We start from the raw sequence: 56,511 nt of genomic DNA, 5'->3' as shown, positions 1-56,511 counted from the left end.
TGTCCTCGATCATCGCGTCGAAGTCGTGCCAGTAGCACATCTGGTTCTCGTCGACCCCCAGCTGATCGTACCCCGGGAGCCCATGGTTCGTGAGCAGGATGATCATGAGATCTCGCGCCGGATCGGGGTCGATGACCAGGAGCGTCCCGGCGCCGCCGGTCTTGCTGTAGGCGACCGTCGACGTGTGATCGCCGCCGGGCCACGCGCCGGGGTCGTACATCTCCCACCCGTACCCCTTGCCCGAATAGAACAGGTTCTGCGCGAACGTCGCGGCCGGCGTCGGGAGCCCCAGATCGCCGGTCTGCAGGGTCGTCATGCTCCTCACCGCGTACCGCGACATCACCCGTTCCCCCGGACAGAGGGAGAGGATGGGGTTGCAGAGCACGTCCAGGCCCCGGACGTGAACGCCCCGGTTCAGGAGCACCTGCGCGAACTTCGCCAGGTCCTCCGCGGTCGAGAACAGCCCGTCGCACCCGGTGAGGTGGTTGTGCTGGCCGTTCCCCGTGTTCTGCTCGATGTCATAGTCGGTCTCGTCCTGGACCTCGCCCCGCAGGTAGCGCCCCCGCGCGCTCGACCAGGCCGTGCCGACGAAGCGGTCGCACTTCGCCGCCATGTGGACCTTCGGCCTGTAGGACGTGCTCGACATGTCGAGCGGATCGAAGATGTGCTCCTTCATCAGGCTCTGCAGCGACCTGCCGCCGACCTTCTCGAGGGCATGGCCGAGGATGCGGAACCCGAGATCGCTGTAGAGGACCTTCTGGGCCGGCGTGTAGAGCAACGGGGCCGTGAGCATCGTGTGCCAGCGGTCGTCGGCGCCCATGATGCCACCGGCGTCGATGTCCTCGCCCGACGCGTAACGCATCAGGTCCCTGAGGGTCACGAGGCTCTTCTCCGGGCTCGACGCGTCGGCGAACTCGGGGAAGTGCTCCACGACGGGGTTGTCGATGTGGAAGCCGGGGAATCGCCCGGACTCCTGCATCCTCATCGCCAGGAAGACGGTGAACGGCTTCGTCATCGACTCGAGGTCGAAGATCGCGTCGCGCGGCATGGGCGGCGACGGCATCTCCGGCCAGCGCTCGTTGAGCCCGTCCCTCTCGCCTCGCGCCTCGTGGAGCACGACCCGCCCGTGGCGCGCGACGAGGAGGACGGCGCCGTCGATGTCGCCGTCCGCGATCGCGTCCTCCAGCGCCAGGGTCGCGCCGCGGAGCGCGGCGGTGCTCATGTTCACCGACTCCGGCGCCGCGCGCTCGAGGCTGCGCGGCCACACGCCGCTCGACGGCTGAGGGACGAAGGCGTGAGCGACGTCCGGCGCGCCGAGGCATGCCAGGACCGCCACGGAAGACACGAGGAATGACGTCGTTCTCATGGATGGCCTCCTCGCCAGAGCTGCTGGCGGCGAAAGGACGAGACCTTTCATGATAACGCCCGATCGAGCGCGTCAGCTAGAGGGTTTGTCCCGATATCATTGGGCACACGCGCGTTATTTCAGCGAGGCACACGCGCGGCGAACACGCGATATCAAGGCGAAACGAGCTCCCATGTGCGAAGGCGCCGCCGCCGAGCGCACGTGTCCGATGGGCGTTCGCCAACAATCACGCTGCCAGATGTCGCGCAGAACACATGGTGTCCGTCGGGTGCTCCCCTACTTGCATGCTCCGGACTGACGCGGCGCGACATCAGCGCCGCGGCGGCTCATGCGGCCGGTCCGCGCCGCGCGACGGTCGACCACGCGCCGACCCGCGCCTAGCGCCGGTGGAGCCGCTGGAGTCGCTTCACGAACTCCGGCTTGAACACGCCGTCGACGCGGATCGAGTACCGGAAGAACGGGTCCGCCTCCACGCCGTGGTAATCCATGTCGTTGAACCAGTAGATGGGCGCGCGCACGACCGTGCGCTCCTCCCCCTCCCTGTCGCAGACGTAGAATCGCTTGTTGCCGCGCGGATCGAAGGAGATCGACTGCGCCGCCCCGAGCGCGCTCCCCGGCTCGGTGTCGCGGTGCGCGGGCGCGTGATCGTTCGCCTCAAGGCCGAAGATCACGCACCGGCCGATCTCGACGAACGGCAGGCTCCGGATGAACTCTACGGTGCGGGGGAACGCCGCCCTCGCCTCCTCCGAGAAGTCCTTGCCGGCGCCCGAGTGCTTGTCTTCCCACCGGTCGTTCTCGAGGAGGTGATAGCAGACCTTCCAGGGGAAATAGACGCCGTAGCGGTACTTCAGGTAGAGCATCTGCGCCCGCGTCAGCGGGTGTTCGGTCTCGTCTCCGAACGTGTACTCGCGGCGCCGATCCAGGTCGAACGCGGCCGGGTCCTCGCCGAGCGCGACGAAGTCGCGGAACTCCTCGCGCGAGAAGCCGCCGATCGCCTGCCCGTAATCGACGTACGGGTCCTCGTGCACCCACGGGGCGACGACGCCCATCCATTTCAGGCTGCCGCCGGTGTACGAGGGCTCGACGCGGCAGAGCCCGAGCACGATCTCGCGATCGAGCTCCGCGAAGCAGGACGTGTCGATCAGCGGCGAGAGGTCGACGTAGGGGCGACCCCAGAGGCCGCAGAGCTTGCTCATGCCGTCCTCGCGCCGAGGGCCGAGAGGTACCTGCGCGCGACCATCCCGTCGAAGGCGTGGACGCCGTCCTCCACCATGGCGTACGCCGACGGGGCGTACCCCGGGGCGCGGATCCCGCGCTGCTGGCGCTCGCAGATCGCGCGGTCTTCCCGGTTCACGGCGTCCCAGAAGGCGAAGACGTCGTCCGGAGCGAAGCCCGGGACGAACGCCGCCGGGTGGAAGTAGGTGTCCGCGACGACGAGCGTCCGGTCGGGCGCGCGCGGCGTGAGCCGGTAGGTGAGCAGGTAGTCGGGCTGAAGGCTCGTGAGCAGGCCAGGAAACAGCATCGCGTCGCGCACGCGCCGCCGCTCCGCCTCGGGGACGACCAGCGGCCGCGCGCGGCGCGCCGCGCTGGTCGAGACCGTCTCGGCGCCGGGCGCGAGCTCCATGATCCCGCCGAGCCACGGGCCGCCTGCGCCGCCCTTGCCGCCCGTACCGCCCATGTCCCACGAGACAGCGTCGTCGCACGGGGTGAGCCGCTCCAGCCCGGGGTGCACGCGCGGAAAGTGGTGCGACTCCTGGAAGTTCTCGACGCAGAGCTTCCAGTTCGCGGCGACCTCGTACTCCACCCGCCTGCCCCGCCGCAGCGAGCGCAGCTCCGGGCGCGAGAGCCACGGCGGCGCGCCGCCGAGCGCGCTCTCCAGCGCCGGCGCCCCGGGATCGAGCGTCACGAAGAGGAAGCCGAACAGGGCGCCCGCCCGCGCGCGGAGGAGCCCGTGCGCGCCGCGGTCGAAGCCGGGCGGCGCGTGGGGCGCCGCGCGCAGGGCGCCGGAGAGCTCGTAGGTCCAGCCGTGGTACGGGCACTCCAGGTGATCGAGCCGGCCGCACGCGCCGTCGACGAGCGTCGCCGCCCGGTGGCGGCAGACGTTGTGGAACGCGCGGAGCTCCAGATCGGCGCCGCGGACCACGAGGACCCCCGCCGGCGTGAGCGGCGCGAGCAGCCACTCCCCGGGGCGGGAGAGCTCGTCCTCCCGCCCGACGCAGAGCCAGGAGCGCCCGAAGATCTCGGCCTGGTCGAAGGCGAAGACATCCTCGTCCCAGTAGGCGCGCGCGGGCAACGGACGGGCGCTGTCGAGCGGCGCGAGGACGGCGTGGAGATCGGCCGAGGAGAGAGGGAGCTCCGGCAAGCGGGGCGATGCTACCAGAACGCGCGGCGCGACGGGCTCCTCGCCCGCCGAGGAAGCGGCCGGGCGCGCGCCCGCGCCGCCCGGGGGGCGCAGCGCGGGTGCATACCGCGGTTCAGCACGCGAACACGCCGCCTGGCCTGCACGAATAGCGGCACTCGTCGCAGTACACGCACGCATCGTAACGGTGGTACAGGGACGCTCCGTCCGGATGGTCCGCTATGCACTTGTCGGTGCAGGCCGAGTCCGCGCAGGTCACGGCGCACTGCCTGAAGTAGATGCACTCGAAGTTGCTGGTGCACGCCTCGAGCTCGTCGGCGCAACTCCCCTCGTTCGCGCACGCGACGCACCCGCTCGTCCCGCTGCCGCAGATGCGGAGACTGTCGCAGGTCCCGAAGTCCTTGCAGTCGTTGACGTCGGTGCCCTCTTCGCAGAGCCCGGTGCCCTCGGGCTCGTCACACTCGCCGTCGTTCTTGCTGGCGCAGGGCGCGACCGCGCAGTCCTCGACGTCTGTCCCCTCCGCGCACCGCTTCGTGCCCTCAGGCTCGTCGCACTCGCCGTTGTTCGTGCTGTCGCAGGTGGGCACCGCGCAGTCCGCGACGTCTGTCCCCTCCGCGCACAGGCCGGTGCCCTCGGGCTCGTCGCAGGTCCCGTCCCCCACCTGGTCGCACGACGGGGGCTCGCAGTCCTCGATGTCGGTGCCCGCCGGACAGAGGCCGGTGTACCCGGGCTCGTCGCACACGCCGTTGCCTGTGGACGGGCAGAAAGAGCGGCAGTCGGCGGGGTCGGTCCCGTCCGGGCACCTGCCGGTGCCCCGGGGCTCGTCACAGATGCCGTCGCCCTCGCTGGAGCAGCGATCTTGCTCGCTCGGCTCGAGGCAGCCGAGGAGCGCCGCCGCCACCACCTCGCACCCCTCCGCCGCGTGATGGCCGTCCACGCACCGGCCCTCCAGGCGGACGCAATCGATGTAGGCCGCGTGCTCGGCCTGGCAGCGCTCCTCTGCCTGCTGCGCGAGCGCGCCCTGCTCGGCCTCGCACAGGCCACCTTGGGCCCCGGAGCAGTCCTCGCAGGCACAGCGCGCCTCGCAGACCGTCGCATACACCGGCTTCCCGCTCTCGCCGCCCTCCGAGCTGGCACAGGCCGCAAACAAACCGGCGAGAGCTGCTGTGGTCATCACGTGTCTGACACGCATCGTGGTCTCCTCATCCTCTGGCTGAGCGAAAGGTCATCGCGCCGAGGCGCCGGGGGCCGCCGCAAGGCCGGCGAGGGAAAACGACACGCTGGCGCTGGAGGCTCCAGGTACCCTTCTCCGGCGCACACCGCGCTCGACCTCATCTCGCTTCGAATGTAACTGTAAATTTCGGTTAGAAGAGAAACGGCTACCTATACCAGCCTGCGAAGCGGCCGGTCAATCATCGAAGTGGCGCTCGGTCCCGCAGCTGCGGAGTTCACGGTTGCACCAGGTCGGGACAGGTACGCGCAAGGGGGTATACAGCGCAGCTCCAGCCAGCGACGGTGCCGCGATGGGCGATGCGCGCGGCGCGCTCTGATACCTGGTCACGCAAGTTCGTCCCTGGGCGCACATGAGGTCTCGCCGAGTCACCGAGCCAGAGAGCTCATGCTCATCGCGCGGCGCGGGGGCCCCTGCCGGGCTCGCGTCCCATCGCTCCTGCGGCGCGCTCTGGACCGCTCATTCTGGAATGAACTGTCCAGAATGAGCTGCAGGGGTGAGGGCAGCTGGGGTGACGCATGGGCCAGCCCGCGCTGCGCGACCGACAGCAGCTCCTCGGCCGGGCAGCTCGACAGACCTCCCGTGCAGCCAGGGACCAGGGATGACCGGGGCGATGAGGTACCAGGCTGCAGCGGGCGCCGCGCGCACAGGCCTCGCGAGACGGGCGGAGAAAAAGACGTTGCCACCCGCAATGGGTCATCCGTTATTACGGATCGAGCGCGACAACCAAGACGAACGCGGCAGTTGTGCAGACGGCCGTCGGAAAGCTGCTGTTTTCGTTCTCGACCGGGAGAGAGGGCGATCGCGGGGAAGTTCGGGTGCGGTTAGCCGGGGGCTCCCCGCATGAAAGAGCCGAGACTGCGCAATGAGGCATTGGCTTCCGTGCCGTTCCGGCAGAGGATGCGGGCGCGGATCACGAGGCGGGGCCGTACACCTCCGAGAACCGGCGCCGCGTCACTGGACCCTTATCTGCTGGAGAGCTGCGGATGAAGAAGCGATCTTTGGTGTGCCTTTTTGTGCTCGGTTTGATGACGACCGCAGCGTGCGGCGATGACGACTCGACGACGCCCTCCGGGACCGGGGGCGGCGGGGGCCTGGGTGGCGCGGGCGGCGGCACCACGACGAGCAGCACGACGGGTACCGGCGGCGACGGCGGCGGCACCACCGGCGGCGGCGACGGCGGTGCGGGCGGCGGCACCACGACCACCACGGGCACTGGCGGCGACGGCGGCGGCACCACCGGCGGCGGCGACGGCGGTGCGGGCGGCGGCACCACGACCACCACGGGCACTGGCGGCGACGGCGGCGGCACCACGACCACCACGGGCACTGGCGGCGACGGCGGCGGCACCACGACCACCACGGGCACTGGCGGCGACGGCGGCGGCAGCGTCACCTCCACGGCCACCACCACCTCCGCCACCACGGGCACCGGCGGCGACGGCGGCGGCAGCGTCACCTCCACGGCCACCACCACCTCCGCCACCACGGGCACTGGCGGCGACGGCGGCGGCAGCGTCACCTCCACGGCCACCACCACCTCCGCCACCACGGGCACCGGCGGCGACGGCGGCGGCAGCGTCACCTCCACGGCCACCACCACCTCCGCCACCACGGGCACCGGCGGCGACGGCGGCGGCAGCGTCACCTCCACGGCCACCACCACCTCCGCCACCACGGGCACCGGCGGCGGCGAGCCCGGGGACGACGGCGCGGCATGCACGGACGACGCCACGTGCGCGAGCGGCATCTGTATCGACGAGGTCGACTACGGCTGGCCCGGCGGCTACTGTACGGGCGGCTGCGCGTCGGACAGCGACTGTAGCGGTGGCGTCTGCGCGTCGGCGGATGGAATCCTCCTCTGCGCCGACCTGTGCGCGACGTCGGACGATTGCCGTGACGGCTATGCGTGCACCGGAGAGCTCTGCCAGCCGCGCTGCACCAGCGACGACCAGTGCCCGGCGCTGGGCGTGTGCGACGTGGCCTCGGGCAGCTGCGGCACGCCGCCGGCGCCGAGCCCGGACGGCGCCGCCTGCACGGCGGACGGCGAGTGCGCCGGCGAACTCTGCGTCACCGAGCTCTACGACGGCTGGCCTGGCGGCTTCTGCACGGCCGAGTGCGCGTCGGACAGCGACTGCAACGGCGGTGTCTGCGATCCCCTCACCGACCTCTGCTTGACCGGCTGCACGGCGGACAGCGACTGCCGCGACGGCTACATGTGCTGGGATGATGGCATGTGCTGGCCGAGCTGCACCGAGGATGCGCAGTGCACGGTGGAGGGCGCCGTCTGCGATGCTCGGGGTTACTGCGGCGCGCCGATGGACGGAGGCACCGACGGCAGCGCGTGCACGGACGACTCCGAGTGCGTCGATCTCTTCTGCATCAGCGAGGCCGAATACGACTGGCCTGGCGGCTACTGCTCGGGCTTCTGCGAGGCGGACGCCGACTGCGCGGGCGGCGGCGTCTGCGCTTTGCTCCCGGATGAGGACATAGGTATCTGCGCCGCCCTTTGCAGCGCGTCGGACGAGTGCCGCAGCGGTTATGAATGCTCGGGAAGCCTCTGCCAGCCGATCTGAACCAGCGACGCTCAGTGCGTGGACACGGGCAGTGCAACGAGCCGACGGGCTACTGCGAAGAGCCCGCGTCCCCCTGAAGCGATACGCCTCCGCATCGCCCGGTTGAGGCGACACAGGAGGGCACGGGCAGCGACGGCGACGGTGGGCCGCGGCGGTGAGCTGGCAGATATGCTCCAGCGCACGCCGCGGCCCCACGCGCGCTGAAGCGCCGCTGGCTCAACTCAAGAGCACACCGCGCGCGCCCGCGCTGAAGCGCCGCTGGCTCAGCTCGACCGCACGCCGCGCGCGCCGAAGCGCCGCTGGCTCAACTCGAGCGCACGCCGCCCGCGCCGAAGCGCCGCTGGCTCAACTCGAGCGCACGCCGCGCGCGCGCCCGCGCTGGCGGCCGCGGCGCAGCCCCAGCAGCGTGACCAGCGCGAGCGCTGCCGCCCCCGGCCCAGGGCCCGAGCTTCCGGCCACCCGGCAGCCGCAGCCACTGGTCCCGCCCGCGCCCGCAGGCGCCGCCCCGCTCGCGCTGGACCCGCCTCCGGCGCTGCCCGTCGATGCGCCGCCAGCGCTCGCGCTTCCGCCGGCGCCGCTCGTCGACGGCGCGCTCCCGGCGCCGCTCGTCGACGACGCGCTTCCAGCGCTCGCGCTGGCTCCGGCCCCGCCTCCCCCGGCCCCCGTGCTCCCTGTGCCGCTCGCCGTCGACGCGCTCGACGTGCTCTCCCCGCTGGCCAGCGCGATGTAGGCGTCGGCGAAGCGCTGGCCGAGGACCTGGTATGCGGCGGAATCGAAATGGTACGCGTCGTCGGGCGCCCGCGGGGTGAAGTCGTCCGTGTCGACCCACGCGACCCGGGGGTCCTCCTCGGCCACGGCCACCTGCGCCGCGCGCACGGCGTCGATGTTCGCCTCCCGGCCGACGGCGATCGGCCCGCCGTTCGCGGGGTAGAGGTTGTCGCTGATCCGGCCGAGCACGACCGGCAGATCGGGGACGCGGAGGTCCTCGCGCACCGCCGCGATGAAGCTGCGCAGCAAGTCGCCGTAGTGGAAGGCAGCCGACCACCCCGCCTCGTTCTCGCCCTGCATCCAGACGAGCGCTGCGATCTCGACGTCGTGCCCCTCCGACTCGAGCCGCGCCAGGGCGCCGTCGAGCCGCGTCACCTCGTCGGGATAGCGCAGGGCGCGATCGCCGGTGTACGTGGCGGAGTCCAGGCTGCCGAGGAGCGTGTGGTAGAGCTGCGACTTGTAGAGCACCTCGGGATCGGGCGGGAGCCCGCGCCCCCAGTGGTCGACGAGGTTCGTGCCCCCCTGCGCCACCTTCACGATCGCGATCCGGTGCTCCGGAAACGCCGCTTCCATCGCGCGGCCGAACGTGATCTCGGGCCCGTAGCGGCGCGCGTCGCCCTTCGGCTCGAGCGGCCCCCAGTCGGTGCTCGTCGCCGAGGCATAGGGCCCTCCCTCGCGCGCGTCGGCGTTGTAGTGGTCGTACCAGATGTCCGGCTGGCTCCGGAGCTCGGGCGGGAGATCGCGGCCCACGCCGAAGCCGACCATGTTCGACTGGCCCGCGAGGACGAACACCTTCACCGGCTGCGCCATGGCGGACGCGGAGAGGGACATCACGCCGGCCAACATGGCGATGCAAGACCGCTTCATGGCACGGTATATCCCCCGCGCGCCCCGCCACGTCAACACGGCGGCGAGCGGCCGAGATCGCGGTCATCCGTCGGGAGATCGTCGACGAACGAGGGCGCGGAGGCGGCGACGATCGACCGACGCGCGCCGTCCGGAGCAGCTGCCCGGCGCTTCACCGTCTCTGCGTGGGATCGCCTGGCGGACGCTCGGCCCTGCGAGCTCGTCTCGGGATCACCCGCTCGGGCGCTGGCAGCCCCGTCGAGCTCGCCTCGGGGTCACATCCCTTCGGGCGTCGTCTGGTAGACCGCGGTCGACGCCGCGCAGACCCCGTTGGTAGCATACGAGTAGCGGTGCGGTCGCACGTGGTGCTCCGAGTGGCGCGCGCACCAGAGAGCTGCGCCGCCGGTTTCTTGCCGGTGCTTCACGCACTCCGGGCAGGGCGGCTCGATCTCGGGGACCCGGCCGGCCGTCGCGTGATCCTTGGGCCGGACGATCCACACGGGGCAGCGGGCGAGCCGCGTGACGCGCTCGGCGACCGAGCCGAGCAGCAGCCGCTCGATCCCGTGATGGCCGTGCGAGCCGACGACCACGAGGTCGGCCTCGAGGTCGGCGGCGAGCTGGGCGATGCTCTCGGCGGCGGCGCCGCGGCGGAAATGGACGACGACGCGCTTCAGCCGCCTGCCGTCGAGCTTGCCGCCCATGGAGCGCACGCGCTCGCTCGCGCGCTGCTGAAGCTGCTGGAGCGCGACATCGGGCTTGGTGGCCGCCGCGGGCGCCCGCGATGGCCCCAGGCCGACCCAGCTCTCGGGCTCCACATAGACCCCGTGCACCTCCGCGTTCTCGCGGCAACAAGCGGACTCGAGCGCCTGGTCGAGCGCACGGTTGCTCGCCTGGGAGAAGTCGATTCCGACGACGATGACAAACCGACTCGCTGCGCTCGCGCTCGACATGACAAGAGCCTCCTCAGCCTCGTTGCAAGGCCATGACCGCGGCAAACCCGCGCTGCCCAGCAGGCTCTCGCACGCCGCATGCCATGCGGTCCGGCGCTCGAGAGGCGGACTCCTCTCGCAGGGGCGGACAGCGAGCTCCCGGCGCGGGGCGGGCCAGCGGGGGCGGGCCAGCCGCATCCCGTTCGCCGGCGCGCAAACGGCGCGCGGGGGCGGAGACGTGGCGCGGCCAGGGCCACGGCGCCCCGGGGTTCGAGGGCGTGGCACGCCCGGTGCTCATCTCGTGTGCGCCTCGAGCGAAGGACGCCGGGCGAAGCGGAGAGAAGACGATGACGAGCCCTGAGCCGACCAACGGAGAGCACCACATCGCGATCGCGCACCACCTGATCCGCAGCGCGCGCGTCGTGGGAGAGGACGGGGAGGAGTCGGTCGCGGCGACGGTCTACTGTCCCTTGCAGGAGCGTTCGACGACGGTCGCTGAGTGCGAGTCGTGCCGCCGCTTCCACGCGTTGCACTTCGACGCGACCGCGCGCACGACGTCGGTCGTCTGCCATGCCGGCCCGGCGACCCCGGTCGAGGAGCGCACGGATCCGCTGCGCGGCGTGGGCGGGCCGCTGGATCCGGAGACGCCGCTCGCCGACATCATGACGAGGGACGTGCTCTGCGTCCGGCCGGATGTCACGGTCGACGCGGTCGCGGCCTTGCTCGTTGGCCACGAGATCAGCGGCGTGCCGGTCGTGGACGCGGAGGGCAGGCCGGTCGGGATGGTGTCGCGCGCCGACGTCCTGCGGGCAATGCAGGAGCGCGGGGACACGGAGGAGTCGCAGCGGGTGACCTTGCAGCCGGACGAGATCGCGCCGCTGGACATCGGGCAGGGCTTCCACGTGTACGAGCCCATCAAGACCACCGCGCGCGACATCATGACGCCCGTGGTGCTGGAGCTGCACGAGCGCGCGAGCATCCGGCAGGCCGCGTCGCTCATGGCCTACGAGGGCGTGCACCGCCTGGCCGTGACATCGGACGACGGCAAGCTCGTGGGCATCCTTTCATCGCTCGACGTGCTGCGCTGGTTCGGGCGGAGCTGCGGATTCTTGATCCCGCCGCCCGCACGCAAGAGGAGCTGAGGTCCGAAGTCGCGAGCCCGGGGACTGGCACCGCTCGCCGACAGGGGCCTCCTCGCAGCGGATCTCGGTGCGTGCGATTCTGGAACGCCCTGTCCAGAATGACAGCGCGACCGGGCCGCTCACCCCCCACTACGCCGCTCCTGTCGCGTCGGCCTCCGCCGCGAGCACGAGCGCCCACCCGGTATCGATCCACCGGGTCGCCGCCCTCGGCGTCCCTTCGAGGTAGCGCAACCGGTTGACCCGTTGCTCGTCCAGCAGGCCTCCGTTCTTCTTCACATCATCGCGCGCGACGATCACCCAGGCGAGATCGGTGAGCGACACGGTCCGCTCCTCGAAACCACCCGGGCCACCATCGATGCGCACCCCGCCGGCCTAGGTCCGCCCCGCGGCCGGTCACGGGCGAGCTCCTGATCGCCGGCAAGACAGCCACAGGCCGCGCCACGGTCGAGCTGCTCCGGATGAACCGGCCTCTCGTCGTCGAGATTCGACGGGAAGAAGCGGTGCGAGGCCGGTTCCCGTAAAGCGCGCCGCCGAGGCGCACCGAAGGCGGCGCGCCGTCCACGCGGACGGGAGATGGGCGGTAGCTCGGCGACGAGTCCCCCCTCCACCCGCTACCCCACCCGCGCCTCCCAGTCGATCCGGTACGCGTACGCGCGCTCCTGCGCCGTCGCGCCGATCCGCAGGAACAGCGGCAGCGCCCGGTCGCGGAACCACTCCGCCACCGGGCCGGCGACGGCCTTGCGGCTGCCGTTCCGCCGCGCCTGCCGGACGATCGCCTCGACGCGCGGCCGCCGCAGGCGCTCGAAGGCCGCGAACGCCTGCTCCGGCTCGGCCGCGTCGCGGAGGCACCTCGCGAGGAGCATCCCGTCTTCCATGGCCAGCGACGCGCCCTGACCGGCGTGCGGGGTCGCCGCGTGCGCCGCGTCGCCGATGAGGCACACCCGGCCAGCGTGCCAGCGCGGCATCGTGAGGATATCGTGGAGCCGCCACGGCCCGAGCACCTCCGGCGTCGCGCGCACCACGTCGGCGATCCAGCCCGGATCGCCCTCGTGCGACGCCAGGATGCGCTCGCGGAGCGACCCCGGCGCGAGGGCGCCGCCCGCCTCGGGCTCCCCGCTGTTGTGGAACCACCAGACCTCGCCGTCCGGCGCCGCGAACGCGCCGAAGAACGCGCGCCGGCCGAACACCATCACGTTCCAGCCGGGCGAGAGCGGCGCCGAAGGGCAGCGCGCGAACCCGCCGAAGTCGATGAGCCCCGTGTACCCCGGCGCCGGCGCGTCGGGCAGCGCGCGCGCCCGCGTCTGCGAGCGGAACCCGTCGCACCCGATGAGCACGTCCCCGCGCGCCTCGCCCCCTTTGCCGCCCTCGCCGAAGCGCGCCACGACCTCGCGCGGATCCGACCGGTCGATGTCGGCGAGCCGCATGCCGTAGCGGATCTCGACGCCGTGCCGGACCGCCTCCTCCGCGAGCGCGGCCTGCAGCGCGCCGCGCCGGATCATCACGAGCCCCGCCCCGAACCGCCGCGCCGCCTCGCGCTGGTCGATCTCGCCGATGCGCCGGCCGCGCGCGTTCTCGAACCGGAGCCCCTCGCAGGGCGCGCCCCGCGCCTGCACCGCGCCCGCGATGCCCAGCTCGACGAGCACGTTCATCCCGTTCGGCGCGACGCCGAGGAACGCGCCCTCGCTCTCCACAAGCGCCTCGCGCGCCTCGTAGATCGTCACCTCGACGCCGAGCCGCCGCAGGAACATCCCGAGCACCGGGCCCGCGATACCCCCGCCGATGAGGATCGCGCGCCGCACACCCCGCTGTTTCATCCCGAAACCTCCTCTCGATGTCCGGCCAGCATGGGTGGGACTGGCGCTCATTGCCAGTGATGATCCGTGATGATAATCGTCACTGCCGGTGAACTTATCCGCGATCGACCTCAACCTGCTGCTCGTCCTGCACACGGTGCTCGAGGAGCGGAGCGCGGCGCGGGCGGCGCGGCGGCTCCGCGTCACGCCGTCGGCGGTGAGCAACTCGCTCGCGCGGCTGCGCGCCCACTTCGGCGACCCGCTCGTCGTGCGCAGCGGGCGCGGCCTCGTGCCGACGCCCCGCGCCCTGGAGCTCGCGCCGCGGCTGCGGGCGGCGTTCGGGGAGATCGCGGGGGCGCTCGAGGGAGAGCGCTCCTTCGACCCGAAGGCGACGACGCGCGCGTTCACGCTCGCTTGCTCGGACGTCGACCAGATCTGCAGCCTGCCGGCGATCGCGCGGGCGTTCGCGGCGGAGATGCCGCGCGCGGCCCTCCGCGTCGTGAGCGTCGACCACCTCGAGGCGTCCGGCGGGCTCGGCGGCGGCGAGGTCGACGCGGCGCTCTCGCCCGCGTACCCGCTCCCCCCCGGCCACCACGCCGCGGACCTCTTCGCGCAGGAGAGCGCGTTCCTCGTCCGCCGCGACCACCCGTGCGCCGGCCGCCGGCTGACGCGCGAGCGCTTCAACTCGCTGCGCCACATCGACATCCACCTCGCGCTCGGGCGCGGCGGCATCGGCAACCGCGCCGCCCAGGAGCTGCTCGCGGACCACGGGCTTCGCCGCGAGATCGCCGTCACCGTCCCGACCTTCGCCGCCGCCGCGGTCGTCGCCGCGAGCACCGATCTCGTCACCGGGATGCCGCGCCGCCTGGCCGACGCGCTCGCGCCGCTCGCGCCGCTCGCCACCGTCGAGCCGCCGGTGCCCCCGATGGTCTTCCGCATGCAGCTCGTCTGGCACGAGCGGACGCACCTCGACGAGGGCGCCCGCTGCTTCCGCGAGGTCGTCATCGCCGCCCTGCGCGAGCCCCCACGCAGGCGCAGCGAAGAGGGGCGCAATCAGAAGAGGAGTTTGATCGAGAAGGCAGGGAGACGAAAAGAGAGGTCGCGCCGCGCTTCCTGACCTCTCCCCCGCCGCCGCTCTCGCGCCGCTCCGGCGACCGCGAGGGCCGCCGCTGCGAGCCGCCGCGCACGGCCGCGGCGCCCCCGTGACCCGATCTTCTGCGAGTGTTCCCTGCGATGCGCTCCTCCAGCGACGGCGCCCATCGCCGTCAGCAGGACGAACGAAAGCACGTCGACGGGCGGCGACCCTACCGGATCCTGTCTCATGCCGGCACGCGCACCTCCGCGACGACCTGCCAGGGCGCTTCACCCCTCCTACGCCGCCCTGGCGTTTGCCTGCGCATCCCTGCGCCGCGCCTCGCCTGGGCGCGCCCGGCTCACGACGGCGCGCGTGCTCGCAATTTGCCGCCCGAGCACCGCGCTGATAACGATCCAGGCTCGTTCAGGAAGGAAGGCAAAGAATGAGCGAATATCGGACGACCGCCGCGGCGCCGGTGCTGGTGGCGGCGTTCCTGGGTCGGATCTTCGGCGTCGATCCGGTCACCGGGCGGGTGCTGTGGGAGCACAAGCAGGACGGCGCCGCCGGCAACTCGTCGACCTCGCTCCTGGTCACGCCCGCGGCGATCTACTCGGCGACCTTCAGCAGCGTCGCCTGTCTGCGTTACCCGACGGGCGAGCTGCTCTGGCAGTCGCAGACCGCGCAGGTCCATGGCCGCGCCACGCTCCTCCTGGAAGGCGACCGGCTCTTCGTCGCCAAGGGGGGCGAGATCCAGTGCTTCTCGCTGACCGGCCAGAGCCTCTGGTACAACCGCTTCAAGGGCAAAGGGATTGGCGCGGTCGCCATGGGTGTGCCGGACAATACCGCCCAGTCCGACGACCCGAACTGACGGGCGCTCCGAGCTACGCGGTCCGGCAAGACGGCGCCCTTCGGCCGGATGGCCGCGGACAGCGCCGCCGGACCGCTCTCCACGCCACGATGACGAGCCGGACGCGGGCGCCGCGCGCGAGGGCCGCGAACACGTAGCTGCTCAGCCTGCTGCGGCTCCGCGCATCACGGGAGGATCCCGCGCCGGCGCGATGAGCCGCGACAGCGTGCCCGCAGCGTCATGGCCGCGCAGCGCAGCCGCCAGCGCTGCCAGGAGAGGCGCAATCAAAAGAGAAAGGCACAGAGGGCACCGGACCTCATCTCTCGTCCGCTGTGCCCTCTGCGCCTCTGTGGTTCACTCTCTCTTCTTCGCCTGGAACCAGCCAGGAGCTCAGGCCGCCGGAGCGCTCCTGGCCATCGCCCCCGCCTCGCCCGCCTCACCCGCCGCCGCGGGCCTCGCCGAGGCGACGCCCGCCGGCCGCCGCGTGAAGAGCCCCGCGACGAACCACACGAAGGCCGCCACGCCGGCGATGAACAGGCTGTCTCCGACGAACCGCATCCAGCGCAGCGCCTCGAGGAGCGGCTGCTGCATGAACTCCGCGCTCCGCGCGTACCACAGCCCGCGCTCGACGCTGGCCCACGCCTGCGCGAGCCCGATCGGCAGGAGGCTCAGCAAGATCATGAGCCCGAGCCCGCCGTTCATCCCCCAGAAGGCGACCCGGAGCCGCGCCTCGCTCCAGACCGCGTGAGGGAACAGGCGGCGGAGCATCAACAGCACGAGGCCGAGCGAGAGCAGCCCGTAGACGCCGAAGAGGGCGGCGTGCGCGTGCACGGGCGTCGTGTTCAGGCCCTGCATGTAATAGAGCGCGATCGGCGGGTTGATGAGGAAGCCGAAGAGCCCCGCGCCCACGAAGTTCCAGAACGCGACCGCGACGAAGAACTGGATCGGCCAGCGATACGCCTGCATCCACCCGCTCCGGTGCTGCATCTGCCAGGTCTCGCGCGCCTCCATCCCCACGAGGACGAGCGGCACCACCTCGAGGGCGCTGAAGCTCGCGCCGACGGCCATCGCCGAGACCGGCGTGCCGCTGAAATACAGGTGGTGGAACGTGCCGGGGATGCCCGAGACGAGGAAGATGCACGTCGAGAGCAGGGCCGCCCGCGCCGCGCTGTCGGGCCTCAGGAGCCCGAGCCGCGTGAACAGGAACGCGATCGCCGCGGTGGCGAACACCTCCATGAACCCCTCGACCCAGAGGTGCACGACCCACCAGCGCCAGTACTCCATCACCGACAGGTGCGTCTTCGCGCCGTAGAACATGCCCACGCCGTAGAACATCCCGATCGCCACGGTCGCGCCGGTGAAGAGCAGCACGATGTGCCGGCTCAGGTCGCGCCGCGCGAGCGCGGGCCAGAGCGCGCGCAGCATGAGGACGAGCCAGAGCACGAGGCCGCCGAAGAGCGCGATCTGGAAGGCGCGGCCGAGGTCGACGTACTCGTACCCCTGGTGCCCGAACCAGAACGACATCTCGAGCGCGAAGCGCTGCTTCACCGACAGCCACTCTCCCGCGAGCGAGCCGAAGACGACGAAGACGAGCGCCGCGAAGAGGACGTTCACCCCGAGGCGCTGCCCCCGCGGCTCGCGCCCGCCCACGGCCGGCGCGAGGAACAGCCCGGTCGCGAGGAAGGCCGTCGCGATCCAGAAGACGCCGAGCTGGACGTGCCAGGTGCGCGTCACCGCGTAAGGCAGGTAGTCCGCGACGGGCAGCCCGAAGACCTCGTGTCCCTCGACGGTGTAGTGCGCCGTCAGCGCGCCGAGCGCGACCTGGAGCACGAGCAGCGCGACGACGACGACGCAGTACTTCGCGACGGCCCGCATCGACGGGGTGAGCACCCAGCCCTCCAGCGGATCGCGCGCGGGCGCGGGGACCGACGGCTCCTCGGCCCGGCGGAACGCGTGGTACCAGACCAGCGCGCCGATGCCGGCGAGCAGCAGCACGACGCTGACCACCGACCAGAGCACGTTGGCGCTCGTGGGCACGTTGCCGATGAGCGGCTCATGAGGCCAGTTGTTCGTGTAGCTCGCGCCCGTCCCGGGGCGCTCCGCGGCGCAGGCCCACGAGGTCCAGAAGAAGAACGCCGTCAGCTTGTCGCGCCGCCCCGCGTCGGGGACCGCGCCCGTGTGCAGCGCGTAGCTCTCGCGCAGCCCGGTGAGGCCCGGCTCGTCGCCGAACAGCGCGCGGTAGTGCGCCGCCGTCTCCTCGATCGCCCGCGCGCGGTCGTCGGAGACGGTGAGCGCCCCGGTCGCCGGGTCGAACCCGTTGTGGCGCATCGCCTTCTGGAGGCGCGCCTTGAGCGCGGCCTGCGCCTCCTCGGGCAGCGCCGCGAACGGCGCGCCGTGCTCGCGCTCGCTCCATAACGAGAGCTGCGCCTCGGCCTCGCGATGGAGCCAGTCGGCCGACCAGTCCGGCGCCTGGTAAGCGCCGTGCCCCCAGACGCTGCCGACCTGCTGTCCGCCGATGCTCTGATAGACGAGCTGCCCGTCGAGGATATCGTCCTTCGTGAGCAGCACCCTGCCAGACGCCGTCTGCACCCGCTCGGGGATCGGCGGCGCCTTGCGGTACACCTCCCGGCCCATGAAGCCGAGGATCAAGAACCCAGCGGTGATGACGGCGGCGAGCGCCAGCCAGAGTCGTCGTAGGCTATGCATATCGACCTCGTTGTTCGCGTGAGCCCCGGGCGCGCCCGCGCCTCCGCGGCGCGGCTCCGGGAGTTCCGGTCGTGACACCAGGTCCTGAAGCAGGCGGCGTGCCCAGCGCCTGCATCCCTTCGTTTCGCGGATCGAGAAGGCCAATGTTGCGCTTTCAGCAACATGCGCCCGTTGTCGAATTCACAACGGCGTTGTACATTCGACAACATGCCCAACCTGGAGGCGCTGCTGTCGGTGGCGCTGGATCTCACGACGTCGCTGGGGGCCGAGGATCGCTACAGGCGCCTGCTGGAGGCGGTGCGGCAGCTGGTGCCGTGCGATGCCGCGTGCCTGATGCGGTACGACGACGGCGTGCTGGTGCCGCTCGCGGCGCACGGGCTCGCGCCGGAGGCGCTGGGGCGCACGTTCTGCGCCAGGGCGCATCCGCGGCTCGACATCCTCTGCCACGCCGAGGCGCCGGTGCGGTTCCCGCCGGACACCGATCTTCCGGATCCTTTCGACGGGCTGCTCGCGTCGGACGCGACGTCGCTCGCGCACGTCCACGCCTGCCTCGGCTGCCCGCTGCGCGTCGAGGGCAAGCTCCTCGGGCTGCTCACCGCGGACGCCCTCGACCCGCGCGCCTTCGAGGGGGTCGATGAGGCGACGCTCTCGTGGGTGGGCGCGCTGGCGGGCGCGGCGGTGCGCACGAGCCAGCTCATCGACGCGCTCGAGCACAGCGCCGAGCGGCTCGGCCTCGTCGCCGACGACCTCCGGCGGGCGGCGGAGCGCGAGCGGGGCGCCGGTCTGCTCGGGACGAGCCCGGCGATGCAGAAGCTGCGGGACGAGATCGCGCTCGTGGGGCCGTCGGATCTCACGGTGCTGATCACGGGCGAGACGGGCGCCGGCAAGGAGCTCGTGGCGCGCGCCGTCCACGCGGCGTCGGCGCGGCGGCGCGAGCCGCTGCTCCACGTGAACTGCGCGGCGCTGCCCGAGTCGGTGGCGGAGAGCGAGCTGTTCGGCCACGTGCGCGGGGCCTTCACCGGGGCGGAGCACAACCGGCCTGGCAAGCTCGAGGTCGCCGACAAGGGCACGCTGTTCCTCGACGAGATCGGCGAGCTGCCGCTGTCGATCCAGCCGAAGCTCCTGCGCGCGCTGCAGGAGGGCGAGGTGCAGCGGGTCGGCGCCGACAGGTCGCTGCGCGTCGATGTCCGCGTCATCGCGGCGACGAACCGCGACATCGAGAAGGAGGTGGCGGAGGGGCGCTTCCGGGCCGACCTGTTCCACCGGCTCAACGTCTACCGCCTCGCGGTGCCGCCGCTGCGCGAGCGGAGGAGCGATGTCCCGCTGCTCGCCGGCCACTTCTGCGACGCGGCGCGCGCGCGGCTCGGCCTCGGGCCGGTGCGCCTCACGCCGGCCGCGCGCGGGCTGCTGATGAGCAGCGCGTGGCCGGGGAACGTGCGCGAGCTGGAGAACACGCTGTTCCGGATGGTGCTGCAGGCGTCGCGGGGCGTCCCGCGCGGGGCGCCCGTGCTGCTCGAGCCGGCCCACGTCGGCGCGGGCCTCCCCGGCGCGGCGGCGCCGGGGCGGGGCGGCGGCGCGGCGCAGGAGAAGGAGCAGGAGCAGGAGAAGGCGCGGCCCGCGGGGGACGGCGGGGCGCAGGAGCAGGCGCCGCTGAACGAGCAGGTCGACGCCTTCCAGCGCGGCCTCATCCGGGAGGCGGTGGCGCGGCACGAAGGCAACTGGGCCGCCGCGGCGCGCTCGCTCGGGATGCACCGCAGCAACCTGCACCACCTCGCGAAGCGGCTCGGGCTCCGCTGAGCCGGCGCGCGCGTCCGCCGTCGCGCCGGGGCCGCGAGGTGATGTATCTTCGTGCGCGCGCCGCTCCCCTCCCCCGGCGCCGTCGACGGAGGCTCTCCCCATGTTCAAACGCATCGCGCACGTATGTCTCTACGTGAGAGATCTGCAGCGCTCGGTCGACTTCTACGGCAAGCTCGGGTTCACCACGAAGTTCCGCTTCACGCGCGAGGGCGCGCCGTTCGGCGCCTACATGGAGATCGCCGACGGCAACTACGTGGAGATATTCGAGGATCGCAACCTCGGCGAGGTGGTCAACACCGGCATCGCGCACTTCTGCCTGGAGACCGAGGACATGGACGCCGTGATGGCGACGCTGAAGAGCCGCGGAGTCCCCTTCACCGAGAAGAAGCTCGGCTGCGACAACACCTACCAGATCTGGCTCGCGGACCCCGACGGCAACAAGTTCGAGGTGCACCAGTACACGTCGACGAGCACGCAGCGCACCGGCGGCGTGATCGAGGCGGACTGGTAGCCGCCGGGGCGGCCGCGCCGGGGTCGCGGCGCGCCGTCACGCAAGCGGCCGGGAAGTCTCCTGGCGGCCGCGGGGTGAGCGCGCCGCCCCGGACTGCTCATCTCGGGCAGTCGAGGTTGATCACCGCGAGGTCGTAGTTCATCACGGTCTGCTCGGGATCGATGAGGAGCTCGGCGTCGCGCGGGAGGTGGCGCGTCTTGCGGATGTCATCGCCGGCGTACGCGCGGATGTCGTCGCGCGACCTCCAGTAGCTGATCACCATGAAGTGCGTCTCCGCGCCCACGGTCTCGCGCATCAGCTGATAGCCGAGGTTCCCCGGGATGGTGCGGAACTTGGGGAGCGCGCTGGAGATATACGCCGTGTATGCCTCGGCCTTTTCATTGGTCGTGCGCCCGTGCCACACGCGAGCGATGCGCGCCGCGCAGGACGACGGCGCGGCGGCGGGCGCCGGGGGCGTCGCGGGGTCTGCCGTGGGGGCTGCGGCCGGCTGCGCGGGGGCGGGCGCGACGGCGGGATCCGGGGTAGCTGGCGGCGTCTGCTCCATGCTGGAGGTGCAGCCGATCAGGGCGCACGCGGCGAGCAGCGCGACAGGCGCGAGAGGGACGCGGCGCACGGTGCGGTTCGGCGCATGCTGCAGTCGAGCGGGGATGGTCATGCCGCCAAGTATGCACGAGACCGTCGCGGCCGGACGGCTCCTTATCAGCTCGACGAGCTCCTCGACGTCAGGGGCCGGCCCGCGAACGATCGCTAGCGGAGATGTCCTCTGGAGGTGGCCGCCAGGACAGCCGGGGCGCGCGGCTTCATCATCCCCGAGGCGATGCGCAAGGCGAGCTCACGCGGGAACAAGCGCGGCAAGCTGGACTGCACCCAGTTCCGCAAGCCCACGATCAGCGAGGGACTCCCCTTCTCCAGGCCGCGCAGGCCCGCAAGGACCACCTGCTCCGGTGTGGCCATCGGCCCGACTGCCACCTCGCGTGTCCCCACCACGTCGAAGAAGCCCGTCTCCACCGGGCCCGGGCACAGGGCGAGGAGGCGCACCCCGCGCTCGCGGTTCTCCGCCCACAGCGCCTCCGTGAAGGAGAGCACGAATGCCTTGGTCGCTCCGTACGTCGCCATGTACGGCAAGGGCTGGTAAGCGGCGATCGAGGCCACGTTGATGATCCCTCCCTCGCCGCGCTCGACCATGCCCGGAAGGAAGAGGTGGCTCAGGTCCACCACGGCGGTGACGTTGAGCGTCACCTGCTCGTGCTGTCTGGCGAAAGGGGCCTCGTGGAACGGCCCGTGCGTGCCGAACGCCGCGTTGTTGACGAGCAAGTCCACGTGCAGGCCCTTCTCCTCGCACCGCGCGTGGAGCGCGCGCGCCGCCCCGTCCTGGCTGAGGTCCGAGGCCACCACCTCGACCCCGACGCCGTGGCGCTTCGCCAGCTCCGAGGCCAGCGCGCGGAGCTTGCCCTCGGAGCGCGCCACGAGGACGAGGTCCATGCCGCGCGCGGCGAGCTCGCGGGCAAACGACTCGCCGATGCCCGAGGAGGCGCCGGTGACGAGCGCGCGTCGGCCCCGGTACGGGAACGGGCCCGAGGCCCGGGCGGCTCGAGACGAAGAGGAACGGGATTCATGCCGTGAGGAAGGAGTTCGCATGTGCTAAGAATGTGAGCTCCCGCTCACGTTCTCAACTCGCCTTGTGTTCACGTTTCCGCAAGGAGCCTTCATGCAGACGAGTGCATCGCTTTCCCGCCGAAGAAAGCCCCGCCAGACGCGGTCCCAGGTGACCTACGACGCCATCCTCACGGCGACCGCTCGCGTTCTCGTCAAGGATGGCTACGAGGCAGCCAGCACCAACCGCATCGCGCAGGAGGCGGGGGTCAGCGTCGGCTCGCTGTACCAGTACTTCTCGAGCAAGGAGGGGCTGGTGATGGCGGTCATGGATCACCACCGCGCCAGGTCGCTCGCGAGGTTCGAGGCCGGGGTGGCGAAGCTCGCGGGCGCGCCCCTGCGCGTGGCGCTCGCGGAGCTCATCGGCGAGGTGCTCGCGGAGAAGGCAGCCGATCCCCGGCTGCACCAGGCGCTGCACGAGCTCTTGCCGCGCATGCGCCAGCTCGGCTACCTGGACTCCCACGAGCCGAAGCTCTTCCGCGCGGTGCGCGCCTTCCTCGCGCCTCGCGCGAAGGACATCCGCCCGCGCGACCTCGACATGGCCGTGTTCATCCTCGTCCACTCGGTCAATGCGCTCGCGTATGCCGTGACGACCGAACGCCCCGAGTACCTCCAGGGCGACGCCTTCGTGGAGGAGCTGTGCTCCCTCGTGGTCGGCTATCTCCGCCCCGAGCCGGCGCGCCCCCGCCCCGCAAGTCGCAGGCACTCCTCGGCGCGCCGGGGAGAAGGCGTCGTGTGAACGTCGCGTCTGCATCGTCGACCCTGCTGACCCCCCTCGGCCGAGCTCCGCGTCAGGGCCGCGCGGCCGCGCCAGATCGGCTCGTCGGCGCGAGCTCCGGAGTACCCTCCGGCCGATGTCCGGTCGAGCGGAGCTCACGGCGCTGGCACATCTCGGCGGCTCTCGACGCCTCGTCCCATCACACCGCGCCCGGCGCCCCGCCGAACGCCGCCAGATTCTCGCGCACCCACGCCTCGAAGCGCAGCGGCTCGCGGCCGAGCACCGCCTCGACGTCGTCGCTCAGCACCGCGGCCTTGTCTTCGCGCAGGAAGCTGACCCCCTCGAAGACGGTCTCCGCGAGCTCGCGCGCGGCGCCCGCCGCCAGCATCTGATCGCGCAACCTGTCCGGCGGAACATCCGTCGTCTCGATGGAGCGCCCAATCGCTCTCGCCAGACTCGCCACCTGATCACGGGCGCTCATCAGCTCGGGGCCGGTGAGCGTGTACGTGCTGCCGTCGTGACGAGCCGACGTCAGCGCCGCGACGGCGACGGCCGCCACGTCGCCTGGGTGGATGATCCCTTGCCGGCCGTCTCCCGTCGAGAGGGGCACCACCCCGCCCGCACGGATGGCCGCCGCCCATTGCAGCACGTTCGACGCGAACCCCACCGGCCGGAGCAGGGTCCACGCGAGGCCCGATATCCGCACCGCTTGCTCGCCGGCCCGGTGCCAGTCTCCGATCCGCGACGGGAGATCGGCGCCGAAGGCCGAGAGCTTCACCAGCCTCTTCACGCCGCTCTTCTGCGCTGCGTCGACCATCGTCACGTCATGCGCCGCGATGGACGGGCCCGGCGCGCTGAGCATGAACAGCGCCTCGACCCCTTCGAGCGCGGGCCGCAGCGAGGCAGGCTCCTCGAAGTCGCCGCGGACCAGCTCCACCTCGCGACCGAGCGACGCCGCCTTCGCCGGATCCCGGGTCAACGCGCGGACCGGCGCGCCCCCCTCGACCAGCTGCCTCACGACCTCTCGACCGATGGTGCCGGTGGCACCCGTTATCAGGATCATCTGTGCGTCCCTCTTCTTTGCGGCCCACGCGCCTCGCGTGCCCTCGAGAGGTCAGCTTGCGGCGGACACACGGTGGCATCTTGAAGAAATCGGACATCACGGCGTCGTTGCCGCTCGGCGCCCCGGCGCGTAGAATGCCGACTCGATGCATGTGCCGTTCGAGCGCGTCTTGCTGCCTCCGGCGCCGCTGCGACCTTACGTGTCGAGCATCGTGGTGGCGGCTCGACCGGGTGACGCCTCGACGTGGGCGCGCCTGCCGGATACAGGTGCGTCGCTCGTCTTCTGCAGGCCATCAGCCGACAAGAGCGAGCTCCTGGCCGTCGGTCCCAGCACCCGCGCCAGGTACAAGGCAGGCCCGTCGAAGCCGCTCTTCGTGCGCGTGGGGCTCCGCGCGGGCTGCGCCCGCCCGCTCCTGGGCGCCGCGCTCCACGAGCTCGCCGACCGCGCCGTCTCGGTGGACGAGCTGTGGGGCGCGCGCGGCGCACGGGCTCTCGACGAGCTCGCCACGGCGGAGGGCGACGTCGGCGAGGTGCTCCGGACGCTCGAAGAGCTCATCCTCGAGGGCGCGCGCGGTGAGCGGGTCATGGACGGCGCCTCGCGTGTGAGGCTCCTGGACCGCGCCACCAGCCTGCTCGACGGCGGCGCCGACCTCCCGCCCGAGCGGGTACACGCGCTGGCGCAGCGGCTCGGGCTGAGCGAGCGGCAGCTGCGGAGGCTGTTCCAGGACGAGATCGGCGTGTCTCCCAAGCGCTATGCCCGGATCGCGCGCCTCCGGCGCGTCCTCTCGAGGGTCGGCACCTCGAGCTGGGCGCAGCTCGCCGCCGAGCTCGGCTTCTCGGACCAGCCGCACCTGAACGCCGAGTTTCGCGAGCTCCTGGGGGTCACGCCGCGGGCCTTCGTCGAGCGCCGCTTCCCTCGCGTGGGGCAGTGCGGATCGATCGCGGCGCCTTCCCCCAGCCCGCCCGAGGCCGATGCGGCCCGGCCTGGCCCGGCGGCGGCATAGGGACATCGTTCACCTGCCACCCGACCGGTTAGCGGGCCGCGGGCGGCGACGCGTTGCGCGCCCGGTAAGCGCGCTGCTGGCAGGCCCGTGAGCAGTAAGCCCGCGGCCGCCCCGTGGCAGGCTGGGCGATCTCGCCGCCGCACTGCGCGCACGTCGGCCGATCCTCACGCCGAGGGGTGCCGCCGGGAGTTTCGTCACACTCACGCGCCAGAGTCCCCGTTTCGTCACAAGTTTCGTCACGGTCGAGGGAGCGCGCTCGGACGAGCGCCTCGATGCCCTCGAGCACGCGCTGCAGGCCGAACAGGAACACCTCCTCCGTGAAGGGGTGCTCGTCGAAGGCGCCCGAGCGCATCAGCTTCGCCATCGTCGGGAGGCGCTCCGGGTCGAAGAGCTTGTCCCAGAAGTACGCGCGCTCGGACCACCACTGCTCGTCGGTGATGCCGGTCTCCCGCTCGGCCTCGGCCGCGTCCACCGAGTGCCTCGCCGCGCCGCGGACGTACCCGTCGACGAGGTGGACGGCGGCGATCACCTCGCGGTCGCTGAGGCCGATCCCGCAGACCGCGCGGAGCTCCGCGTCGTACGCCGCCATCCCGTTCGGCCCCATCACGGGGCGCACCGGCGTTACGTGCAAGAACCACGGATGGCGGTGGTACAGCGCCCAGTCCGCGAGCGCCGCCGCCTCGAGCTTGGCCCGCCACCCCCCGGGGACGTCGTCGACGAGGGGTAGCTCCCCCGCGACGGTGTCCAGCATGAGATCCAGGAGCTCGGCCTTGCTCGGAACGTACCGGTAGAGCGACATCGTGGTGAACCCGAGCTTCCCGGCGACCCGCTGCATCGACAGCGCCGAGAGCCCCTCGCCGTCGGCGAGCTCGATGGCGGCCCGCACGATCTGATCGACGCTCAGGCCAGGCTTGGGCCCCCGGTTCGGCCGCTTCCTGGCCCCCCAGAGGAGCTCCAGGCTGCGCACGGCGTCGCCGCCGCCGCTGTACTCCGTCGCCGTTTTCCGACGCCTCTGTGGTTTGACAGCCATCTCTCGACTGCGTATACCACACACTTAAACGTGTACATTATACACATTTCAGGGAGGCCCGCTTGAAGCAGCACGACCCGAGGCGATCGATTCGATCGACGCGAACGACGACCATGCCCCTCCACGCGCGCGGCCTCTCGGCCGTCGTGCCGCTCGCGCTCTCGCTCGGATGCGCGGCGCAGGAGCGCGAGCCGACGCCGGAGCCCACGTTCTGGCAGGACGTCGCGCCGATAACCACGTCCAGGTGCACCGCGTGTCATCAGGAGGGCGGGCTCGCGCCCTTCCGCCTGGACGACTACATCTCGGCGAAGGCGCGCGCCGGCGCGATCGACGACGCCGTGCAGGGCGGCCATATGCCCCCGTTTCTCGTGACGCACGACGGCTCGTGCGGCGACTTCAAGGACGAGGCGACGCTCACCGCCGAGGAGCTCGACATCATCCATCGCTGGGCGGCCGGGGCGCGCGCCGAGGGAGACCGGGCGGGCGCGCCGCCGGCCCCGCCCGTGCCCACGCTGGAGGGCGGGGTCGACTACGCGACGCCGCCGATCACCCCCATGGTCGACCCCGCCAATCCCCTCGCGGCGCACGACGAGTGGCGGTGCTTCCAGGTGGACCCGGGCATCGAGGCGGACCGCTTCATCACCGGATATCAGGTGACTCCCGGGGTCCGGTCCATCGTTCATCACGTCACCGTCTTTCGGGTGACTCCCTCGGAAGCGTCGCTGGTGGAGGGCAAGACGAACCAGGATGTGATGACGGAGCTCGACGGCGCCTCGCCAGACCGGCCCGGCTGGGAGTGCTTCGGCGGCCCGGCCGACGAGATGCCGTTCCAGCCGCTGTTCGCCTGGGCGCCCGGGCAGGACGTTGTCGAGTTCCCCGGCGGCACCGGGGCGCCGGTCGCCTCGAAGGACCATTTCGTCGTCCAGGTGCATTACAACCTGCATGACCACGCGGACGCCGCGGCCGAGGACTCGACGCGCATGCGGCTCCGCTATGAGGACACCGTGGAGCGGCGCGCCGTGTTCCTCGGGGACGACGGCTTCCTCACGAGCCTCTTCGAGCCCGAGGGTCCGGACACGCTGCCGCCCGGCCAGCAGGACGCTGCCTACACGTGGCGCAGGACGCGGGCGGAGCTCGCGCTCGACCCGGCGCTGCCCCCGATCGAGGTGCTCGGCGTGATGCCGCACATGCACGAGCGCGGGCGCACCTTCGACCTGCGCGTGGCGTCGGGGGCGCAGGAGAGCTGCATCGCGCGCGTGGACGACTGGGATGTCCACTGGCAAAGCGTGTACTGGTACCGCACGCCGCCGCTGCTCGACCCGGGCTCCTCGGTCGAGGTGACATGCACCTTCGACACGCGCGACGCCGAGGCCCCCGTGCTGCCAGGGTGGGGCACGCAGAACGAGATGTGCAACATGAACATCCTGGTCGCGCTGCCGATGACGCCGTGACGTCGTGGCCGCCGCCTCGCCCGCGGCCTCGGCGGTCGCCCACGCTTCGGAGGCGTCCAGCCCGAGCTACGGAACCTGCCGGTTGACAGAACTTCCTCCTGCGCGACCCGGCACCGCCGCTCACCGGATTCGCGACACGTTTGTTGCTCCCAGGGGCGCTGCCCCTGCGTTAAACCTCTCGTCGCCGGCGGACAGCGCGTGAGCACGCGCCGCGTGGGCATGAGCGAAGGATGGCCGAAGGTCATCCAGAGGATCGGCGCCATCGCCGAGGAACACAACTCCACAGAGGCAAAGAATCCAGATGGACAAGATCACCGTCACGGGATTTCGCTGGGTCCCGCCGTTCGCCCAGGGGCTCGTTCGCGACTTGCGCGTGCGCTGGGCGCTGGAGGAGGCCGGGCTCCCCTATGAGGTCAGGCTGATCGATCTCGAGGAGCGGAGCTCGTCCGCATACCGTCAGAAGCACCCCTTCGGGATGGTACCGACGTTCGAAGCGGATGGTCAGGGGCTGTTCGAGTCGGGCGCCATCGTGCACCACATCGCCGCGGACTCCGAGGCGCTGATGCCCGCCGATCGGCACGGCCGCGCGAGCACGGTCACCTGGATGTTCGCCGCGCTCAACACGGTCGAGCCGCCGATCCAGAACCTCTCCGTGATGGACCTGCAGCAAAGCGAAGAACAGTGGGCGAAGCTGCGGCGTCCCGGAGCCGTGGAGGCGGTGAAAGTACGGCTCAGCGCGCTCTCCGCTTGGCTCGACGGGCGCGACTACCTGGTCGATCGCTTCACCGCGGCGGACGTCCTGATGACGACCGTGCTGAGGCTCATCCGGCACACAGACCTGGTGGCCGAGTTTCCCGTGCTCGACGCCTACGTCAAGCGCTGTGAGGCGCGGCCTGCCTTCCAGAAGGCACTGCGCGAGCAAATGGCGGACTTCGCTCGAAGCGCTCCAGTCGCAGCCTGAGGCCATGAATGGCCAAGGCCTTGAACTTCAATAGCGACGTCATGAGCGTGCGGATCACGACCTGCCTCCCGTAGCGCTCGGGCGCCGACAGGCAACAGGACGTCACCGAAGGGTTTCGCGCCCCCGGGCGCGCGCAGGCCCGAGAGGAGCGTCAGCAGCATGACCGCGCGGTCGAACGGCAGGCGCGGCCGCCCACGCCCGCGAAACTACTCGCCGCAGAGCCTGGGGATGCATGAATTCTTCCGCCGCTTCTGTGGCGCGCTCGGCGGGCCGCCCGTGATCCTCGTCCCGGCGACGAAGCACTATTCATTTCCCAAGGGGGCCGCGATTCTGGGCATCGGGGCCGCCAACGTGATCGACGTGCCCCTCGACGAGGACGCCCGGATGAGCATCCCCGCGCTCCGGAAGATCCTCAAGGCGTGCCTCGCCGAGCGGAGGCCCGTCTACTCCGTCGTCGCCGTCATCGGCAGCAGCAGAGGAGCAGATCCAGTTCATCCGCGACAGGATCGACCGAAAGCGCGACGAGGAGCTCCTGGCCGACGCGCAGGCCATGGCGCTCTTGCCGGAGCTCGGACCGGACGTGAACATCCTGTGTTACGCGTTCAACTTCAAGCACGCGGACGGCCGGCTCAACGCGAGCCTGGACCAGGCGAACAGGCTCAACAAGGCCATCTACGAGGTGCTGAGCATCAAGCCGGGCGAGGACGTCGCGAGCCACGATCTCATCGTGAGCACCACGGATTTCGAGCAGGCCCATTACGGCAAGGCGTTCCTCGACAGCTACAAGCGCCGCCTGGGCGTCGGCGGGTCCGAGGGGAACACCATCACCGTGCTCCGCTCGACGGTGCTGAACCCCTGGCTCACGGAGGACGAGGAGGACTCGTTCCTCGACATGCTGGAGGCGGAGTTCCGGGAGGCCATCTCGCGGGCCATGCTCCGCGATTCGATGGGCCAGGTCTTCGAGGAAATCGACGCGAACAAAGACGGTCGCCTGGCATGGGCGGAGATCGACGCCAGGCTCCGCGCCCTCGGGCACCGCGAGGAGGAGATCGCGAAGTTCTTCCGGACGAGCGACATCACCAGCGACGGATATCTCTCGAAGAGCGAGTTTCTCGAGCACTTCTCGCAGTTCCTCGTGCACTCCAGCCTTGGGCGTTGAGCGCGGGAACCAGCACGACAGCACAACAACGAGCCGGCGCGTCCGCTGCGTAGTGCGGCTCCCGGTCGGAAGTCGGGCCGAACGAGCTCTGGATCTGGCAGTACCCGACGCGCCGGGACGCTGCGGGGCCCGTACGGCGGACGTACCGCCGCGTTGGCCGCCCAGCAAGGCAATGCAACCGACGGCGCTTCGCGCCGCAGGTGATTGCCAGATCGGTCGTTGGACAGCCGGACGGCCGCGCCGGACCTGAATGTTCGACTGCCCGTCGTCCCGGGCGCCTCCCGCTGTCGATGGAGGTTTGTGCGCGGCGCCCGCCGCGGCTGACCTCGCGGGTCGCCTTCTCGATCGCTCGCCCTGCGCGTTTGTGGTCTGCTTCCGCGTCGCCTCCAGGAGGAACCGATGCGCGCGCAAACGCCCAGCCGAACCGCCGAGATCGTCGCCGCTTACCTCGTGCTGCTCTCCCGCCACCCGGCGTTCGGCGCGATCGTGCCGCCCGAGGCCGCCGCCGCGTCGCGCTGGTTCCTGGAGGCGATCCCAGGGCTGCACGGCAGGTTCTACCGGCTCGTCGCGCCGCTGCTCGAGGCCCCCCTCGTCCGCGCGTCCCTGCGCCGCTTCGAGCGGCATCCGCCCCCGAGCATGGCGCTCGGGTTCGGGCTCCGCAGGCGCTGGATCGAGGACCAGGTCCGCACCGCGCTCGCCGCAGGCTGCTCGCAGATGGTGGTGCTCGGCGCGGGCTTCGACACGCTCGCCTACCGGCTGCACCGCGCGCTCCCCGGCGTCCGCTTCTGGGAGATCGATCACCCCGCCACCCAGGGCGCCAAGCGCGCCGCGCTCGATGCGCACGGCGGCGTGGCGCCGAACCTCACGCTGCTCCCCGTCGACTTCACGCAGCGCACCCTCGACGAGGTGCTCTCGTCGCTGCCCGGCTACGATCCGCGCGCGGCCACGGCCTTCCTCGCCGAGGGGCTGCTCATGTACCTGGCGGAGGCCGAGGTGCGCGCGACCTTTCAGGCCGTCCACGCGCACAGCGGTGAAGGCAGCCAGTTCGTGGGCACCGCGGTGGCCGTGACGCCCGAGGGGCGGCTCGACACGCCGGGCGCGAGCTGGCTGGACGAGCAGAGGCTCCGGCTCCTCGGCGAGCCAGTGAAGTGGGGTCTGCCGCGCGGCGGCCTGGGCGGGTTCCTCTCAGGGCTCGCGTTCGATCTGAAGGAGGAGGTGCGCGCCCCGGAGCTGCTCGGGCGCTACCTGCCCAGCGCGCGCCCGGGCTCCCGGCTCTCGGACACGGAGTCCTTCTTCCGCGCGGCGCGCGTCGGGGGCTGAGAGGGACCCGATGCGTATACTCGGCATCTGCGGGAGCCTTCAAGCGAGATCATCGAACCTGATGCTGCTCCACACGGCCAGAGCCATGGCCCCTGAAGGGGTCGAGCTCGTCCTGTACGACGGTATTCGCGAGCTGCCCTTCTTCAACCCGGATATCGAGGCGAGCGGCGCGCCTCCGGCGGTCGGAGAATGGCGGCGCGCCATCGCGGCGAGCGACGCGCTGCTGATCGCCTCGCCCGAGTACGGCCACAGCTTGCCGGGCGCCCTCAAGAACGCGATCGACTGGGTGATCGGCACCGGCGAGCTCGAGCGCAAGGTCGTCGGCGTCACGGCCGCGACGGTCAGCCCCGAGCGCGGGCGCCTCGGCTTGCAGGCGCTACGGGGCACGCTCGGCGCCGTGAGCGCCAGGGTCGTCGGCGGCGAGCCCATCGCGCGGGGACCGTCGTTCGAGCGCGAGCTCGCCGCGCTGCTCGGCGCCCTCATCGACGCCGCGCGCGCCGGGCCGACGAGCGAGCCGTGAACCCCTGAAGCAGACCGGAGCAACGCGCCCCAGAGCGCCATACCAGGACTCCCATCCTTGCGAGGGCCGCCGGCGCGCTGCTTCCGTGCTCGGTCGAGCGACGGCGCTCGACTGATGCGCAAGCGCGGCCGCGCTCGTCTACATTACATGGATGCGGATCCTGAACTGGATGACTCTGGGGCTCCTGTGCGCGGCTTGCGGTGACACGGGCGATCCGCCCGGCCCGGGTGGCGGCGGCTCCGGGGGCGTCGGCACGACGACCGTGAGCAGCGGCGGCGGCAACGGCGGCAACGGCGGCAACGGCGGCAACGGCGGCAATGGCGGCAATGGCGGCAACGGCGGGACGGGCGTCGGTGGCGACGGGACCGGCGGGAGCGGGGGCGAGGATGAGGGCTTCGCCGCTCCCGCCGCCACATTCCTCCATCCGACGGCGACGCCGCCCAGCAGGGTGGTCAACACTGCCATTGCCGCGGCCGCGGACGGCGGCGTTTACGTGGGCGGCGAGGGGCGCGGAGGGGTCATGCTGGGCGACCAGATGATCACCGAGCGGGGCGCGTTCCTCATCCATCTCGATCGCGACGGCGCCCTGCGCTGGTCAGCGCCGATCGTGACGACGCTGCAGTCCGCGGTGACCACCGTGACCGCCGATGGAGCGGGCAACGTGCTCTTCGCGGGCGACGTCAAGGGCGATGTCAAGATCGGGAGCACGACGCTGGCGGGCCCGTGGAGCGCGACCTATCCCGACGTGATGGTGGCCAAGCTCGACGGCGGGGGCGCCGTGCTCTGGGCGAGAAGCTTCGGCTCGATCGCCGAGGATCACTGCCTCGCGATCGCGACCGACGCGACGGACCATGTCTACGTGGGCGGCAATGTCTTCTGGGAGGTCGACTTCGGCAGCGGCCTCATGCCGGCGCACGGCCAGTCTCCGTTCCTCTTGAAGCTGACGCCTGACGGCGACTTCGCCTGGGCCAAGGTGTTCGTCAACCCCGGCGGCAATCAAGGCGCCGTGGCCGGCATCGCCACGCACGACGACGGCGACGTGTCGATCACGGGCTACATGGACCGCCCGGTGACCATCGACGGCACGGCGCTGGAGAAGCCCGCCGGCGCGACGACGATGGGCTTCGTCGCTCGCTTCTCGAGCTCGGGGGAGATCCGGTTCGCGCGGCGCTTCGGCGGGCCCGAGATCAACATGGGCAATGAGATCGCCGTCGGCGAGGGCACGTTCCTGGCAGGCACGGTGAGCGGCGAGAGCGATGTGCTCGGGACGACGGTGAACGCGGCCATCACCGGGACGCCGTTCGTCGCGAAGCTCACCGAGAGCGGGACCGCCGAGTGGGTAATCACGCCAAAGCCAGGCGGCGCGATGTACGGCCTCGCGCCCGACATGGCGGGTGGCGTCTACGCGGCGGGTCGTCACGACGAGGGCGCCGACGGTCAATACAGCCCCTTCTTGCTGCACGCGCGCGCCCCCTCGGGGGTCACCGCGACCCAGCGGTACACGTCGAGCGCCGGATCCGCCGACGGCATGGCGCGCACCTCCGACGGCGCGCTCTGGGTCGCGGGCGTCTTCGAAGGTTCCATCGACCTCGGAACAGGTCCCGTCGAGTCGCCGAGCACGAGCGGCTTCATCCTTCGCTTCCCGCCGCCCTGAGCCGGTAGCTCGAGCGCGGATTGGCGGGCTCATCCGTCGACCAGAGCCGTGGACAGACAGAGATCCGTGGACAGAAGAGGAGCCGAATGGCAACTACAGTCCATGGACAACAGAAGATCTGACCGCCAGTGGGCCCGGCTCCGGGTGGCGCAGGTGCTCCTGGTCGGCGCGGGCGCGCTGGCCGCGTGCTCGCCCAAGCGCGCCGAGGTCACGACACCGCAGCCAGCGCCCACCGACAGGATCCTCACCGGCGCCGATGCGCTGGGCGACTGGAGCACGGACGCGCCAGGCGTCAAACGCAAGATCACCGTCGCCGATCTCCCCGCGCCCAACGAAGATGAGTCGGTGACCAACAGGCCGAGCAAGGCAGATCGTCAACCGGGGATGTTCCCCAAAGTGCCATCGGGGTTCGCCGTCACCGAGCTCGCCACAGGCCTGGAGGAGCCCCGCGTCGTGCAGGTGGCGCCGAACGGCGATGTGTTCGTGGCCGAGAGCGGCGCCGACCGGGTGGCGGTGCTCCGGGACACGGACGGCGACGGCAAGGCCGACGTCCGCAGCGTCTACGCCGAGGACCTCAATCGCCCCTTCGGCATCGCCTTCTATCCCTCCGGCACCGACGCGCCGACGCACGTCTACGTCGCGAACACCGACAGCGTGGTGCGGTTCCCCTACAAGGCGGGCGACACCAAGGCGAGCGGGCCGGCCGAGCCGCTGATCACCGACATCCCCTCGGGCAAGGAGGCGGTGGGCGGCGGCGGCCACTGGACCCGCGATATCGCCTTCAGCAAGGACAACCAGCGGATGTTCGTGTCCGTGGGCTCCCGCTCCAATGTCGACGACGACGAGGACGAGCACCGCCGCGCCTGCATCCTGTCCTTCACGCCCGACGGCAAGAACGAGACGCTCCATGCGTCCGGCATCCGCAATCCGGTCGGCCTGGCCATCGAGCCGGCGACGGGCGCGCTCTGGACCAGCGTGAACGAGCGAGACGAGCTGGGCGACAACCTGGTCCCCGATTACGTGACGCACGTGCAAGAGGGCGGCTTCTACGGCTGGCCCTGGTACTACCTCGGCCCGCGCCAGGATCCGCGGCACGAGGGCAAGCACCCCGAGCTGAAAGACAAGGTGATCGTGCCGGACGTGCTGATCCAGTCGCACTCGGCGTCCCTCGACCTCTGCTTCTACACGGGCCAGCAGTTCCCGGCCGACTACCAGGGCCACATCTTCGCCGCGGAGCACGGCTCGTGGAACCGCTCGCGGCGCACCGGATACAAGGTGATCCGCATCCCGGTCAAGGACGGCAAGGCGGCGGGCCATTACGAGGACTTCATGACCGGCTTCGTCACGAGCACCGGCGACGTGTGGGGCCGTCCGGTCGGCGTCGCCGTGGCCAAGGACGGCGCGCTGCTGGTGACCGACGACCAGAGCAACACCGTGTGGCGCGTGGCCTACGGCAAGTGAGGCGCCCTCAGAACCGCCCCCGCACGCCCGCCGACAGGAGCCCGACAGTGAACTCGGCCCCCGCGCCGCCGGGGGCCTTCGGGGGCGCCGGCGCGGCGGGCGCGCCGGCGAGCTTCGGCTCGTCGAAGGCGAAGAGCCGGAAGCCCACGGCGAACGCCGCGAACGACACGCCGCCGGCGATGGCCGCCGCCGCGCCGAGCCGGCCGCGGGCGTTCACGGCGGCGTTGTAGCGATCCCGCTCCGACGGCGTGAGCGAGCTCGCGTCCTGCCTGTCCCGCAGCTCGACCGCCTCGCCCTGGCGCGCGAGGGCGAGCCCCGCGAGCGCGCCCGTCGCGACGACGCCCGCCGCCCCGACGCCGAGCACCGCCCACGCCGCGATGCGCCGGGGCGTCATGCGGAGATCGGCGTCGAACCGGACCGTCTGCTCGTGCGCCACCCGGATCTCCTGCCGGTAAACCTGGTGCCCTGGCAGCGAGACCTCGACGACATGCGCGCCCGGCTCCACCGCGATCGGGGCCGCCGTCGGCACCGTCGCCCGCTCCTGCCCGTCGACAGCGACCCGCGCGCCGCCGGTGCCGGTCACGTGCAGCTGCGCCGGCTTCGGCCGCAGCACGACGTGCGCCGGCATCAGCTCGCCAGAGACCGCGACCACCGTGAGCTCCTCCTCGTAATGCCCGGTCGCCTGCACCCGCACGCGGTGCGGGCCAGGGGCGACCGGCGCGACGAGCGGCGCCGGGACGAACGGCTGGCCATCCACCGACACCCGGGCGCCCTCGGCCCGCGAGGAAAGGAGCAGCCGCGTGCCGCCCACCGGCGGGCTCGCGGCCGCGGCGTCCCCGCGCCCGCCGGCGGAAGCCGCCCCCGTCGCGGCCCCCTCGCCCGCGGGGCCCTCGCCGGCGAGGCGCGCCTCCAGCGGGACGAGCGCCTCCAGCGCGTCGACCGCCTCCTCGCGGCGCGCTGCCTTCGGATCCGCGCGCAGGTAATCGCGGTAGAGCGCGACCGCGCGGCGCAGCGCGTCCGGCGCCGCCTGCGTGAGGTACTGCCGCCGGAAGGCCTGCGCCGCCGAGAACAGCAGCGACGGGCTCGGCACGAGCTCGTGCGCCTCCAGGAACGCCTCCGCGGCGACCTGGTACTGGCCCGCGTCGTACGCCTGCGCGCCGGCGTTGAAGAAGTCCTCCGCCCGCGCCGCCTGTCCGGGCGTGGGGCGCGCGTCCGCCAGGGCCGCGGCGGGCGCCGCGGCGAGGCTCACGCAAGCCCAGAGGACCAGGGAGCGAGCCGCCGCCCTCATTGCAGCACCGGCGCGCCGCGGAACACCTTCAGGAAGGCGGAGCTCATCGCCACGGCGAGATCGTCGACGCCATCGCCGTCGAAGTCGGCCGCGCCGAGGGCGACGAAATCGCTGGTGGCGTCCGGCGGGGGGCCAGGAAACGGGGCGCCGAGAGGGCGGAGCTGCCGCGCGCCGGCGTCGAGGTCGTACAGCTCGAGCCGCCCGGGCCCGGCCACGGCCACCTCGAGCGCGGCGTCGGCGTCGGCGTTGAGCAGCGCCACGGCGAGGCCCACGCAGGCCTCGTCGCCGTCGCAGGGCGGCTCCGGCGCGGCGAGCTCCGCCTCGTCGAAGCCGCCGCCGGCGCGACCCCAGAAGGCGATGATCTTCCCTGTGTCCGCGCGGGCGAGGAGATCCTTCTGCCCGTCGCCGTCCAGATCCGCGACGAGCGGGCGCGGCGCGTACTTCGGCGGGCTCGCGTGCTCCATGACCGCCGCCCGCTCCACGACCGCCTTGAAGCGGTACGCGGTCTTCTGCCGGGAGCGCTCGACCAGCGGCCCGCCGTCCGCCGCGTAAACGGCGAGCTCGCCGTCGTCGAGCCACACGAGCTCATCGCGGCCGTCGCCGTCCGTGTCGATCGGCGCGAGCACGCACGCTTCGCACGGGGGCTCCCCCTCCTCGGGCCGGCCGGAGGCCGCGGCGGCGAGGTTGTCGCCCTCGGGCGAGACCGTGATCAGCCAGAGCTGCGAGAGCTGCGCGCCCTCCGGCGCGGGAGCGGGCCCGGAGGCGATGTGCTCCGTGACCGCGGCGAGGAAGTGCACCGGGGTGCCGTCGTCCTCGACCGCGAGCACGCCGCCCGCGACGCCCAGCAGGCGCACGGGCAGGATGGAGCTCGGCGCGCCACCGCCCATGGGCCCATCCGGGGGCATGTTACCGGGCACGGGCATACCGGGCACGGGGAAGTAGAACGGCGCGCGGATGAGGCGCTCGCTGCCCCCCTCGATGAGCGCGAGCCCGGAGCCGGGCGCCCGATCCATCGCGCGCGGGAGGCCGCGCACGGCGACGAGCTGGGCGCTCGTCGCCCCCTTGATGACGCGCCCCGCGACGAGGCCAGCGGCCAGGTCGAGCCGGCCGTGTCCGGCCGGCGGGGACGGGGCGGAGAAGGCGTTGCCGTAGGCGATGTCGAGCAAAGTCCACGGCTGCGGAGACGAAGGCCGCGCCTGCTGATCGAAGTAGGCGATGTCGTTCACCCGGTCACCGTCGACGTCGGCGACGGCGAGGTAGTGAGGCGGGCACCGCGTCGCGATGCGCTGCGGGTAAAAGGTGCCGTCCGACGCGCCGGTGAGGATCGCGAGGTCGGGGAGCTGCGCCGCGGTCGCGACGATGTCGAGGTGGCCGTCGGCGTTCACGTCCGCGCCGACCGCCTCGCACCCTCCCGCGATGGGGCTGCAGACCGGCGACTGGAACAGCGTCGTGCCGGAAGGGCATTCCAGCGGCATGAGCTCGGGTCCCGGGCGGGACGCGTTGAAATCGCCGGCGACGAAGATCGCGTACGGATCGGCGAGCGCTCCCTCGAGGACCGCGTTGCCCAGCGAGAGCGCGCCGGTGCGCTGGTCGGCCACGCCGTCGGGAGGCGCGGTCGGCGTCGAGTGGAAGCGCCCCCCGCCGACGCCGTACGCGACATGGATCTCGCCGAGGTCGCCTCGGATGGCGTTCACGATGAGGTCGAGCTGGCCGTCGCCGTTCTGGTCGTGCACGGCGAGCGAGGCGTTGATGTTGCGGATCCTCGCGCCGCCGCCGAGCTGCACCTCGGGCAGGTCCGAGAGCTCGAACGAGCCTCCGGGGCCGCACACGGCGTGGATCCGGATCCGATCGTCGCACCGCCTCGCCACGATCGCCTCGTCGCAGGCGTCGCTGCCGGCGGCGCCCTCGACGATATCGGCGGCGACCACGGCGGCGATCTCGCCCGGGTCCACCACCTCCCCGGCGAGCGTCTGCGGCATCTTTTCCGGGTCCGACATCACCGCGACGCGGCCAGGGCCGCCGGACGGCGGCTCGCAGGCGATGCCGCCGTCGCTGCCGGCGTCGCTCGCCGCGGCGGCTGCTCCGAGGAAGATCAGCGCGGCGTCGCGGCCGCGCAGCCGCACCGACAGGAGGCGCGCGGCCTCGCTGTCGAGGCGCGTGGTCGAGTAGAGCGTGGGCGCGATGGTGACGCTCTCGGGGGCGGAGTACACGAAGAGGCCGTTCGCCGCGTCGCCCTGCGCGGCCACCACGTCTCCCCGCCCGGGGACGACGAGGTCGAGCTGGCCGTCGCCCGTCATGTCGCGCAGCAGCGGCGCGGGCGAGGTCTCCTCCTCGGACGTCGCGCGGGAGATCCGCAGCGCCTGCTCCGCCTGCGCGCACAGGCCGGGCGCCTGGCTCGGGAACGCCGTGATCGTGGTGCCCTGGAGCGTCGTGTGCACGAGCTCGTCGCAGCCGTCGGCGTTGATGTCGCCGGTCGAGAGCTCCATCGCGTTGACCGTGCCGCGCGTCGCCAGCTCCTCGAACGCGCCGCTGGGGCGCCGGCAGACGCCGTCCGCGCCGCACCCGTGGCCGTCGGGGCACGCGAGCCCGTCGGCGCCGCAGAGGTAGCGGCACTGGTGCGCGCTCCCGGGCGCGCCGCAGCCTTCCTGCCCGTCGCAGGCCTCGTCCGGCTCCTCGACGACGCGGTTGCCGCACACGTCCTCCTCGAGGAGCGAGAGGTTCGCGCAGCCCGCGAGCGCCAGCGCGAGCGCGAGCGACAATCCGTGCGTTCGCTTCATGGTCAGGGTGCTCCGACGAGGCTGTCGAACGCTGGCTTCTCCAGGTCGGCGTGGTGCTTGCGCGGGCGGCTCGGCCGGGCGCCCGAGCCCGCGGCCGGCGCGGAGGTGGCGCTGGCCTTCGCGGCGGCCGGCGCCGCCTGCGCCGACCCGCTGGCGGCCGCGCCGGCCTCGCCGGGCGCCTCCGCCTCGCCGGGCGGCACGCCGGCGGCGCCCGGGCCCGTGGCGGCCCCGCCGGGCGCCGTGGCGGCCCCGCCGGGCGCCGTGGCCGCCGGCGCTGCGTCCGGAGGCGAGATGGCGTCACCGCCGGCGCGCGGCCACGCGAGCGCCACGGCCACCGCGCCGCCCAGCAGCAGCACCGCGAGCACCCCGGCGCGGCGGGCCACGGTCGTCGGCGCCCGGGCGGGCGCGGCGAGCGGGGCGTCAGGGAGCGGAGCGAGCGCCACGGTCCGGCCGACCTCGACGGGGCCCGCGTCGCCCGGCGCCGCCTCCGCGTCGCCCGGCGCCGCCGGCAGCATGGGCTCGGTGCGCCCGGCCGCCCCGCTGCCGCTCGCTCCAGGGCTGCGCAGCGTGCCGGAGGTGCCGGCTCGCTCGGGCTCGGCCTCAGCCTCGGCCTCTGGCGCGACGGCGGCGACGGCGGCGGTCGCCGCGTCGGCGCTGATGTGCCGCGGCCCGATGGACACGGCGCGCTCGCCGCTCCGGGGCCGCGACGCGCCGGCGCCGTCGAGCCCCTCGAGGCCGAGCTTGCGCACCTGCTCGACGAGCGCCTGCACCGCCGCGCCGGCCGACGGCGGCCGCTCCTGGGCGCGCTTCGCGAGCATCGCCAGCACCGGAGCGTCGAGCTCCGGCGGGAGGTCCGCGCAGACGCTCGACGCCCGCGGCGGCTCGTTGAGGAGGTGCATCATCATCACGTCCATCGCCGAGTCGGCCTGGAAGAGCAGCGTCCCCGTGAGCATCTCGTGGGCGATCACGCCGAGGGCGTAGATGTCCGCGCGATGGTCCACGGCCTTTCCGCGGACCTGCTCGGGCGACATGTAGGCGGGCGTCCCGACCGCGACGCCCGTGGCCGTCTTGTGGGCGAGGGCCTCGTCCGCGAGCTTCGCCACGCCGAAGTCGAGCAGCTTGGGGAAGTAGCGGCCGCCCTTCTCGGTCGCGACGAAGATGTTCTCGGGCTTCAGATCGCGGTGCGTGATCCCCGCCGCGTGCGCGGCGTCGAGCGCGTCGGCGATGCCCTCGAGGAGCGACGCGGCGCGGCCCGGCGACAGGCGACGCTCGCGCCGGATCAGCGCGCCGAGCGTGAGCCCGTCGAGCAGCTCCATGACGAAGTAGTGCCGCTCGTCGATGACGCCGAAGGAGAAGATGTCGATGATGTTGCGGTGGCGGATGCGGTTCACCGCGCGCGCCTCGCCGACGAAGCGCGACACGACCGTCGGATCGGACGCGAACCGCCGGTTCAGGACCTTGATCGCGACCCGCTTGCCGATGAGCGGGTGCTCCCCCGCGTAGACGTCGCCGAACGTCCCTGCGCCGAGCATCCGCTCGACGCGGTACTCGCCGATCATCGCGCCCGGCTGGAGCTCCAGGTCGTCGCCGGAGAAGGCCTCGTCCGGCAGCAGCGCGCCGCCGTGCTCCGGGCAGGTCGCCACGTTGTCCGGATAGGCTACGCGACACACGGAGCAGGTGGCCATCGACCGTCGCCCAGTCTAGGCGCCATGGCCGGCGATGAACAGCGCAGCGGAAGAGCCCGCGTGCGGGCGCGCTGCCGCGCTGGTGCGTGCTCCAGCACGCGGGTGACGGAGGCCGCGAGGGCGCCCGAGCTCATCCGCGCTGCGGCGCAGGGACGATCCGGGCGGCCGCGGCGCTCGCTCGGGCGCGGCCGCCCACGCTAGCCTGGCGCCGAGCGGCCCTGCGCGCGCCCGAGCCATGCAACCCTGCCTCTTGTTCCTCGTCCGCCACGGCCGCACCGCCGGCAACCGAGCTGGTCCAGGCACCCCGATGAGCGGGTGGACCGACACGCCGCTCGACGCGCAGGGCAGACAGGAGGCCGAGGCGCTGGGCCGCCGCCTCGCCGCGGGCCCGGCGTTCGACGCCGTGTACGCGAGCCCGCTCAGCCGCGCGCTCGAGACGGCGCGGATCGCGGCGGGCGTGTGGGGCCCGGTGCGCCCGCACGAGGGCCTGCGCGAGATCTCCTGCGGCGACGTGGACGGCGCGCCGATCGAGGAGGTCAAGGCGCGGCACGCCGCCCTCTGGGAAGCGAACCTGCGCCAGGACGACGACGATTTTCGCTGGCCCGGCGGAGAGAGCTACCGCGAGCTCCGCGCCCGCTGCCTCGCGGCGATCTGCTCCATCGCCGCGGCGCACCCGGGGCAGCGCGTGCTCGTGGTCACGCACGCGGGCGTCATCGGTCAGATCCTCGGGGCGCTGCACGGCGTCCCACCCGCCCGCTGGGAGCCGTTCCGGCCGGGCAACGCCAGCCTCACGTCGGTCTCGTGGCAGGGCGAGCGCGGCGTCTTGCTGCGCTTCGACGACCGCGAGCACGTCAGCTCCAGCACGCGTCGGCCCGGCGGATGACGCGCAGCCAGTCCGCCGCGTTCCGGGCCGCCGCCGCGCGCGCGTCGGAAGCGGCGCCGGGCTGGCCGGCGCGGCTGTCGCGCGCGATCGAGACGATCGAGAGGTGGTACCCGAGCGCGCCCGCGAGCGCGTTGGACGCGGCCGCGAACCAGTAGACGTCGCGCAGCGGCCGGGTGAGCGCCGGGGCGAGGCCGCGCGCCGCGAGGTAGCCGGCGAGCAGCGTGTCGTGGCGGCGCCTCGCCTCCGGCTCCCAGTAGCCGAGGGCCTGGAGCCACGAGCTCACGTCCTCGAGCGGCGAGCCGACCCGCGCGCGCGCCCAGTCGAGCAGCACCGGCTCGGCGACGCCGCCGCGCCGGCGGATCATGACGTTGCCCGGGTGCACGTCCCCGTGGATCACGGTGGTGCCGAGCGGCTGGAACGCGAGGAGCTGGCGGCGCATCGCGGGCAGCGCCGCGACCACCCGCCGCAGCGCGGGCATGGCCCGGGCGAGCGCGGGGATCTCGCCGCGGGGCAGCCGCTCGGCCACCGAGAGGGTGCCCCGCGCCGCGGCCAGGCTCTCCGCCTCGTAGTCCCACGCCGGCAGGGCAGCGCCCGGCGCCGTCTCCCCGTGGAACCGCGCCAGCTGCTCGAGCACCCGGGCGGTGTGCGCGCTGTCGGTCCAGGGCCAGGGGTGCGCCGGGACGATCCGCTCCAGGTAGAGCAGCCAGCGCCGGCGCCCGAGCCGCTGTGCCCCGAGCAGCTCGGGCGAGAAGCGCCGCGCGACGGACGTCGAGAGCCTCCGGTACACGGCCGCCTCCCGCGCGCCGTCGACGAGCTTGGCCACCAGCGCGACGCGTCGCGGCCGCGCGCCGCCGCGGAGCCGCGCGGTGATCAGCGCGACGTCCGAGCAGAGCCCGCCGTGGAGCGGGCGGATGTCGATGGCCGCGTCGCCGAGCGCAGCGCCGTGCCGCGTGACGAGGAACGCCGCCACCGCGGCCAGGTCGAGAGCAACCCGCGTCATCCGTCACCTCCCCGACCCACGGTGCATCGCGGCCAGCTCACGATCCACACTGCGCGTCGGATCGAGCTCTTCTCCTTTCCGCTTCCGCTCGGCTTCGCAGCGGCCGCTCAGGCGTCTCCGCAGCGGGGCCCCCGGCCGGTCCGCAGCGAGGTACCCGGCCGGTCCGCAGCCATGCGCCTCACCGTCTCCGCGGCAGCGCAACCTGGCCCGGCGCGCTCGTTCGCGCTGGATTCGATGGCCCGGATGAGTATTCTCCCGTGCGGGTGTCGTGGCCGTGGAGCGCCGCGACAGGTCATCACGGGACGGTCGGGCCGCCTTCCCCCAGCGCGCGACGTCGCTCGCGCCCCGGTGGTCCATTGAATCGACCGCACTCTCAGCTCGCCCCCGGAACCTGGGCCCCCGCGCGCCGCCTCGCCCAGCGCGTCCTCGGCCCGCTCGATCGCTTCCTCCACGTCGAGGCGGCCAGCGGGATCGTCCTCTTGGTCGCGTCCGTCGTCGCCCTCGCCTGGGCGAACTCGCCGTGGGGCGGCGCGTACGAGCACCTCTGGCACGTCCCGATCACGATCGGCGCCGGCTCGCTGGTGTTCACGCAGTCCCTCCACTTCTGGATCAACGAGGGGCTGATGACGGTCTTCTTCTTCGTCGTCGGCCTGGAGATCCGGCGAGAGATCCACGAGGGGGAGCTCTCGGATCTCAAGCGCGCGGCGCTGCCGGTCGCCGCCGCGGTGGGCGGCATGGTCGCGCCCGCGCTCCTCTACCTGTCGCTCAACGCATCGCCTGTCTCGCGGCACGGCTGGGGCGTCCCCATGGCGACCGACATCGCGTTCGCGGTGGGCGTGCTGGCCCTGCTCGGCAAGCGCGTGCCCCCTGCCCTGCGCGTGCTCCTGCTCGCGCTCGCGATCATCGATGACATCGGCGCGATCATCGTCATCGCGCTGTTCTACTCGTCGGGCGTCGCGTGGACCGGGCTGCTCATCGCGGGAGGCGGCGTGCTGGCCGTGCTCGTGCTCCAGCGCTTCGGCGTGCGCCGCCCCGCGGCCTACTTGGCCCCCGGCGCCTTGCTCTGGTGGGGCATGCTCCGCGCCGGCGTCCACCCGACGATCGCCGGCGTCGTCATCGGGCTGCTGACGCCTGCGCGCTCCTGGTACGGCAGCCACGGGTTCCTCAAGGCGGCCCGCGGCGTGGTGGACGAGGTCGGCGCGCTCGTCGGGCGCGAGGGCTACCGGGCCGATGAGCTGCTGAGCCCCCTCCGGCGGATCAAGACGGCCCAGCGCGAGGCGCTGGCGCCCGTCGTCCGGCTCCAGGCGGGGCTGCACCCGTGGGTCGCCTACGGCATCATGCCGCTGTTCGCCTTCGCCAACGCCGGCGTCCGCGTCGACGGCTCGTCGCTGGGCCACGCGGCCTCCGGGGCGATCCTGCTCGGGGTCATGCTCGGCCTTGTCGTGGGCAAGCCGCTCGGCGTGTTCCTCGCGAGCTTCGCGATGGTGCGGCTCGGCGTCTGCGCCCTGCCGCGCGGCGTCGGCTGGCGGGGGATCGCCGTCGTGGGCTGCGTCGCGGGCATCGGCTTCACGATGGCGATCTTCATCGCGGGCCTCGCGTTCGACGACGCCACGAAGCTCGCCGCGGCCAAGCTCGGCGTCCTGCTCGCCTCGGCCGTGGCGGCCGTGATCGGCCTCCTCGTCGGCCGGCTCGTGCTCTCGGGGGCGCCGACGCCCGGCGCGGCGCGGACGCTCGCGGAGGCCGAGGCGTCGACGGAGAAGTAGCTGCCGAGCTGCCAGACGTGTGCGCCGAAGCTCCGCGGGTCGCGTACGGCATATCCTCACTACGCAATCCGCATGAGCCTGGGTGTCGGCCGCGGCGCGGCGGGCCCATCTGCCTGCATCCCCGGGCCCGAGTCTCCACGGCGCGCGGAGGCGGGTCGCTTCCCGGGGCCGCAACGGGGCGAGGTACGGAGGAGATCACGATGAACGTCTTCGACAAGGTGCTGCGATCGGTGGTTCGACGCAGGCGGTACGATCTCGGCGGTGGGGCGGCCGTCGCGGCCGGGCTCGGCCTTGGAGCCGGTCTGATGTACGCGCTCGATCCCGAGCGGGGCGCGCAGCGCCGCGCGAGCGTCCGCGAGGGGGCCGTGAGCCTTGCCCAGCGGGCGGGTGCATTGCTCGACAACAGCACCCGCGACCTCGCCCGGACCGGCGAGCGGCTCGAGCTCACGCAGGCGAGCTGGCCGCCTGCCACGCGCGTGCTGGTGGGCGCGCTCGGCGTGGGGCTCGTGGGCTACGCGATCAAGCGCCGCGGTCCGCTCGGGGCCCTGCTCGGCGTGGTCGGCGCTGCGGTGCTGCTCCGGGAGCTCGACGACCGCCCGGCGAGGCGCGTGCCCGACGTCGGCGCGGTGCGCCGGGTGGCCGTGGACTTCCAGAAGACGATCACGGTGCGAGCGCCGGTCCGGGAGGTGTTCCTGTCCTTCATCCAGTTCGAGGGCTTCCCCCGGTTCATGTCGCACCTGCGCCAGGTGGAGACGCTGGGCGACGGCCGCATGCGCTGGACCGCCGTGAACCCGGCGGGCATCGCCGTCGCCTGGGACGCCGAGCTGACGCAGCTCGTGCCGAACGAGGTCGTCGCCTGGCGGAGCCTGCCCGGCCAGGCGATCGAGAACGCGGGCTTCGTGCGGCTCGAGGAGTGTCCCGAGGGCACCCGCCTCGACGTCAGGATGTCGTACAGCCCGCCCGCGGGCGCGCTCGGCGACGTCGTGGCGACGCTCTTCGGGGCCGATCCGGAGCGCGCGATGGATGAGGACCTCGCGGGCTTCAAGGCCTTGATCGAGGAGGGCGCGGCCTCGGCCGGTGGAGATGTGGTGGTCGTCGGAGACCTCCAGGGCGCCCGCTAGATCTGGCTCACGGCCGCGCGCGGCGATGGGGCGCTGCGCGCGGGCCTCTCGCTGAACCGCGCGAAGGTCGATGGGGGCGGTTCGGACGCCCGCCGAGACCGCTTCCGGTCACCGGGACACGGTCCGGATGCCCCCGCCGAGACCGCTTCCGGTCGCCAGGAGGCGCTTCGGATGCCCGCCGAGACCGCTTCCGGTCACCGGGAGGCGGTTGCATGCCCCCGTCGAGACCGCTTCCGGTCGCCAGGAAGCGGTTCGGACGCCCGCCGAGACCGCTTCCGGTCGCCAGGAGGCGGTCCGGATGCCCGCCGAGACCGCTTCCGGTCGGCGGGACACGGTTACATGCCCCCGTCGAGACCGCTTCCGGTCGCCAGGAGGCGGTTTGGACGCCCGCCGAGCGCTTCCGGTCGCGCTACCGAGGCGGCCCCGCCAGGACCGCGGCCCCCGCGCGCGGAGACGATCGCGCCGCGGTCACGCCCGCCCCCAGGACCGCGAGGGCCGATGCGACGAGCATCGTCCCCCGGAACGCCGCGCCCAGCGCCTCCCCGCCCGCCGCCTCGCCCGGCCGCCCGCCCCCGAGCGCCGCGAAGATCGCCCCGGCGGCGGCCACGCCGCACAGCATCCCCACGTTGCGCGCCTCGGCGAGCAGGCCCGCCGCGGTCCCCTGCTGATCGCGCGGCGCCGCGCCCATGATGCGGCTGTTGTTCGGCGCCGTGAACAGCCCCGAGCCGAGCCCCACCAGCGCGAGCGCGGCGAGCAGGCTGGCGCGCCCGGGCTCGGGGCCCAGCGTCGCCAGGCGCGCGAGCCCCACGGCGAGCGCCGTCATGCCCGCGAGCGCCGGCCCCCGCGCGCCGACGCGGTCCGAGAGCCTGCCGCTCGCGGCGGTGGTCGCCGCCATCACCGCCGGCTGCACCGTCATCACCAGGCCCGCGTCCGCCGCGCTCATCGCGAGCGGCCCCTGCAGGTAGAACGGCAGCAGGAACAGCATCATGTACGCCGCCGCGTACTGGAGAAAGGCAGCGACGAGCCCGGTCACGAGCGCCGGCCGAGCGAGGAGCGCGCCCGAGAGCAGCGGCGCGGGGCTCCGCCGCTCCACCCGCGCGAACGCCGCGGCGAGGACCACGCCGAGGGCGAGGAGGCCGACGACCCTGGGGCTCAGAAAACCCCAGCGCTGGCCCCGCGTGAGCGCGACGAGGAGCGCGCTCAGCGCCGCGCCGAAGAGGAGCGCGCTCGCCCACGGGAAGGGCCGCGCGCGCGCGTCGGGCGCAGGTCGAGCCGCGACCGGGGCCGGCGCGCGCGGGCCCGCGCCGCCGCCAGCGTCCGGGGGCGCGACGGCCGGCCCCGGGGGCGCGACGGCCGGCCCCGGGAGCGCGACAGCCGGCGCCGGGGGCGCGACGGCCGGCCCCGGGAGCGCGACGGCCGCTCCGCGCCCGACGAGCGACCAGGCGAGGAGCGCCCCCGCGAGGGAGATCGGCACGTTGACCCAGAAGGCCGCGTGCCAGCCGGCGCGCTGCGCGAGCCAGCCGCCGATCGACGGCCCCAGGGAGAGGCCCAGGTACGTCGCCGTCGCCTGCAGCCCGAGCGCGCGGCCGCGCTGCGTCGGAGGGAACGCGGCGGTGGTGAGCGCCGGGCCGTTCGCCATCAGCATCGCCGCCCCCGCCCCCTGGAGGGCGCGCGCCGCGATGAGCGACGCGAGCGTGGGCGCGAGGGCAGAGAGCGCCGAGCCAGCGCCGAACACGCCGAACCCCGCGGTGTAAACGCGCCCCTTGCCGAGGCGGTCGCCGAGCCGGCCGAACGGCAGGAGCAGCGCGCTCACGGAGAGCGAATAGGCGGCGAGCACCCAGCTCGCGGCGCCCATGTCGGCCCCGAGGTCGCGGCGGACGAGCGGCACCGCGACGTTGATGAGGCTGCTCCCGAGCGCCGACATCAGGGTGCCGACGGCGACAACGCCGAGCACGGCGTACGGCCTGGGCGCGGGGGAGCCGGGCGCGGGGGCGCTCAACGGGGCGCGCCGCGGTAGAGATAGCGGGGCTCGGCCCTCGCGGAGGCCGCGCGGAGCCGGGCCTCCTCGACGATCCCGTGCGCCGGCGAGAGCGAGCAGGCCGGGTCCGTCGCGGCGGCGTCGCCGGTGAGGTGGTACGCCTGGCAGCGGCAGCCCCCGAAGTCGACCGCGCGGCGATCGCAGCCCTGGCAGGGCTGCGGCATCCACGCGTCGCCGCGGAAGCGGCGCATGCCCGGCGACTCGCGCCAGATCCAGGCGAGCGGCCGCTCGCGCACGCTCTCGAACCGCAGCCCCGGGATCGTGTGCGCCGCGTGGCACGGCAGCACCAGCCCGCCCGGCGCGACATGCAGGTAGCGCCGCGCCCAGCCATCCATGCACGCCCGCGGCCAGTCGGCGTGGTAGTCCGGCGTGACGAAGACCATCTCCATCCGCCCGAGCAGCCGCTCGCGCGCCGCCGAGGCGACGGCGAACGCGCGCTCGAGCTGGTCGCGCGCCGGCAGGAGCGCCTCGCGGTTCGCGAGCGCCCAGCCGAGGTACTGGGTGTTCGCGAGCTCGAGGCGGTCGGCCCCGAGCCGCTCGGCGAGCGCGATGAGCGCCGGCACGTTCTCGATGTTCGCCCGGTGCAGCACCACGTTGACCGTGAGCGGCAGGCCCTCGGCCTTGACCCACCCGGCCACCGCGAGCTTCTGGTCGAAGGCCGCGTAGCCGGCGATGCGATCGGCGCGCTCCGCGTCGGCGTCCTGGACGCTGAGCTGCACGTTGTCGAGCCCCGCCGCCCGCAGCGCGGCGAGGCGCTCGCGCGCGAGCGGGACCCCGGAGGTGATGAGGTTCGTGTAGAGGCCGAGCTCGCGGGCGCGGCGGACGAGCGCCTCGAGGTCGCGCCGGGCGAGCGGCTCGCCGCCGGTGAGGTGGAGCTGCATCACCCCGAGCTCGGCGGCCTCGGCGAAGACGCGGCACCACGTCTCCGTCGAGAGCTCGCCGGCAGCGCCCGCGAGCTCCATCGGGTTCGAGCAGTACGGGCACCGCAGCGGGCACCGGTAGGTGAGCTCCGCGATCAGCGTGTAGGGGCGGTGCGACGCCGCCTCCGCGGCCGCGCCGCCCCCGGGTGCGAGCGCTGGTTCGACCCCGGGCGGCGCCCCGCGCGCGGCGGCGTCTCGGGCGGCCTCCGCGGCGTCGCCCCCGGCACCCCGCGCGGCCCCCCCTGCGGCCTCCGCGGCGCCTCGCTCGAGCAGCCCCCGGGCGGCGAGCTCTTCCAGGAAGGCGATCACGTCGCGCTCCACCTCGCCCGGCGGCGCGGCCGCGAAGGTCGCCGCGATCTCCGCGGCGATCGCGGCCACGGTGCGCGTGCCGTCGAGGCGCGCGGCGACCGCCGCGGCGACCGGGTTCAGCGCGAGGCCGCGCTCCGGGTAGAGCAGGATCTCGCGGCCCGACGAGCGGTCGCGCACGAGCCGCGCCTTGCTCGCGAGGAGGAGCCGGTCGCCGGGCGCGAGGGTCATCCCGGCGTCACGCCTCGGGCCCGTAGGCCGCCGCGATGGCGTCGAGCATCGCCCAGAGGATGTCGCACTTCGTGATGAGCGCCGCGACGCACGCCTCCTGCGCGGCGCGCGTCGTCGCGCGCGCCGTGACGAAGTCGATCGCCTCGGTCGAGTCGGCCCGCGCGCGCGTCACCCGCCCGCGGAAGTAGTCGAGCGTGGCCCGGTCGACCCAGGGATAGTGCTGCTCCCAGGCGACCACGCGCCGGGACATGAGATCCGGCGCGAAGAACTCCGTGAGCGACGAGGCCACCGCCTCGAGCAGGCTGCGCTCGCGCACCAGCGTCACGTAAGCGTCGCAGGCGAAGCGCACCGCGGGCAGCACCCGCGAAAGGCCCGCGACCTCATCGCGGTCGAGCCCCACGCCCTCCGCGAGCCGCAGCCACAGCGCGAGCCCGCCCTCGCCCTCGCGCGCGCCGTCGTGGTCGACGATGCGGTGGATCCAGAGCCGCCGGAACGACGGATCCTCGCTCTTCGAGAGGAGGATCGCGTCCTTGATGGGGATCCGCGTCTGGTAATAATAACGGTTCAGCACCCAGCCCTGGATCTGGCGGCGCGAGAGCTCGCCGCGGTGCATGCGCTGGTGGAACGCGTGGTTGTCGTGGTAGCGCCGGGCGCCCTCGTCGCGCAGCCGCGCGACGAACGCTTCCCGCGAGAGCGGCTCGTCGTTCATAGGTCGATCAATAGGCCGTCGGCGGCCACCTCCCAGCCCGCCTCCTCCACGGCGCGCCGCTCGGGCGAGCCCTCGACGAGGATCGGGTTGGTGTTGTTGATGTGCGTGTAGATCTTCCGCCGCGCGTCGACGCCCGCGAGGAGCCTCAGGCTGCCGCCGTCGCCGCCGATGGGCAGGTGCGCCATGTCCTCGGCGCGCGCCTTGCCGAGCCCGAGCCGCACGAGCTCGTCGCTCGACCAGAAGGTGCCGTCGAAGAAGCACACGTCCGCGCCGTCGAGGCGCGGCACGTACTCGCCCGCGGACCCCACGGCCGTCGCGACGACGGCGAGGCGCCCGCTCGCGGCGTCGCGGACCCAGAGGCCGATATTGTCCTCCGGCGAGGGCGGGGCGAGGCCCTCCAGGTGCTTCGGCACCTTGCCCGGCATCGCGACAGGGACCACCGTCACCCCGGTCGGCGCGCCGTCCGGCCCCGCGAGCTCCGTCGGCTGCTCCAGCTCGAGGCGCCGCCACACGGTCTGCCCGGGGAAGCGCTGGAGCGTGCGGAACATGGTGTTGCCCTCGGCGAGGCCGCGGTAGACGGCCTCGGTCGCATAAACAGCGAGCGGCGTGTTCTCGCGCAGCGAGAAGAGGCCCAGCGCATGGTCGAGATCGCCGTTCGTGAGGATCACGCCGGCGATCGGCGAGGCGCGGCCCTCCCGCGGCTGCAGCGGCGGGAAGGCCTCAATCTGCCGGTGGACGTCGGGGGACGCATTGACCAGGAACCAGCGGCCGTCGCCCACCCCGAGCGCGAGCGCGTCCTGGGTGCGAGGGCGCACGCGCGGCGAGCCGCGGCGCGCCTCGACGCAGTTCGGGCAGGCGCAGTTCCATTGCGGGAGACCGCCGCCGGCGGACGAACCCAGGACGCAGAGGCGCATTCCGATGCTCGCCCGGGGCCCTTACTCGGCCTCGCCCGCGGCGTCCGCGCGCTCCGCCGGCGCCGGACGCGTGAAGCGGATCGGGTCAGGGTCGAAGTCGCTCTGATACGAGCCGATCTCGGCGTCCATCTTGATCTCGACGAACTCGGGCTTCTCGTAGCGCATGGTGGCCTCCTGATTCAACTGCGTGAACGACCCTGATCGGCGGCCTCCAAAGCGAGGCCCCCTACTCGGCCGCTTCACAATCTCGGGACACGAGATTCAGCACCATGAAGTCCCACGTCAAGCACGAATCGCGGCGCCAATGGCGTTCGGCGCGCTCCCCCGACTCTGCATTCAGGCCGAGCCGTACAGCGCGCGGCTCCCCCTGTCCGGAGACGCAGTACGCGCATGGAGTTTAATTTGACCTCAAACTATGAGCACGCTAGAAAGTTGTCATGAGCCTGTCGTTTTCCGGGCCGAAGGGGTGGATCGAGCAGCGCTGGATCGTGTACGCGCTGCTGCGGGACAGCATCCAGCACCACCTCGAGGAAGGGAGGCCTGGTGAGGAGTTCAAGGCGGTCCACGAGGTGGCCGGGGCGCTCGGCGGGCGGCGCGTGATGCTCCCGGCGCGGAAGCTCCACGAGGAGCTCAGGCGCGCGCGGGACGTGCTCGCGGGCCGCCCGATCAACGCGCTGGCGATCAGCGCCCGGACGCGCGCGGTCATCAGCCTGTGCTGGCCGCCGCGCGACGACCGCGAGACGATGCTCGTCAGCGACTGGGGCGACTCGGTCCCGCTGCTCGGCGGGCCGGGCGCCGATAGCCTCGACGACGTCTTCGGCCACCTGCTCGACGGCCTGCTGCGCATCACCGAGGGAGCCTCCGAGTCGGACCAGGTCGAGGTCATGGACCTGTGAGCCCGAGGCTCACTGGATCCGGAGATCGATCGTCATGTCCTTTCCGCCCCGCTGGACCGCGATCGCGAGGTTGTCCGCCGAGCGCAGCCGGGCATAAGCCTGGAGCGCGCTCTGCGGGTCGGTCATATCGAACCCGTTGATCGAGCGGATCGTGTCCCCGGTGCGCAGGCCGACCGCCGTCAGCAGCGAGCCGGGCGTGACCCGCGCGAGGCGGACGCCGATCACCCGCTCTCCCTCCCGCGCCGGGACGATGCGCGCGGAGCGCATGAGCTCGCCTTGCTTCTCCAGGACCAGATCGATCGCCGTCCGGTCGACGACGAACTCTGTATCGCTCACCTTCCGGATCTTCGCCGCGATCTCCGGCGGGAGCGCGCCGCGCTTCGGCGGCCTGGGCGCAGCCGGAGGCGCCGCCGCCCGCGCCGGGGCGCGGCGGTCGTCGCCGATGCGGACCTGGCAGCGAGCCCCCGGCTCCGCGAGCCACACGCGATCCCAGCCGATCGCGAGGACGAAGCGCCCCTCGACCGGATCGCCCGCCCGGCGGAGCAGCGGCTCGCCCCGCCCGACCGCGATCGTGGCGAACGACCAGGAGGGGTCCTCCGAGGCGGCGATCAGCAGCACGCGCGCGTCCTCGCAGGTCGGGTCCAGCAAGGGATCTCCAGACGTGGCGGGGTCCTCGTCCCCCTCCCCTGACGCCACCGGCCTCGGCGTGAGGGGGCCCGTCACCGAGTCGAACGGGTTCCGCGCGAGGATGGCCGCCGCGCTCGTCGCGTGAACGCCGGGATCGTCGACCTGCGGCGGCGGCCGCACGGGCGGCCGCGAGCGCGGCAGATCGGTGGCCCACACCGCCTCGATCAAGGACGAGATCCCGCGCGCCTGATGGTACGCGGCCGTCATGATCATCCCGCCGAGGAGCGCGGGGAAAGCTCGCTTGATGAGGAGTTCCGGAATCACCATCGTCTCTCGGAGCGCATCGGTCGTCCGATCGCGACGCAGTCCGAGCGCATCTCGCGCGTGGTGGCCCGGCTGCTCTCGGTCGCCCGCCCGCCGCGCCTCCTCGGCCGCGGCAGCGACGTGGCCCAGGTCGCGCGCGAGGTGCTGGCGTTCCTCGGGCCGGAGTGCCGGCAGCGCGGGATCACGACCCGGATCGAGCCCGACGAGGCGCCGCTGCACGTGGTGCTCGACGCGGACCACATGTTCCAGGTGGTGTTCAACCTGTGCCTGAACGCGGCGCAGGCGCAGCCCCACGGCGGCGAGATCACGGTGCGGCTCCGGAAGCTCGACGCCCGCAAGGCGGCGCTCGAGGTAGAGGATCGCGGTCCGGGCGTCCCCCCCGGCGTCGCCGAGCACATCTTCGAGGCGTTCTTCACGTCGCGGGGCGACCGCGGCGGCACCGGGCTCGGGCTGGCGATCGTCGAGGGGCTCGTGCGCGAGGCGGGCGGCTCGGTCGAGCTCGTCGCGCCAGGCCACGGCGCCCACGGCAGCCACGGCGGCGCCTGCTTCCGCCTCACCCTGCCGCGCGGGGCCGCCGCGCCGCTCGGCGCGCGCGGCGCGGAGGCCCTCGCGTGAGCGCCCGGGCGAAGGTGCTCGTCGTCGACGACGAGATCGAGATGGTGAAGCTCGTGGCCGACATCGCCCGCGACATGGGCCACGAGCCGGTGACGCTGACGGCGCCGCTGCTCGCGCTGCCGCTCCTGGAGGAGCGGGAGTTCGACCTCGTCGTGACCGACGTGCACATGCCCGAGATGGACGGGATCGAGCTCATCGAGCGGATCGCGCGCTTCGACCCCCGGGCGGCGATCATCGCCATGACCGCGTTCGGCTCGATCGACACGGCGGTCCGCGCGATGCGCGCCGGCGCGTTCGACTACCTGCCGAAGCCGTTCCAGCCCGCGGACATGGCGCTCCGGATGGAGCGGGCGCTCGGGCAGCGGGCGATGACGGTCGAGCTGACCGAGCTCCGCTCGGAGGTCGCGCAGCGGTTCTCGATCGGTGATCGAGATCGCGATCCCGCCGCTCAAGCACCGGACGGACGACATCCTGCCGCTCGCCGAGCACTTCCTCGCGCGCGCGGCCTCGCGCGCGGGCAAGCCGATCGCGGGGTTCTCGGGCGCGGCGGTGAAGCGGCTGCTCGCGTACGACTGGCCCGGCAACGTCCGCGAGCTGGAGAACGCGGTCGAGCGGGCGGCGGCGCTCTGCGACGGCGGGCGGATCTCCCCGGACGACCTCCCCGAGGGCGTGCGCGCGCGGCGGGGCGCGCCCGATTTCCTGGAGGCCGCGGCGGACCGGCTGATGACCCTCGACGAGCTCCAGCGCGAGTACGCGCAGATCGTCCTGCGGCGCGCGGGGGGCAAGAAGCAGCGGGCCGCGGCGCTGCTCGGCGTCGACCGGCGCACGCTGCAGCGCTGGTTCGGCGGGGGGAGCGAGGGCGACGAGGGGGCGTGAGCGGCCGCTCGGGCTGCCGGTGGCACCGGGCTCCGGGGTACCCGCCGACGCGACCCCGCCGACAGGGCTGCCAGCCGCAATGTGAACGTTCACACTGTAGAAATTATCACGATCCGGCGAGCGGAGAAGTTGTGGTATGGCCTTCCACACTGCACCGACGGTGACCCGGGGCGCTGGAACCCCGCCGTCGTGCTCACGGAGGCGCAGGCATGAAGCTGTTTCGGTTTGCGAGTGGTGGCGGGCCGCGCCTCGGGATCGAGGACGCGCAGGGAGCGCGCCACGACCTCACGGCGGCGTCCCCGGAGGCGTTCGCGTCCGTCTCCTCGTGGCTCGCCTTGCCCGATCCCCTCGGCGCGGTGCGCGACGCGCGCGCGCGCGCCACAGCCCACCCCCTCCCTCCCGATGTCCCGCTGCTCGCCCCGATCGACGCGCAGGACGTCTGGGCGGCGGGCGTCACCTACGAGCGCTCGCGCAACGCGCGCAAAGAAGAGAGCGCCGGCGGCGGCGACTTCTACGACCGCGTGTACGACGCCGAGCGCCCGGAGCTGTTCTTCAAGGCAACGCCCCGCCTGGTCGTCGGCCCGGGCGCGCCGGTGCGCATCCGGCGCGACTCGAGCTGGAACGTGCCCGAGCCGGAGCTCTCGCTCGTCGTGTCCGCGGCGGGCCGCATCGTCGGCTACACGGCCGGCAACGACGTCTCGTCGCGGTCCATCGAGGGCGACAACCCGCTCTACCTGCCCCAGGCGAAGGTCTACGACGGCTGCTGCGCGCTCGGCCCCGCCATCGCGCTCGCGGACGAGCCCGGGCTGGATCTGCGCGCGCTCTCCATCCAGCTCGTGATCCGGCGCAAGGGCGAGGCGGTGTTCGCGGGGGAGACCTCGACCGCGAGGATGCGGCGCGCGCCCGAGGAGCTCGTCGCCTACCTCACGCGCGAGCTGAGCTTCCCCGCGGGCGTCGTCCTCATGACCGGGACCGGCATCGTGCCGCCCGACTCGTTCACCCTGGAGCCTGGCGACGTCGTGGAGATCACGATCCCCGGCGCCGGAACGCTGGTGAACCCGGTATCTCAAGGTTGACGAGGCACCATGGAATTCTTCGCCCATAACGCCGCCACCGGCGAAAACCTCGGCGCCTTCCGCGACGCCACCGCCGCCGAGATCGACGCCGCCGCGCGCGCCGCCGTCGCCGCAGCGCGCGCCATCGGCGACCTCGCGCCGGAGATGCGCGCCCGGCTCCTGGAGACCGCCGCCGACGAGATCATGGCGCTCGGCGATCCGCTGATCCAGACCGCGCACCGGGAAACCGGGTTGCCCGTCGCCCGCCTCGAAGGCGAGCGCGGCCGCACCACCGGCCAGCTGCGCCTCTTCGCCGCCGTCGCGCGCGAGGGCTCCTGGGTCGATGCCCGGATCGATCCCGCGCTGCCGGACCGCAAGCCGCTCCCGCGCCCCGACGTGCGCCGCATGCTGCGGCCGATCGGTCCGGTCGCCGTCTTCGGCGCGAGCAACTTCCCGCTCGCGTTCTCCGTCGCCGGCGGCGACACCGCCTCTGCCCTCGCCGCGGGCAACCCGGTCGTGGTCAAGGCCCACCCGGCGCATCCCGGCACCTCCGACCTCGTGGCCTCGGCCCTGCGCTCCGCCGTCCAGAAGGCGAGCCTGCCCGCGGGCGTGTTCGGCATGGTGCACGGCGCCTCGCCCGAGGTCTCGCTCGCGCTGGTGCGCCACGAGGCCATCCAGGCGGTGGGCTTCACCGGGTCCACCCGCGCCGGCCGCGCCCTCTGCGACGCCGCCGCCGCCCGCCCGCGGCCGATCCCCGTCTTCGCCGAGATGAGCAGCATCAACCCGCTGGTCGTGCTGCCCGGCGCGCTGCGCGAGCGCCGCGACGCGATCGCCGAAGGGCTGGTCAACTCGTGCACGCTCGGCGTCGGCCAGTTCTGCACCAAGCCGGGCCTCGTCCTGGGGTTGGCCTCCCCTGAATGGGATGCGTTTGCGCGGTCGGTCGCCGACCGATCCCGCGCCATCACCCCCGGCGTGATGCTGCACGCCGGTATCCAGGCGTCGTTCGACCGCTCCGTGCGGGAGCTGAAAGGCGTGGAGTGGCTGACCGACACCGGCGCGCGCGTCGCTCGCGTCTCCGCCGCCGACTTCGCGCGGCAGCCGCACCTCGCGCACGAGATCTTCGGGCCGTACACGCTGCTCGTCACCGCTTCGAGCCGCGGAGAGCTGCTTCAGCTCCTCGGCGCGCTCGAAGGGCAGCTCACCGCCACGCTTCACGGGACCGACGACGACCTCGCCGCCGCCCAGGACCTCGTCGGTGTCCTCGGCCAGGTCGCTGGCCGCCTTGTCTTCAATGGCTACCCGACGGGCGTGGAGGTGTCGCACGCCATGCACCACGGCGGGCCGTATCCAGCGACCAGCGACGTGCGCTTCACCTCGGTTGGGACCGCGGCCATCGTCCGCTTCGCGCGTCCCGTTTGCTACCAGTCGTGTCCGCCCGCGCTGCTCCCGCGGGAGCTGCACGACGAGAACCCGCTCGGGATCATGCGTCTCGTCGATGGCCGGGCCACCCGCGACCCCCTCGCGCCCCGCGCATGAGCCGCGACCCCGTGTTCGAGTCCGGCAGCGAGGCGATCTACACGCTGCGCACCACCGCGCCCGGACCGTCGGGGCGCCTCCCGCTCGAGGCCGAGCAGCTACGCGCGATGTCCAGCGGCGAGCTGTTCGGCTGGACCCAGAACGCCGGGATGGGGTGGGAGCCTGCGCGCCTGGCCGGGAAGCAGTTCCTCGTGCTCAGCACGCAGGGGGGCATCCGCGCGCCCGACGGCACGCCGATCGCGCTCGGGTATCACACCGGGCACTGGGAGGTGGGGCTGCTCATGGAGGAGGCGGCCCGCACGTTCGCGGCCAGCGGGGCCATTCCGTTCGCCGGCTATGTCAGCGATCCGTGCGACGGGCGGACCAATGGCACCGTCGGCATGCTCGACAGCCTCGCTTACCGCAATGACGCCGCCATCGTATTCAGAAGGCTGATCCGCTCGCTGCCCACCCGCCGGGGCGTGCTCGGCGTCGCCACCTGCGACAAGGGCCTGCCGGCCATGTTGATGGCGCTCGCCGGCAGCCTCGACCTCGCCACGGTGCTCGTGCCGGGAGGCGTCACGCTCCTCGCGGAGGAGGCGGAGGATACAGCCAAGGTCCAGACCCTCGCGACGCGCTTCGCGCGCGGAGAGGTGAGCCTCGACCACGCCGCCGAGATGGGCTGCCGCGCCTGCGGCTCCCCGGGCGGCGGCTGCCAGTTCATGGGGACGGCCGCGACGAGCCAGGTGGTGGCGGAGGCGCTCGGCCTCGCCCTCCCGCACGGCGCGCTCAGCCCGTCGGGCGCCGAGATCTGGCGCGACCTCGCCCGCCGCTCCGCGCACGCGCTCATGGCCCTCGAGCGACGTGGCGTGACCACGCGGGACATCGTCACCGACGATTCCATTCACAACGCCATGGTGCTGCACGCCGCCGTCGGCGGGTCGACCAATCTGGTGCTCCATGTGCCGGCGATCGCCCATGCGGCCGGGCTTCGACGCCCCACGGTGGACGACTGGGCGCGCATCAACG

48 protein-coding genes and 1 pseudogene (3 of these 49 only partly in view) are annotated in these 56,511 nt (G+C 72.9%); 26 read left to right on the top strand and 23 right to left on the bottom strand.

The window, feature by feature from the left end; translation table 11 throughout:
- On the top strand, positions 1-35 hold the 3' portion of the coding sequence (locus tag WME89_RS20285; RefSeq protein WP_438010769.1) for a hypothetical protein. Its footprint begins 760 nt before the window's first position; 35 of the gene's 795 nt are visible here — the last part of the coding sequence; its start codon lies beyond the left edge, outside the window; the stop codon is at positions 33-35.
- On the opposite strand, the gene WME89_RS20280 is transcribed toward WME89_RS20285, so the two are convergent.
- The 4 genes from WME89_RS20280 to WME89_RS20265 all read right to left on the bottom strand — a co-directional run.
- On the bottom strand, positions 1-1,366 hold the 5' portion of the coding sequence (locus tag WME89_RS20280) for a serine hydrolase domain-containing protein (RefSeq protein ID WP_438010768.1). It extends 56 nt beyond the left edge of the window; only the first 1,366 of its 1,422 coding nucleotides appear in the window; it begins with the start codon at positions 1,364-1,366; the stop codon falls past the left edge of the window. The two genes, WME89_RS20285 and WME89_RS20280, sit on opposite strands and share 91 nt — an antisense overlap.
- A 377-nt stretch (positions 1,367-1,743) precedes the next feature.
- On the bottom strand, positions 1,744-2,562 hold the full coding sequence (locus WME89_RS20275; RefSeq protein WP_438010767.1) for a hypothetical protein: 819 nt from the start codon (positions 2,560-2,562) through the stop codon (positions 1,744-1,746).
- Complete coding sequence (locus tag WME89_RS20270; protein WP_438010766.1) at positions 2,559-3,728, bottom strand: aromatic ring-hydroxylating oxygenase subunit alpha; 1,170 nt, start codon at positions 3,726-3,728, stop codon at positions 2,559-2,561. Before WME89_RS20270 ends, WME89_RS20275 begins: the two co-directional genes overlap by 4 nt.
- Before the next feature lie 112 nt (positions 3,729-3,840).
- The gene (locus WME89_RS20265) at positions 3,841-4,917 is read right to left on the bottom strand and encodes a latent transforming growth factor beta-binding protein (protein WP_438010765.1); all 1,077 of its coding nucleotides are present in this window, start codon (positions 4,915-4,917) and stop codon (positions 3,841-3,843) included.
- Between the two features lie 1,067 nt (positions 4,918-5,984).
- Between WME89_RS20265 and WME89_RS20260 the strand changes: the two genes are divergently transcribed.
- On the top strand, positions 5,985-7,532 hold the full coding sequence (locus WME89_RS20260) for a hypothetical protein (RefSeq protein ID WP_438010764.1): 1,548 nt from the start codon (positions 5,985-5,987) through the stop codon (positions 7,530-7,532).
- 345 nt (positions 7,533-7,877) lie between these two features.
- Here WME89_RS20260 and WME89_RS20255 read toward each other — a convergent pair whose 3' ends face one another.
- A complete protein-coding gene (locus tag WME89_RS20255) occupies positions 7,878-9,167 on the bottom strand; it encodes a sialate O-acetylesterase (RefSeq protein WP_438010763.1) in 1,290 nt (429 codons plus the stop codon).
- Between the two features lie 254 nt (positions 9,168-9,421).
- Positions 9,422-10,096 (bottom strand): universal stress protein, encoded by a 675-nt coding sequence (locus WME89_RS20250; RefSeq protein ID WP_438010762.1) that lies wholly within the window; start codon positions 10,094-10,096, stop codon positions 9,422-9,424.
- Between the two features lie 326 nt (positions 10,097-10,422).
- Here WME89_RS20250 and WME89_RS20245 point away from each other — a divergent pair, with 326 nt between their 5' ends.
- Entirely contained in the window at positions 10,423-11,217 is a 795-nt protein-coding gene (locus WME89_RS20245; protein ID WP_438010761.1) for a CBS domain-containing protein, read from the top strand.
- A 129-nt stretch (positions 11,218-11,346) separates the two neighbouring features.
- Here WME89_RS20245 and WME89_RS20240 read toward each other — a convergent pair whose 3' ends face one another.
- Positions 11,347-11,538, bottom strand: coding sequence for a hypothetical protein (locus tag WME89_RS20240; RefSeq protein ID WP_437311031.1), 192 nt, complete (start codon positions 11,536-11,538; stop codon positions 11,347-11,349).
- 290 nt (positions 11,539-11,828) lie between these two features.
- Entirely contained in the window at positions 11,829-13,031 is a 1,203-nt protein-coding gene (locus tag WME89_RS20235) for an FAD-dependent oxidoreductase (RefSeq protein WP_438010760.1), read from the bottom strand.
- Positions 13,032-13,119: 88 nt separating this feature from the next.
- Between WME89_RS20235 and WME89_RS20230 the strand changes: the two genes are divergently transcribed.
- Together WME89_RS20230 and WME89_RS20225 are read left to right on the top strand one after the other, a co-directional pair.
- Positions 13,120-14,127 (top strand): LysR family transcriptional regulator, encoded by a 1,008-nt coding sequence (locus WME89_RS20230; protein ID WP_438010759.1) that lies wholly within the window; start codon positions 13,120-13,122, stop codon positions 14,125-14,127.
- Between the two features lie 400 nt (positions 14,128-14,527).
- Positions 14,528-14,953: an outer membrane protein assembly factor BamB family protein gene (locus tag WME89_RS20225; RefSeq protein ID WP_438010758.1), complete on the top strand. Its 426-nt coding sequence runs from the start codon at positions 14,528-14,530 to the stop codon at positions 14,951-14,953.
- A 369-nt stretch (positions 14,954-15,322) separates the two neighbouring features.
- Here WME89_RS20225 and WME89_RS20220 read toward each other — a convergent pair whose 3' ends face one another.
- Positions 15,323-17,638, bottom strand: a complete 2,316-nt coding sequence (locus tag WME89_RS20220) for a nitric-oxide reductase large subunit (protein WP_438010757.1) — start codon at positions 17,636-17,638, stop codon at positions 15,323-15,325.
- A 207-nt stretch (positions 17,639-17,845) separates the two neighbouring features.
- Between WME89_RS20220 and norR the strand changes: the two genes are divergently transcribed.
- Complete coding sequence (gene norR, locus WME89_RS20215) at positions 17,846-19,435, top strand: nitric oxide reductase transcriptional regulator NorR (RefSeq protein ID WP_438010756.1); 1,590 nt, start codon at positions 17,846-17,848, stop codon at positions 19,433-19,435.
- Between the two features lie 100 nt (positions 19,436-19,535).
- Positions 19,536-19,946, top strand: a complete 411-nt coding sequence (locus WME89_RS20210) for a VOC family protein (protein ID WP_437626871.1) — start codon at positions 19,536-19,538, stop codon at positions 19,944-19,946.
- Between the two features lie 97 nt (positions 19,947-20,043).
- Here the strand turns inward: WME89_RS20210 and WME89_RS20205 are convergent, their stop codons facing one another.
- Together WME89_RS20205 and WME89_RS20200 are read right to left on the bottom strand one after the other, a co-directional pair.
- Positions 20,044-20,601, bottom strand: a complete 558-nt coding sequence (locus WME89_RS20205; RefSeq protein WP_438010755.1) for an antibiotic biosynthesis monooxygenase family protein — start codon at positions 20,599-20,601, stop codon at positions 20,044-20,046.
- Between the two features lie 92 nt (positions 20,602-20,693).
- Positions 20,694-21,584 carry an SDR family NAD(P)-dependent oxidoreductase gene (locus tag WME89_RS20200; RefSeq protein ID WP_438010754.1) on the bottom strand — a complete coding sequence of 297 codons (891 nt, stop codon included), beginning with the start codon at positions 21,582-21,584 and terminating at the stop codon, positions 20,694-20,696.
- Between the two features lie 70 nt (positions 21,585-21,654).
- On the opposite strand from WME89_RS20200, the gene WME89_RS20195 reads away from it, so the two are divergent.
- Positions 21,655-22,338: a TetR/AcrR family transcriptional regulator gene (locus WME89_RS20195; RefSeq protein WP_438010753.1), complete on the top strand. Its 684-nt coding sequence runs from the start codon at positions 21,655-21,657 to the stop codon at positions 22,336-22,338.
- A 178-nt stretch (positions 22,339-22,516) separates the two neighbouring features.
- On the opposite strand, the gene WME89_RS20190 is transcribed toward WME89_RS20195, so the two are convergent.
- Positions 22,517-23,380, bottom strand: coding sequence for an NAD(P)H-binding protein (locus tag WME89_RS20190; RefSeq protein ID WP_438010752.1), 864 nt, complete (start codon positions 23,378-23,380; stop codon positions 22,517-22,519).
- 145 nt (positions 23,381-23,525) lie between these two features.
- Between WME89_RS20190 and WME89_RS20185 the strand changes: the two genes are divergently transcribed.
- Positions 23,526-24,383 (top strand): helix-turn-helix domain-containing protein, encoded by an 858-nt coding sequence (locus WME89_RS20185; protein ID WP_438010751.1) that lies wholly within the window; start codon positions 23,526-23,528, stop codon positions 24,381-24,383.
- 28 nt (positions 24,384-24,411) lie between these two features.
- Here the strand turns inward: WME89_RS20185 and WME89_RS20180 are convergent, their stop codons facing one another.
- The gene (locus WME89_RS20180) at positions 24,412-25,413 is read right to left on the bottom strand and encodes a TetR/AcrR family transcriptional regulator (RefSeq protein ID WP_438010750.1); all 1,002 of its coding nucleotides are present in this window, start codon (positions 25,411-25,413) and stop codon (positions 24,412-24,414) included.
- 113 nt (positions 25,414-25,526) lie between these two features.
- On the opposite strand from WME89_RS20180, the gene WME89_RS20175 reads away from it, so the two are divergent.
- The 7 genes from WME89_RS20175 to WME89_RS20145 all read left to right on the top strand — a co-directional run bounded on the left by WME89_RS20175 (position 25,527) and on the right by WME89_RS20145 (position 33,939).
- The gene (locus WME89_RS20175; RefSeq protein WP_438010749.1) at positions 25,527-26,864 is read left to right on the top strand and encodes a hypothetical protein; all 1,338 of its coding nucleotides are present in this window, start codon (positions 25,527-25,529) and stop codon (positions 26,862-26,864) included.
- Positions 26,865-27,165: 301 nt separating this feature from the next.
- Positions 27,166-27,825, top strand: a complete 660-nt coding sequence (locus WME89_RS20170) for a glutathione S-transferase family protein (RefSeq protein WP_438010748.1) — start codon at positions 27,166-27,168, stop codon at positions 27,823-27,825.
- A gap of 550 nt (positions 27,826-28,375) precedes the next feature.
- The gene (locus WME89_RS20165; RefSeq protein WP_438010747.1) at positions 28,376-28,984 is read left to right on the top strand and encodes an EF-hand domain-containing protein; all 609 of its coding nucleotides are present in this window, start codon (positions 28,376-28,378) and stop codon (positions 28,982-28,984) included.
- Positions 28,985-29,383: 399 nt separating this feature from the next.
- Positions 29,384-30,304 (top strand): class I SAM-dependent methyltransferase, encoded by a 921-nt coding sequence (locus WME89_RS20160; RefSeq protein WP_438010746.1) that lies wholly within the window; start codon positions 29,384-29,386, stop codon positions 30,302-30,304.
- Positions 30,305-30,314: 10 nt separating this feature from the next.
- Complete coding sequence (locus WME89_RS20155; RefSeq protein ID WP_438010745.1) at positions 30,315-30,824, top strand: NADPH-dependent FMN reductase; 510 nt, start codon at positions 30,315-30,317, stop codon at positions 30,822-30,824.
- Between the two features lie 151 nt (positions 30,825-30,975).
- Positions 30,976-32,478, top strand: a complete 1,503-nt coding sequence (locus WME89_RS20150; RefSeq protein ID WP_438010744.1) for a hypothetical protein — start codon at positions 30,976-30,978, stop codon at positions 32,476-32,478.
- Positions 32,479-32,580: 102 nt separating this feature from the next.
- On the top strand, positions 32,581-33,939 hold the full coding sequence (locus WME89_RS20145; RefSeq protein WP_438010743.1) for a PQQ-dependent sugar dehydrogenase: 1,359 nt from the start codon (positions 32,581-32,583) through the stop codon (positions 33,937-33,939).
- 7 nt (positions 33,940-33,946) lie between these two features.
- On the opposite strand, the gene WME89_RS20140 is transcribed toward WME89_RS20145, so the two are convergent.
- Genes WME89_RS20140 through WME89_RS20130 form a run of 3 tightly spaced genes read right to left on the bottom strand, consistent with a single transcriptional unit; the run spans position 33,947 to position 39,674 of the window.
- Complete coding sequence (locus tag WME89_RS20140) at positions 33,947-35,227, bottom strand: PEGA domain-containing protein (protein WP_438010742.1); 1,281 nt, start codon at positions 35,225-35,227, stop codon at positions 33,947-33,949.
- Positions 35,224-38,004, bottom strand: a complete 2,781-nt coding sequence (locus tag WME89_RS20135) for an FG-GAP-like repeat-containing protein (protein WP_438010741.1) — start codon at positions 38,002-38,004, stop codon at positions 35,224-35,226. The genes WME89_RS20140 and WME89_RS20135 overlap by 4 nt, the downstream gene beginning before the upstream one ends.
- A 2-nt stretch (positions 38,005-38,006) precedes the next feature.
- Complete coding sequence (locus tag WME89_RS20130) at positions 38,007-39,674, bottom strand: serine/threonine-protein kinase (RefSeq protein ID WP_438010740.1); 1,668 nt, start codon at positions 39,672-39,674, stop codon at positions 38,007-38,009.
- A 250-nt stretch (positions 39,675-39,924) separates the two neighbouring features.
- On the opposite strand from WME89_RS20130, the gene WME89_RS20125 reads away from it, so the two are divergent.
- Positions 39,925-40,572, top strand: coding sequence for a histidine phosphatase family protein (locus tag WME89_RS20125; RefSeq protein WP_438010739.1), 648 nt, complete (start codon positions 39,925-39,927; stop codon positions 40,570-40,572).
- On the opposite strand, the gene WME89_RS20120 is transcribed toward WME89_RS20125, so the two are convergent.
- Positions 40,541-41,572 carry a phosphotransferase family protein gene (locus tag WME89_RS20120; protein ID WP_438010738.1) on the bottom strand — a complete coding sequence of 344 codons (1,032 nt, stop codon included), beginning with the start codon at positions 41,570-41,572 and terminating at the stop codon, positions 40,541-40,543. The genes WME89_RS20125 and WME89_RS20120 overlap by 32 nt on opposite strands.
- A gap of 356 nt (positions 41,573-41,928) precedes the next feature.
- Here WME89_RS20120 and nhaA point away from each other — a divergent pair, with 356 nt between their 5' ends.
- Positions 41,929-43,335, top strand: a complete 1,407-nt coding sequence (gene nhaA / locus WME89_RS20115) for a Na+/H+ antiporter NhaA (RefSeq protein WP_438010737.1) — start codon at positions 41,929-41,931, stop codon at positions 43,333-43,335.
- Between the two features lie 200 nt (positions 43,336-43,535).
- On the top strand, positions 43,536-44,456 hold the full coding sequence (locus WME89_RS20110) for an SRPBCC family protein (protein WP_438010736.1): 921 nt from the start codon (positions 43,536-43,538) through the stop codon (positions 44,454-44,456).
- A 409-nt stretch (positions 44,457-44,865) separates the two neighbouring features.
- Here the strand turns inward: WME89_RS20110 and WME89_RS20105 are convergent, their stop codons facing one another.
- Genes WME89_RS20105 through WME89_RS20085 form a run of 5 tightly spaced genes read right to left on the bottom strand, consistent with a single transcriptional unit; the run spans position 44,866 to position 49,739 of the window.
- Complete coding sequence (locus WME89_RS20105; protein ID WP_438010735.1) at positions 44,866-46,455, bottom strand: MFS transporter; 1,590 nt, start codon at positions 46,453-46,455, stop codon at positions 44,866-44,868.
- Positions 46,452-47,951: a pyrroloquinoline quinone biosynthesis protein PqqE gene (gene pqqE / locus WME89_RS20100; protein WP_438010734.1), complete on the bottom strand. Its 1,500-nt coding sequence runs from the start codon at positions 47,949-47,951 to the stop codon at positions 46,452-46,454. Before pqqE ends, WME89_RS20105 begins: the two co-directional genes overlap by 4 nt.
- A gap of 7 nt (positions 47,952-47,958) precedes the next feature.
- Positions 47,959-48,660, bottom strand: coding sequence for a pyrroloquinoline-quinone synthase PqqC (gene pqqC, locus WME89_RS20095; protein ID WP_438010733.1), 702 nt, complete (start codon positions 48,658-48,660; stop codon positions 47,959-47,961).
- Entirely contained in the window at positions 48,657-49,574 is a 918-nt protein-coding gene (pqqB, locus tag WME89_RS20090) for a pyrroloquinoline quinone biosynthesis protein PqqB (protein WP_438010732.1), read from the bottom strand. Before pqqB ends, pqqC begins: the two co-directional genes overlap by 4 nt.
- 21 nt (positions 49,575-49,595) lie before the next feature.
- Positions 49,596-49,739 carry a hypothetical protein gene (locus tag WME89_RS20085; RefSeq protein WP_436618051.1) on the bottom strand — a complete coding sequence of 48 codons (144 nt, stop codon included), beginning with the start codon at positions 49,737-49,739 and terminating at the stop codon, positions 49,596-49,598.
- A 272-nt stretch (positions 49,740-50,011) separates the two neighbouring features.
- Between WME89_RS20085 and WME89_RS20080 the strand changes: the two genes are divergently transcribed.
- Positions 50,012-50,470, top strand: coding sequence for a hypothetical protein (locus WME89_RS20080; RefSeq protein WP_438010731.1), 459 nt, complete (start codon positions 50,012-50,014; stop codon positions 50,468-50,470).
- Between the two features lie 9 nt (positions 50,471-50,479).
- Here WME89_RS20080 and gspC read toward each other — a convergent pair whose 3' ends face one another.
- On the bottom strand, positions 50,480-51,424 hold the full coding sequence (gene gspC / locus WME89_RS20075; RefSeq protein WP_438010730.1) for a type II secretion system protein GspC: 945 nt from the start codon (positions 51,422-51,424) through the stop codon (positions 50,480-50,482).
- Between the two features lie 57 nt (positions 51,425-51,481).
- On the opposite strand from gspC, the gene WME89_RS20070 reads away from it, so the two are divergent.
- The 6 genes and pseudogenes from WME89_RS20070 to WME89_RS20045 all read left to right on the top strand — a co-directional run.
- Entirely contained in the window at positions 51,482-52,036 is a 555-nt protein-coding gene (locus WME89_RS20070) for a sensor histidine kinase (protein ID WP_438010729.1), read from the top strand.
- A gap of 41 nt (positions 52,037-52,077) precedes the next feature.
- Positions 52,078-52,311, top strand: a pseudogene (locus WME89_RS20065) (response regulator); the annotation flags it as partial.
- A gap of 148 nt (positions 52,312-52,459) precedes the next feature.
- Entirely contained in the window at positions 52,460-52,912 is a 453-nt protein-coding gene (locus WME89_RS20060; RefSeq protein WP_438010728.1) for a helix-turn-helix domain-containing protein, read from the top strand.
- Positions 52,913-53,121: 209 nt separating this feature from the next.
- Positions 53,122-53,988: a fumarylacetoacetate hydrolase family protein gene (locus WME89_RS20055; protein WP_438010727.1), complete on the top strand. Its 867-nt coding sequence runs from the start codon at positions 53,122-53,124 to the stop codon at positions 53,986-53,988.
- Positions 53,989-53,997: 9 nt separating this feature from the next.
- Entirely contained in the window at positions 53,998-55,503 is a 1,506-nt protein-coding gene (locus WME89_RS20050; RefSeq protein ID WP_438010726.1) for an aldehyde dehydrogenase (NADP(+)), read from the top strand.
- Positions 55,500-56,511, top strand: the 5' portion of a protein-coding gene (locus WME89_RS20045; protein WP_438010725.1) for a YjhG/YagF family D-xylonate dehydratase. The gene runs 938 nt beyond the window's last position; only the first 1,012 of its 1,950 coding nucleotides appear in the window; it begins with the start codon at positions 55,500-55,502; its stop codon lies off the right edge, out of view. Before WME89_RS20050 ends, WME89_RS20045 begins: the two co-directional genes overlap by 4 nt.

Origin of the sequence: Sorangium sp. So ce321 (assembly GCF_051530195.1) — a bacterium.
In the GTDB taxonomy this organism is placed as follows: domain Bacteria; phylum Myxococcota_A; class Polyangia; order Polyangiales; family Polyangiaceae; genus Sorangium.
Note: the sequence above shows the minus strand (reverse complement) of the source record. Positions and strands in the feature narration are given on the sequence as shown.

What these genes read in the sequence shown, in the direction of transcription:
- WME89_RS20275 (WP_438010767.1), bottom strand. Translation starts at nt 2,562, where the DNA reads ATGAGCAAGCTCTGCGGCCTCTGGGGTCGCCCCTACGTCGACCTCTCG.
- WME89_RS20265 (WP_438010765.1), bottom strand. Translation starts at nt 4,917, where the DNA reads ATGCGTGTCAGACACGTGATGACCACAGCAGCTCTCGCCGGTTTGTTT.
- WME89_RS20260 (WP_438010764.1), top strand. Translation starts at nt 5,985, where the DNA reads ATGACGACCGCAGCGTGCGGCGATGACGACTCGACGACGCCCTCCGGG.
- WME89_RS20255 (WP_438010763.1), bottom strand. Translation starts at nt 9,167, where the DNA reads ATGAAGCGGTCTTGCATCGCCATGTTGGCCGGCGTGATGTCCCTCTCC.
- WME89_RS20250 (WP_438010762.1), bottom strand. Translation starts at nt 10,096, where the DNA reads ATGTCGAGCGCGAGCGCAGCGAGTCGGTTTGTCATCGTCGTCGGAATC.
- WME89_RS20245 (WP_438010761.1), top strand. Translation starts at nt 10,423, where the DNA reads ATGACGAGCCCTGAGCCGACCAACGGAGAGCACCACATCGCGATCGCG.
- WME89_RS20235 (WP_438010760.1), bottom strand. Translation starts at nt 13,031, where the DNA reads ATGAAACAGCGGGGTGTGCGGCGCGCGATCCTCATCGGCGGGGGTATC.
- WME89_RS20225 (WP_438010758.1), top strand. Translation starts at nt 14,528, where the DNA reads ATGAGCGAATATCGGACGACCGCCGCGGCGCCGGTGCTGGTGGCGGCG.
- WME89_RS20220 (WP_438010757.1), bottom strand. Translation starts at nt 17,638, where the DNA reads ATGCATAGCCTACGACGACTCTGGCTGGCGCTCGCCGCCGTCATCACC.
- norR (WP_438010756.1), top strand. Translation starts at nt 17,846, where the DNA reads ATGCCCAACCTGGAGGCGCTGCTGTCGGTGGCGCTGGATCTCACGACG.
- WME89_RS20210 (WP_437626871.1), top strand. Translation starts at nt 19,536, where the DNA reads ATGTTCAAACGCATCGCGCACGTATGTCTCTACGTGAGAGATCTGCAG.
- WME89_RS20205 (WP_438010755.1), bottom strand. Translation starts at nt 20,601, where the DNA reads ATGACCATCCCCGCTCGACTGCAGCATGCGCCGAACCGCACCGTGCGC.
- WME89_RS20200 (WP_438010754.1), bottom strand. Translation starts at nt 21,584, where the DNA reads ATGCGAACTCCTTCCTCACGGCATGAATCCCGTTCCTCTTCGTCTCGA.
- WME89_RS20195 (WP_438010753.1), top strand. Translation starts at nt 21,655, where the DNA reads ATGCAGACGAGTGCATCGCTTTCCCGCCGAAGAAAGCCCCGCCAGACG.
- WME89_RS20190 (WP_438010752.1), bottom strand. Translation starts at nt 23,380, where the DNA reads ATGATCCTGATAACGGGTGCCACCGGCACCATCGGTCGAGAGGTCGTG.
- WME89_RS20185 (WP_438010751.1), top strand. Translation starts at nt 23,526, where the DNA reads ATGCATGTGCCGTTCGAGCGCGTCTTGCTGCCTCCGGCGCCGCTGCGA.
- WME89_RS20180 (WP_438010750.1), bottom strand. Translation starts at nt 25,413, where the DNA reads ATGGCTGTCAAACCACAGAGGCGTCGGAAAACGGCGACGGAGTACAGC.
- WME89_RS20175 (WP_438010749.1), top strand. Translation starts at nt 25,527, where the DNA reads ATGCCCCTCCACGCGCGCGGCCTCTCGGCCGTCGTGCCGCTCGCGCTC.
- WME89_RS20170 (WP_438010748.1), top strand. Translation starts at nt 27,166, where the DNA reads ATGGACAAGATCACCGTCACGGGATTTCGCTGGGTCCCGCCGTTCGCC.
- WME89_RS20165 (WP_438010747.1), top strand. Translation starts at nt 28,376, where the DNA reads ATGGCGCTCTTGCCGGAGCTCGGACCGGACGTGAACATCCTGTGTTAC.
- WME89_RS20160 (WP_438010746.1), top strand. Translation starts at nt 29,384, where the DNA reads ATGCGCGCGCAAACGCCCAGCCGAACCGCCGAGATCGTCGCCGCTTAC.
- WME89_RS20155 (WP_438010745.1), top strand. Translation starts at nt 30,315, where the DNA reads ATGCGTATACTCGGCATCTGCGGGAGCCTTCAAGCGAGATCATCGAAC.
- WME89_RS20150 (WP_438010744.1), top strand. Translation starts at nt 30,976, where the DNA reads ATGCGGATCCTGAACTGGATGACTCTGGGGCTCCTGTGCGCGGCTTGC.
- WME89_RS20145 (WP_438010743.1), top strand. Translation starts at nt 32,581, where the DNA reads ATGGACAACAGAAGATCTGACCGCCAGTGGGCCCGGCTCCGGGTGGCG.
- WME89_RS20140 (WP_438010742.1), bottom strand. Translation starts at nt 35,227, where the DNA reads ATGAGGGCGGCGGCTCGCTCCCTGGTCCTCTGGGCTTGCGTGAGCCTC.
- WME89_RS20135 (WP_438010741.1), bottom strand. Translation starts at nt 38,004, where the DNA reads ATGAAGCGAACGCACGGATTGTCGCTCGCGCTCGCGCTGGCGCTCGCG.
- WME89_RS20125 (WP_438010739.1), top strand. Translation starts at nt 39,925, where the DNA reads ATGCAACCCTGCCTCTTGTTCCTCGTCCGCCACGGCCGCACCGCCGGC.
- WME89_RS20120 (WP_438010738.1), bottom strand. Translation starts at nt 41,572, where the DNA reads ATGACGCGGGTTGCTCTCGACCTGGCCGCGGTGGCGGCGTTCCTCGTC.
- WME89_RS20110 (WP_438010736.1), top strand. Translation starts at nt 43,536, where the DNA reads ATGAACGTCTTCGACAAGGTGCTGCGATCGGTGGTTCGACGCAGGCGG.
- pqqE (WP_438010734.1), bottom strand. Translation starts at nt 47,951, where the DNA reads ATGACCCTCGCGCCCGGCGACCGGCTCCTCCTCGCGAGCAAGGCGCGG.
- pqqC (WP_438010733.1), bottom strand. Translation starts at nt 48,660, where the DNA reads ATGAACGACGAGCCGCTCTCGCGGGAAGCGTTCGTCGCGCGGCTGCGC.
- pqqB (WP_438010732.1), bottom strand. Translation starts at nt 49,574, where the DNA reads ATGCGCCTCTGCGTCCTGGGTTCGTCCGCCGGCGGCGGTCTCCCGCAA.
- WME89_RS20085 (WP_436618051.1), bottom strand. Translation starts at nt 49,739, where the DNA reads ATGCGCTACGAGAAGCCCGAGTTCGTCGAGATCAAGATGGACGCCGAG.
- WME89_RS20080 (WP_438010731.1), top strand. Translation starts at nt 50,012, where the DNA reads ATGAGCCTGTCGTTTTCCGGGCCGAAGGGGTGGATCGAGCAGCGCTGG.
- gspC (WP_438010730.1), bottom strand. Translation starts at nt 51,424, where the DNA reads ATGGTGATTCCGGAACTCCTCATCAAGCGAGCTTTCCCCGCGCTCCTC.
- WME89_RS20055 (WP_438010727.1), top strand. Translation starts at nt 53,122, where the DNA reads ATGAAGCTGTTTCGGTTTGCGAGTGGTGGCGGGCCGCGCCTCGGGATC.
- WME89_RS20050 (WP_438010726.1), top strand. Translation starts at nt 53,998, where the DNA reads ATGGAATTCTTCGCCCATAACGCCGCCACCGGCGAAAACCTCGGCGCC.